Origin of the sequence: Bradyrhizobium sediminis, from assembly GCF_018736105.1 — a bacterium.
Taxonomy (GTDB): Bacteria; Pseudomonadota; Alphaproteobacteria; order Rhizobiales; family Xanthobacteraceae; genus Bradyrhizobium.
Genome location: NZ_CP076135.1, coordinates 899,607 through 955,736, shown reverse-complemented (window position 1 = coordinate 955,736; position 56,130 = coordinate 899,607). Strand labels below are relative to the sequence as shown.

Annotated in this window: 55 protein-coding genes and 1 tRNA gene (1 of these 56 cut by a window edge); 23 read left to right on the top strand and 33 right to left on the bottom strand. The window is 64.6% G+C overall.

All coding sequences use genetic code 11. The features are described from left to right. The first annotated feature begins 68 nt into the window (after positions 1-68). Positions 69-962, top strand: coding sequence for an NAD(P)-dependent oxidoreductase (locus tag KMZ68_RS04615; RefSeq protein WP_215614703.1), 894 nt, complete (start codon positions 69-71; stop codon positions 960-962). A 19-nt stretch (positions 963-981) separates the two neighbouring features. On the opposite strand, the gene lysA is transcribed toward KMZ68_RS04615, so the two are convergent. The 3 genes from lysA to argH all read right to left on the bottom strand — a co-directional run bounded on the left by lysA (position 982) and on the right by argH (position 4,012). Beyond that, positions 982-2,247 (bottom strand): diaminopimelate decarboxylase, encoded by a 1,266-nt coding sequence (lysA, locus tag KMZ68_RS04610; protein WP_215614702.1) that lies wholly within the window; start codon positions 2,245-2,247, stop codon positions 982-984. An 11-nt stretch (positions 2,248-2,258) separates the two neighbouring features. Then, positions 2,259-2,522 carry an LPS translocon maturation chaperone LptM gene (gene lptM, locus KMZ68_RS04605; protein WP_249779521.1) on the bottom strand — a complete coding sequence of 88 codons (264 nt, stop codon included), beginning with the start codon at positions 2,520-2,522 and terminating at the stop codon, positions 2,259-2,261. 86 nt (positions 2,523-2,608) lie between these two features. Continuing rightward, positions 2,609-4,012: an argininosuccinate lyase gene (gene argH, locus KMZ68_RS04600; RefSeq protein ID WP_215614701.1), complete on the bottom strand. Its 1,404-nt coding sequence runs from the start codon at positions 4,010-4,012 to the stop codon at positions 2,609-2,611. 108 nt (positions 4,013-4,120) lie between these two features. Between argH and tlpA the strand changes: the two genes are divergently transcribed. Next, a complete protein-coding gene (tlpA, locus tag KMZ68_RS04595) occupies positions 4,121-4,807 on the top strand; it encodes a thiol:disulfide interchange protein TlpA (RefSeq protein WP_215614700.1) in 687 nt (228 codons plus the stop codon). Positions 4,808-4,879: 72 nt separating this feature from the next. Here the strand turns inward: tlpA and KMZ68_RS04590 are convergent, their stop codons facing one another. The 7 genes from KMZ68_RS04590 to KMZ68_RS04560 form a co-directional block, all read right to left on the bottom strand. Continuing rightward, the gene (locus tag KMZ68_RS04590; RefSeq protein WP_215614699.1) at positions 4,880-5,068 is read right to left on the bottom strand and encodes a hypothetical protein; all 189 of its coding nucleotides are present in this window, start codon (positions 5,066-5,068) and stop codon (positions 4,880-4,882) included. An 81-nt stretch (positions 5,069-5,149) separates the two neighbouring features. Further along, positions 5,150-5,584 (bottom strand): hypothetical protein, encoded by a 435-nt coding sequence (locus tag KMZ68_RS04585; RefSeq protein WP_215614698.1) that lies wholly within the window; start codon positions 5,582-5,584, stop codon positions 5,150-5,152. 113 nt (positions 5,585-5,697) lie between these two features. Further along, positions 5,698-6,579 (bottom strand): 3-hydroxybutyryl-CoA dehydrogenase, encoded by an 882-nt coding sequence (locus tag KMZ68_RS04580; protein ID WP_215614697.1) that lies wholly within the window; start codon positions 6,577-6,579, stop codon positions 5,698-5,700. Between the two features lie 100 nt (positions 6,580-6,679). After that, positions 6,680-7,624, bottom strand: coding sequence for an electron transfer flavoprotein subunit alpha/FixB family protein (locus KMZ68_RS04575; RefSeq protein WP_215604937.1), 945 nt, complete (start codon positions 7,622-7,624; stop codon positions 6,680-6,682). Then, positions 7,624-8,373: an electron transfer flavoprotein subunit beta/FixA family protein gene (locus KMZ68_RS04570; RefSeq protein WP_215614696.1), complete on the bottom strand. Its 750-nt coding sequence runs from the start codon at positions 8,371-8,373 to the stop codon at positions 7,624-7,626. The genes KMZ68_RS04575 and KMZ68_RS04570 overlap by 1 nt, the downstream gene beginning before the upstream one ends. A gap of 115 nt (positions 8,374-8,488) precedes the next feature. After that, the gene (locus KMZ68_RS04565; protein ID WP_215614695.1) at positions 8,489-9,061 is read right to left on the bottom strand and encodes a cob(I)yrinic acid a,c-diamide adenosyltransferase; all 573 of its coding nucleotides are present in this window, start codon (positions 9,059-9,061) and stop codon (positions 8,489-8,491) included. Positions 9,062-9,074: 13 nt separating this feature from the next. Next, positions 9,075-9,269: a twin transmembrane helix small protein gene (locus tag KMZ68_RS04560; protein WP_215614694.1), complete on the bottom strand. Its 195-nt coding sequence runs from the start codon at positions 9,267-9,269 to the stop codon at positions 9,075-9,077. A 179-nt stretch (positions 9,270-9,448) separates the two neighbouring features. On the opposite strand from KMZ68_RS04560, the gene KMZ68_RS04555 reads away from it, so the two are divergent. After that, positions 9,449-10,309, top strand: coding sequence for a YihY/virulence factor BrkB family protein (locus KMZ68_RS04555; protein WP_371741461.1), 861 nt, complete (start codon positions 9,449-9,451; stop codon positions 10,307-10,309). Here KMZ68_RS04555 and KMZ68_RS04550 read toward each other — a convergent pair. Together KMZ68_RS04550 and gluQRS are read right to left on the bottom strand one after the other, a co-directional pair. Then, on the bottom strand, positions 10,236-11,489 hold the full coding sequence (locus tag KMZ68_RS04550) for an ATP-binding protein (protein WP_215614692.1): 1,254 nt from the start codon (positions 11,487-11,489) through the stop codon (positions 10,236-10,238). The genes KMZ68_RS04555 and KMZ68_RS04550 overlap by 74 nt on opposite strands. Before the next feature lie 78 nt (positions 11,490-11,567). Continuing rightward, entirely contained in the window at positions 11,568-12,437 is an 870-nt protein-coding gene (gene gluQRS / locus KMZ68_RS04545) for a tRNA glutamyl-Q(34) synthetase GluQRS (RefSeq protein ID WP_215614691.1), read from the bottom strand. A 74-nt stretch (positions 12,438-12,511) separates the two neighbouring features. Here gluQRS and KMZ68_RS04540 point away from each other — a divergent pair, with 74 nt between their 5' ends. Next, complete coding sequence (locus tag KMZ68_RS04540) at positions 12,512-13,159, top strand: DNA-3-methyladenine glycosylase family protein (protein WP_215614690.1); 648 nt, start codon at positions 12,512-12,514, stop codon at positions 13,157-13,159. Between the two features lie 116 nt (positions 13,160-13,275). Here the strand turns inward: KMZ68_RS04540 and KMZ68_RS04535 are convergent, their stop codons facing one another. After that, a complete protein-coding gene (locus tag KMZ68_RS04535; RefSeq protein ID WP_215614689.1) occupies positions 13,276-14,163 on the bottom strand; it encodes a LysR family transcriptional regulator in 888 nt (295 codons plus the stop codon). A 227-nt stretch (positions 14,164-14,390) separates the two neighbouring features. Here KMZ68_RS04535 and KMZ68_RS04530 point away from each other — a divergent pair, with 227 nt between their 5' ends. From KMZ68_RS04530 to KMZ68_RS04480, 11 genes are all read left to right on the top strand, one after another. Then, on the top strand, positions 14,391-15,365 hold the full coding sequence (locus KMZ68_RS04530; RefSeq protein ID WP_215614688.1) for an NAD(P)H-dependent flavin oxidoreductase: 975 nt from the start codon (positions 14,391-14,393) through the stop codon (positions 15,363-15,365). 48 nt (positions 15,366-15,413) lie between these two features. After that, positions 15,414-16,619, top strand: coding sequence for an ABC transporter substrate-binding protein (locus tag KMZ68_RS04525; protein WP_215614687.1), 1,206 nt, complete (start codon positions 15,414-15,416; stop codon positions 16,617-16,619). A gap of 18 nt (positions 16,620-16,637) precedes the next feature. Further along, the gene (locus KMZ68_RS04520) at positions 16,638-18,164 is read left to right on the top strand and encodes an acyl-CoA synthetase (RefSeq protein WP_215614686.1); all 1,527 of its coding nucleotides are present in this window, start codon (positions 16,638-16,640) and stop codon (positions 18,162-18,164) included. Positions 18,165-18,270: 106 nt separating this feature from the next. Continuing rightward, positions 18,271-19,362, top strand: coding sequence for a DUF2855 family protein (locus tag KMZ68_RS04515; protein WP_215614685.1), 1,092 nt, complete (start codon positions 18,271-18,273; stop codon positions 19,360-19,362). A 95-nt stretch (positions 19,363-19,457) separates the two neighbouring features. After that, the gene (locus tag KMZ68_RS04510) at positions 19,458-21,254 is read left to right on the top strand and encodes a flavin-containing monooxygenase (protein WP_215614684.1); all 1,797 of its coding nucleotides are present in this window, start codon (positions 19,458-19,460) and stop codon (positions 21,252-21,254) included. A 46-nt stretch (positions 21,255-21,300) separates the two neighbouring features. Next, positions 21,301-22,272: a peptidyl-alpha-hydroxyglycine alpha-amidating lyase family protein gene (locus KMZ68_RS04505; RefSeq protein ID WP_215614683.1), complete on the top strand. Its 972-nt coding sequence runs from the start codon at positions 21,301-21,303 to the stop codon at positions 22,270-22,272. Between the two features lie 260 nt (positions 22,273-22,532). After that, the gene (locus KMZ68_RS04500; RefSeq protein ID WP_215604922.1) at positions 22,533-23,090 is read left to right on the top strand and encodes an HNH endonuclease; all 558 of its coding nucleotides are present in this window, start codon (positions 22,533-22,535) and stop codon (positions 23,088-23,090) included. 161 nt (positions 23,091-23,251) lie between these two features. Next, a complete protein-coding gene (locus KMZ68_RS04495) occupies positions 23,252-24,805 on the top strand; it encodes an AMP-binding protein (protein WP_215614682.1) in 1,554 nt (517 codons plus the stop codon). Between the two features lie 230 nt (positions 24,806-25,035). Beyond that, positions 25,036-26,007 (top strand): S1C family serine protease, encoded by a 972-nt coding sequence (locus tag KMZ68_RS04490; protein ID WP_215614681.1) that lies wholly within the window; start codon positions 25,036-25,038, stop codon positions 26,005-26,007. Positions 26,008-26,081: 74 nt separating this feature from the next. Next, positions 26,082-27,155, top strand: coding sequence for a phospholipase (locus tag KMZ68_RS04485; protein WP_215614680.1), 1,074 nt, complete (start codon positions 26,082-26,084; stop codon positions 27,153-27,155). A 107-nt stretch (positions 27,156-27,262) separates the two neighbouring features. Next, positions 27,263-27,469 (top strand): hypothetical protein, encoded by a 207-nt coding sequence (locus tag KMZ68_RS04480; RefSeq protein ID WP_215614679.1) that lies wholly within the window; start codon positions 27,263-27,265, stop codon positions 27,467-27,469. A 76-nt stretch (positions 27,470-27,545) separates the two neighbouring features. Here the strand turns inward: KMZ68_RS04480 and KMZ68_RS04475 are convergent, their stop codons facing one another. The 3 genes from KMZ68_RS04475 to KMZ68_RS04465 form a co-directional block, all read right to left on the bottom strand. Further along, positions 27,546-28,226: a DsbA family protein gene (locus KMZ68_RS04475; protein ID WP_215614678.1), complete on the bottom strand. Its 681-nt coding sequence runs from the start codon at positions 28,224-28,226 to the stop codon at positions 27,546-27,548. A 35-nt stretch (positions 28,227-28,261) separates the two neighbouring features. Next, positions 28,262-29,041, bottom strand: a complete 780-nt coding sequence (locus KMZ68_RS04470; protein ID WP_215604916.1) for a sulfite exporter TauE/SafE family protein — start codon at positions 29,039-29,041, stop codon at positions 28,262-28,264. A gap of 123 nt (positions 29,042-29,164) precedes the next feature. Then, positions 29,165-29,650 carry a hypothetical protein gene (locus tag KMZ68_RS04465; RefSeq protein WP_215614677.1) on the bottom strand — a complete coding sequence of 162 codons (486 nt, stop codon included), beginning with the start codon at positions 29,648-29,650 and terminating at the stop codon, positions 29,165-29,167. 213 nt (positions 29,651-29,863) lie between these two features. Here KMZ68_RS04465 and KMZ68_RS04460 point away from each other — a divergent pair, with 213 nt between their 5' ends. Beyond that, positions 29,864-30,949 carry an AbrB family transcriptional regulator gene (locus tag KMZ68_RS04460; protein WP_371741411.1) on the top strand — a complete coding sequence of 362 codons (1,086 nt, stop codon included), beginning with the start codon at positions 29,864-29,866 and terminating at the stop codon, positions 30,947-30,949. A 90-nt stretch (positions 30,950-31,039) separates the two neighbouring features. On the opposite strand, the gene KMZ68_RS04455 is transcribed toward KMZ68_RS04460, so the two are convergent. Further along, positions 31,040-31,540 (bottom strand): disulfide bond formation protein B, encoded by a 501-nt coding sequence (locus KMZ68_RS04455; protein WP_215616190.1) that lies wholly within the window; start codon positions 31,538-31,540, stop codon positions 31,040-31,042. 258 nt (positions 31,541-31,798) lie between these two features. On the opposite strand from KMZ68_RS04455, the gene KMZ68_RS04450 reads away from it, so the two are divergent. Next, a tRNA-Leu gene (locus KMZ68_RS04450) sits at positions 31,799-31,883 on the top strand. Between the two features lie 111 nt (positions 31,884-31,994). On the opposite strand, the gene KMZ68_RS04445 is transcribed toward KMZ68_RS04450, so the two are convergent. The 4 genes from KMZ68_RS04445 to KMZ68_RS04430 all read right to left on the bottom strand — a co-directional run bounded on the left by KMZ68_RS04445 (position 31,995) and on the right by KMZ68_RS04430 (position 38,682). Then, the gene (locus KMZ68_RS04445; protein ID WP_215614676.1) at positions 31,995-34,088 is read right to left on the bottom strand and encodes a tetratricopeptide repeat protein; all 2,094 of its coding nucleotides are present in this window, start codon (positions 34,086-34,088) and stop codon (positions 31,995-31,997) included. 134 nt (positions 34,089-34,222) lie between these two features. Beyond that, positions 34,223-35,215 carry a cysteine synthase A gene (cysK, locus tag KMZ68_RS04440; RefSeq protein ID WP_215604881.1) on the bottom strand — a complete coding sequence of 331 codons (993 nt, stop codon included), beginning with the start codon at positions 35,213-35,215 and terminating at the stop codon, positions 34,223-34,225. A gap of 14 nt (positions 35,216-35,229) precedes the next feature. Further along, on the bottom strand, positions 35,230-36,117 hold the full coding sequence (locus KMZ68_RS04435) for a class I SAM-dependent methyltransferase (RefSeq protein WP_215614675.1): 888 nt from the start codon (positions 36,115-36,117) through the stop codon (positions 35,230-35,232). A gap of 606 nt (positions 36,118-36,723) precedes the next feature. Continuing rightward, positions 36,724-38,682 carry a C40 family peptidase gene (locus KMZ68_RS04430; RefSeq protein ID WP_215614674.1) on the bottom strand — a complete coding sequence of 653 codons (1,959 nt, stop codon included), beginning with the start codon at positions 38,680-38,682 and terminating at the stop codon, positions 36,724-36,726. A 671-nt stretch (positions 38,683-39,353) separates the two neighbouring features. Between KMZ68_RS04430 and KMZ68_RS04425 the strand changes: the two genes are divergently transcribed. Further along, a complete protein-coding gene (locus KMZ68_RS04425) occupies positions 39,354-42,014 on the top strand; it encodes a DUF2235 domain-containing protein (RefSeq protein ID WP_249779520.1) in 2,661 nt (886 codons plus the stop codon). Positions 42,015-42,105: 91 nt separating this feature from the next. Here KMZ68_RS04425 and KMZ68_RS04420 read toward each other — a convergent pair whose 3' ends face one another. Further along, positions 42,106-42,327, bottom strand: a complete 222-nt coding sequence (locus KMZ68_RS04420; RefSeq protein WP_215614672.1) for a hypothetical protein — start codon at positions 42,325-42,327, stop codon at positions 42,106-42,108. A 113-nt stretch (positions 42,328-42,440) separates the two neighbouring features. On the opposite strand from KMZ68_RS04420, the gene KMZ68_RS04415 reads away from it, so the two are divergent. Both KMZ68_RS04415 and KMZ68_RS04410 read left to right on the top strand, forming a co-directional pair. Beyond that, a complete protein-coding gene (locus KMZ68_RS04415) occupies positions 42,441-42,731 on the top strand; it encodes a hypothetical protein (RefSeq protein ID WP_215614671.1) in 291 nt (96 codons plus the stop codon). Continuing rightward, positions 42,728-43,279, top strand: coding sequence for a DUF4760 domain-containing protein (locus tag KMZ68_RS04410; RefSeq protein WP_215614670.1), 552 nt, complete (start codon positions 42,728-42,730; stop codon positions 43,277-43,279). Before KMZ68_RS04415 ends, KMZ68_RS04410 begins: the two co-directional genes overlap by 4 nt. Before the next feature lie 180 nt (positions 43,280-43,459). Here KMZ68_RS04410 and KMZ68_RS04405 read toward each other — a convergent pair whose 3' ends face one another. The 3 genes from KMZ68_RS04405 to ilvD all read right to left on the bottom strand — a co-directional run bounded on the left by KMZ68_RS04405 (position 43,460) and on the right by ilvD (position 46,463). Next, on the bottom strand, positions 43,460-44,107 hold the full coding sequence (locus tag KMZ68_RS04405; RefSeq protein WP_215614669.1) for a hypothetical protein: 648 nt from the start codon (positions 44,105-44,107) through the stop codon (positions 43,460-43,462). A 125-nt stretch (positions 44,108-44,232) separates the two neighbouring features. Continuing rightward, positions 44,233-44,481: a hypothetical protein gene (locus KMZ68_RS04400; RefSeq protein WP_215614668.1), complete on the bottom strand. Its 249-nt coding sequence runs from the start codon at positions 44,479-44,481 to the stop codon at positions 44,233-44,235. A gap of 140 nt (positions 44,482-44,621) precedes the next feature. Beyond that, positions 44,622-46,463, bottom strand: coding sequence for a dihydroxy-acid dehydratase (gene ilvD, locus KMZ68_RS04395; RefSeq protein ID WP_215614667.1), 1,842 nt, complete (start codon positions 46,461-46,463; stop codon positions 44,622-44,624). 341 nt (positions 46,464-46,804) lie between these two features. Here ilvD and KMZ68_RS04390 point away from each other — a divergent pair, with 341 nt between their 5' ends. After that, positions 46,805-47,719, top strand: a complete 915-nt coding sequence (locus KMZ68_RS04390; protein WP_215614666.1) for a diguanylate cyclase — start codon at positions 46,805-46,807, stop codon at positions 47,717-47,719. 65 nt (positions 47,720-47,784) lie between these two features. On the opposite strand, the gene KMZ68_RS04385 is transcribed toward KMZ68_RS04390, so the two are convergent. The 4 genes from KMZ68_RS04385 to minC form a co-directional block, all read right to left on the bottom strand. Further along, complete coding sequence (locus KMZ68_RS04385; RefSeq protein ID WP_215614665.1) at positions 47,785-48,558, bottom strand: thioesterase family protein; 774 nt, start codon at positions 48,556-48,558, stop codon at positions 47,785-47,787. Positions 48,559-48,697: 139 nt separating this feature from the next. Then, positions 48,698-48,973, bottom strand: a complete 276-nt coding sequence (minE, locus tag KMZ68_RS04380) for a cell division topological specificity factor MinE (RefSeq protein WP_215616189.1) — start codon at positions 48,971-48,973, stop codon at positions 48,698-48,700. Continuing rightward, entirely contained in the window at positions 48,973-49,788 is an 816-nt protein-coding gene (gene minD, locus KMZ68_RS04375) for a septum site-determining protein MinD (RefSeq protein WP_215614664.1), read from the bottom strand. Before minD ends, minE begins: the two co-directional genes overlap by 1 nt. A gap of 19 nt (positions 49,789-49,807) precedes the next feature. Then, positions 49,808-50,500: a septum site-determining protein MinC gene (gene minC, locus KMZ68_RS04370; protein WP_215614663.1), complete on the bottom strand. Its 693-nt coding sequence runs from the start codon at positions 50,498-50,500 to the stop codon at positions 49,808-49,810. A 700-nt stretch (positions 50,501-51,200) separates the two neighbouring features. Here minC and KMZ68_RS04365 point away from each other — a divergent pair. Continuing rightward, a complete protein-coding gene (locus KMZ68_RS04365) occupies positions 51,201-51,776 on the top strand; it encodes a hypothetical protein (RefSeq protein ID WP_215614662.1) in 576 nt (191 codons plus the stop codon). A gap of 91 nt (positions 51,777-51,867) precedes the next feature. Continuing rightward, the gene (locus KMZ68_RS04360; protein WP_249779519.1) at positions 51,868-53,391 is read left to right on the top strand and encodes an ABC transporter substrate-binding protein; all 1,524 of its coding nucleotides are present in this window, start codon (positions 51,868-51,870) and stop codon (positions 53,389-53,391) included. Between the two features lie 61 nt (positions 53,392-53,452). Here the strand turns inward: KMZ68_RS04360 and KMZ68_RS04355 are convergent, their stop codons facing one another. The 4 genes from KMZ68_RS04355 to hisE form a co-directional block, all read right to left on the bottom strand. Further along, entirely contained in the window at positions 53,453-54,421 is a 969-nt protein-coding gene (locus KMZ68_RS04355) for an NAD(P)H-dependent flavin oxidoreductase (protein ID WP_215614661.1), read from the bottom strand. Between the two features lie 108 nt (positions 54,422-54,529). Beyond that, entirely contained in the window at positions 54,530-55,147 is a 618-nt protein-coding gene (locus KMZ68_RS04350) for a hypothetical protein (protein WP_215614660.1), read from the bottom strand. Positions 55,148-55,200: 53 nt separating this feature from the next. Further along, entirely contained in the window at positions 55,201-55,800 is a 600-nt protein-coding gene (locus tag KMZ68_RS04345) for a YqaA family protein (RefSeq protein WP_215614659.1), read from the bottom strand. 45 nt (positions 55,801-55,845) lie between these two features. Continuing rightward, positions 55,846-56,130: the 3' portion of a phosphoribosyl-ATP diphosphatase gene (hisE, locus tag KMZ68_RS04340; RefSeq protein WP_215614658.1), read on the bottom strand. 129 nt of this gene lie beyond the right edge of the window; the window shows 285 of its 414 coding nt (coding positions 130-414); the start codon falls outside the window, past its right edge; the stop codon is at positions 55,846-55,848.

Below are 56,130 nucleotides of genomic sequence, written 5' to 3'. Positions count from 1 at the left end.
TTCGAGACGGCCGCGATGCGGCCTCCTCAGGATGAGGACCGCTTCCAGACATTCAGGAACAAACCATCATGGACATCGGATTCATCGGCTTGGGCAAGATGGGCTTTCCCATGGCGCGCCGCCTGGTCGAGGCGGGGCATGCGCTCGTCGTATTCGACCAGCGCAAGGAGGCCGTCGACAAACTGGTGGCGCTCGGCGCCAAGGCCGCCGCATCGCCGAAAGAGGTCGCCGACCGCACCGAGACCGTGCTGGCGAGCCTGCCGTCGCTGCAGGCCTCGCTCGAGGTCGCGACCGGCACCGGCGGCGTGATCGAAGGCAACAAGGTCAGGCGCTTCGTCGATCTCTCCACCGTCGGATCGCACATGGCGGTGCGAATTCACGACCTCCTGGCGAAACGCAACATCGTGCAGCTCGACAGTCCCGTGAGCGGCGGCGTCGGCGGCGCCGAAAAGGGTACGCTGGCGGTGATGGTGTCGGGGCCGAAAGCGGATTTCGAGCTGGCCAGGCCCGCGCTCGATGTCATCGGCAAGGTGTTCTTCATCGGCGAGAAACCCGGCTCGGCGCAGACCATGAAGCTGGCCAACAATCTGTTGTCGGCGACCGCCGTGGTCGCGACCTCGGAGGCCGTGGTGATGGGCGTCAAATCGGGACTCGATCCCAGCGTGATGATCGACGTGATCAATGCCGGATCTGGGCTCAACACCGCGAGCCGCGACAAGTTTCCGCGCTCGATCCTGCCGCGCACCTTCGATTTCGGTTTTGCCACCGGCCTGATGGTCAAGGACGTGCGGCTCTGCCTCGAGGAAATGAAGGCGCTGGGGCTGTCGATGGAGGTCGCCGAAGCGGTCGGCCGGCTCTGGGAAGTGGTGATGCGCGACATGGGCCCGGAATCCGACTTCACCTCGGCGATCAAGCCGATCGAGCAGGCGGCGGGCGTCGTGGTGGGGAAAGCCAAGACCTAACTCTGTCGTGCCCCGCCAATCACAGCCAGGGCGCGGGCTTGTCCATCGCGATCAGGGCGTCGACGTCGATGCGGGGCCGCACGACAGCGTATTGGTCGTCCTTGACCAGCACTTCCGGCACCAGCGGCCGGGTGTTGTAGAAGCCGGACTGCACCGCGCCGTAGGCCCCGGCGGTCATGATCGCCACGAGATCGCCGGGCTTCGGCTCGGCGAGCTTGCGGTCGAGCGCGAGATAGTCGCCGGTTTCGCAGACCGGCCCGACCACGTCGGCCGTGATCGTGCGCGCATCCTTGCCGGCCTCGCGGACCGGCAGGATGTCGTGGTGCGCTTCATACAGGGTGGGGCGGATCAGGTCGTTCATCGCCGCATCGATGACGACGAAGTTCTTGGCATCGCCATGCTTCACATGGATCACGCGCGCGACCAGGATGCCGGCATTGCCGACGATCATCCGGCCGGGCTCGAACATCAGCGTGCAGCCGAGATTGTGCGTCACCCGCTTGACCATCGCGGCATAGGCCGATGGCAGCGGCGGCGCTTCGCGGTCCATGTGATAGGGAATGCCGAGCCCGCCGCCGAAATCGATATGCGAGATCCTGTGGCCGTCGGCGCGCAATGTCGTGACGAAGTCCGACAGGATGCGGAACGCGGTTTCCATCCGGCTGAGATCGGTGATCTGGCTGCCGATATGCATGTCGATGCCGGTCACCTCGATCCCCGGCAGCTTCGCGGCGCGGGCATAGACGGCACGGGCCCGCGCGATCGGAACGCCGAACTTGTTCTCGGACTTGCCGGTGGCGATCTTGGCGTGGGTGCCGGCATCGACGTCCGGATTGACCCGCACCGAGATCCGCGCGGTCTTTCCCGTCTCGACGGCGAGCCGCGACAGCAATTCGAGTTCGGGCTCGGATTCGACGTTGATGCAGAGGATGTCCGCAGCCAGCGCCGCGCGCAGCTCGGATTCGGTCTTGCCGACGCCCGAGAACAGGATCTTGTGCGGCGGAATGCCGGCGGCCAGCGCCCGCTTCAACTCGCCGCCGGAAACCACGTCGGCGCCGGCGCCGAGTTTCGCCAGCGTGCGCAGCACCGACTGGTTGGAGTTCGCCTTCATGGCGTAACACACCAGCGTCTTCTCGCCGGCGAAGGCCTCGCTGAACACCCGGTAATGGCGCTCCAGCGTCGCGGTCGAATAGCAATAGAACGGCGTGCCGACCGCCTCCGCCAGCTCGATGAGATTGACCGCCTCGGCGTGCAGCACGCCGTTGCGGTAGTCGAAGTGATTCATGGCTGGTGTTCTCAGTCGAGAAGCGGATCGAGAACGAAGGCTTTCTTGCGGCCTTTCGGCGCGGTGGGCGGCGCATCGGTCCCGTAGGCCGGATTGAAGACGCTCGGCCGCGCCGCCTGCTCGGCTTCGGTATCGGCCTGCGCTGCCGCGGCCTGCGGCGCGTTCGGCGGCAGATCGAGCCCGCCCTTGCGTCCGCAGCCCCCGAGCGCGAGCACGGCCGCGCTCAGAACGATGACGGTCCATCCCTGGTATGTCGGGCGGTGGTTACGATTCACGACGAGATCCCCAATGCGGGCGGCACCATACAAAGATTGCCCGGTTCTGGCGAGACCCGGACAACCATGAAATTGCAGTGAAATTGTTATGCCGAGCCCAACTTTCGCTCTTTTTCCAGCCGCTTCAGCCACGCCTTGGCCTGCGCCTGCACGTTCTTCGGGGCGGTTCCGCCGTAGCTGGTCCGGCTCTTCACCGACGATTCCACCGAGAGCACAGCCATCGCCTCGGCGGTAATCCTCGGTTCGATCGCCTGCATGTCCTTCAGGGCCAGTTCGTGCAGCGCCACGCCGGCTTTCGAGGCCCTGGCGACGATGCGTCCGGTGACGTGATGGGCGTCGCGGAACGGCATTTTCAGCGTCCGCACCAGCCAGTCGGCGAGATCGGTGGCGGTGGCGTAGCCTTCGCCCGCGGCCAGCTTCATCCGCGCCTCGTCCGGCACGATGTCCATGACCATGCCGGTCATCGCCCGGACCGCCAGCGACAGCGCGCCGAACGCCTCCATCGCGCCCTGCTTGTCCTCCTGCATGTCCTTTTGATAGGCGAGCGGCAGGCCCTTCATCACGATCAGAAGCGCGGTGAGCGCGCCGATCACCCGGCCGGTCTTGGCGCGCACCAGCTCGGCGGCGTCCGGGTTGCGCTTCTGCGGCATGATCGAGGAGCCGGTGGTGAACTTGTCGCTTAGCCGCACCAGGCCGACCAGCGGCGAGGTCCAGATCACGATTTCCTCGGCGAAACGCGACAGATGCACCGCGGCGATCGCCGCCGCCGACAGGGTTTCGAGCACGAAGTCGCGGTCCGACACCGCGTCGAGCGAATTGGCCATCGGCCGGTCGAAGCCGAGCGCCTTCGCGGTCGCGGCGCGGTCGATCGGAAACGAGGTGCCGGCGAGCGCGGCGGCGCCGAGCGGCGATTCATTGAGGCGCTTGCGCGCATCGGCGAAGCGGCCGCGGTCGCGCGCCGCCATCTCGACATAGGCCAGGAGATGATGGCCGAACGTGACGGGCTGCGCGGTCTGCAGATGCGTGAAGCCCGGCATGACCGTGCCGGCATGTTCCAGCGCCCGCTCCACCAGCGCGCGCTGGAAGCCGGCCAGCGCCGCATCGGTCTCGTCGATGGTGTCGCGGACATAGAGCCGGAAATCGGTCGCCACCTGGTCGTTGCGCGAACGCGCGGTATGCAGCCGTCCGGCGGCAGGCCCGATCAGCTCGCTCAGCCGGCTCTCGACATTCATGTGAATGTCCTCGAGCGCGCGCTTGAAGCTGAACGAGCCCTTGCCGATCTCTGACAAAATCGTGTCTAGACCGCCTGCGATATTTTTCGCATCGTTTTTGGTGATAATGCCCTGCGCGGCCAGCATCGCGGCGTGGGCCTTGGACGCGGCGATGTCCTGGGCATACATGTGGCGATCGACGTCGATGGAGACGTTGATTTCCTCCATGATCGCATCGGGCCCCTCGCCGAACCGGCCGCCCCACATCTTGTTGCTCATGACTTCTTGCTCATAACTTGCCATTCATCGCCACGTCCCGCGAACGGAACGCCGCAGCCGGCGCAACCGGCCGCGATCCAGGCTCTGCATAGCCGTATCTGATACAGGATGACAAACGATATGCCCGAACTGCCCTCGCCTCCCCGGGCCGCCACGCGCCGGATTCCGCTCGCGATCGGGGCAGTGCTGATCGCGACGGCGATCGGATTGGCCGTCGTTTACGGCCTCGGCGGGCTGAACCGGCCGAGCGGCGATGCCGCCTGCCGCCCGGCGGTCGAGCTGGCGCGCAAGCTGGCACCGCTGGCGCATGGCGAGGTCGCCGCCCTGACCATGGCAACAGCCCCGTTGCGGCTGCCGGACCTCGCCTTCGAGGATGCCGCGGGCAAGCCGCGAAAGCTGTCGGACTGGCGCGGCAAGACCGTGCTCCTCAACCTCTGGGCCACCTGGTGCGTGCCGTGCCGCAAGGAGATGCCCGCGCTGGACGAATTGCAGGGCAAGCTCGGGGATAAGGATTTCGAGGTGGTGGCGGTCAATATCGACACCCGTGACCCCGAGAAGCCGAAGGCGTTCCTGAAAGAGGCCAATCTGACCCGGATCGGCTATTTCGCCGACCAGAAAGCCAAGGTTTTCCAGGATCTTAAGTCCGTAGGCCGGGCGCTCGGGATGCCGACGACGGTGCTGGTGGACGCGCAGGGCTGCGAAATCGGCACGATTGCCGGGCCCGCCGAATGGGCGAGCGAGGACGCGATCAAGCTGATCAAGGCGGCGGTGAAGCCGGCAGCGGCGGGTTCTTAGTTTTCCGCATGATCTTGATCGGAAAACCGGTACCCACTTTGCGCTAACGCGGCCCTGCGGGTCCGGATCGTGCTAGGCGAGCTTGTCGAGGGCGCCGCCGACGCCGGGGCCGAGATTGGCCTGGGAGGGCTGGCCGAGCAGGGTCGCAACCGCGAATTTCTCCGCGTCGGCATTGTTCTTGATGATGGAGGCGGCGATCTGCCCCTGAACGTTGCCGGCCTGCATGGCGAGCAGGCTCGAAACCATGGCCATCATTTCCATACGCGGTACTCCCGGTCTTGCGGGGCAAGATAGTCGGGGAAGGGTTAACGAATGCTGGAGATGGCGGGGAGGTGGACCGCCTCAAGACCAGATGTTCCAAACGGCGACCTTAGCGTCCGTCAACCGGTCGCGTTCATCAAACCGCAGATCTACGATCCAGCGAGTTGAGCCTCCCGAGGCGGCAGGGGCCAACAACTGACAATCAACTGGCGCATCCGAAACAGTCGGCGGTCTGGTGCACTCAAAACCTTCCCTCTGCAGGGTCGGGAGAGCAGTATTCAGCTCTGTCCCGATTGGGAAACGCTCTAGCAATACGCTACGCGCTGAGTGGGAATCGTTTGTCCAAATGCGGTCATGAACGCTGTTCATGGAATTCAGAATTGGCCGCGCACGATAAAAGCTCACAGTTTCGGCTTGGCGCAGAATCCCGGACAGAAAAAGCGAGACGACGGGGATGATCACCACGGCAAGCAATGCCAGCAATGCCCACACAGCATATTTGACGGATCGCCTCATGAACGGCCCTCGACCTTGCGGACCATTCTACCAACTCAAAGCTTCTGGCGTCCTGGTCACCAGTACATACGCTTAACAGCGGGATACGAAAAACCCAGAAAGACAGGCCAAAATCACCGCGTCGGGACCGGCTTTTCGCCGCGATAGTCGTAGAAGCCGCGCTGGGTCTTGCGGCCGAGCCAGCCGGCCTCGACGTATTTCACCAGCAGCGGGCACGGCCGGTACTTGGAATCCGCCAGCCCCTCATGCAGCACCTGCATGATCGACAGGCAGGTATCCAGCCCGATGAAGTCGGCCAGCTCCAGCGGGCCCATCGGGTGGTGCGCGCCGAGCTTCATGGCGGCGTCGATGGCTTCGACGTTACCGACGCCTTCATAGAGCGTGTAGATCGCCTCGTTGATCATCGGCAGCAGGATGCGGTTGACGATGAAGGCCGGAAAATCCTCCGACACCGCGATCTGCTTGCCGAGCCGGGTGACGAATTCCTTGGCGGCGTCGAAGGTGGCGTCATCGGTGGCGATGCCGCGGATCAGCTCGACCAGTTCCATCAGCGGCACCGGATTCATGAAGTGAATACCGATGAAGCGCTCGGGCCGGTCGGTGGATGCTGCCAGCCGGGTGATCGAGATCGACGAGGTGTTGGAGGCGACGATGGCGTCCGGCTTCAGCACCGCGCAGAGATCGTGAAAAATCTTGCGCTTGACCTCTTCCTTCTCGACCGCGCTCTCGATCACCAGATCGCAATCGGCGAGCCCGTCCATGGTTTCGGTGAAAACGATCCGCTCTAGCGCCTGCTTGCGGGCGTCCTCGGTGATGATCTTCTTGGCGACCTGGCGCGACAGATTGCCGTTGATGGTCGCCATCGCGGATTTCAGGCGATCCTCCGAGATGTCATTGAGCACGACCTTGAGCCCGGCCAGCGCCGCCACATGCGCGATGCCGTTGCCCATCTGGCCCGAGCCGATCACGCCGATCTTGTTGATCATCACCGACATTTTGTCATCTCACCGGGGGAGACGCGGCTCGCGCGTCCGCCCACTTTTGCATAAACACCGGCCGGAGTCCGATCCATCCGGCCGGTTATTGGAATCGTCGTTACTTTCCGAGCTTGCCGAGCGCCTCGGTCAGCTCCGGAACCGCCTGATACAGGTCCGCGACCAGACCGTAATCGGCGACCTGGAAGATCGGCGCATCCTCATCCTTGTTGATCGCGACGATCACCTTGGAATCCTTCATGCCGGCGAGATGCTGAATCGCGCCGGAGATGCCGATCGCGACATATAGTTCCGGCGCTACCACCTTGCCGGTCTGGCCGACCTGCCAGTCGTTCGGCGCATAGCCGGCATCGACCGCGGCGCGCGAGGCGCCGACGCCGGCGCCGAGCTTGTCGGCGAGCGGCTCGATATATTTGGCGAAATTCTCGCGGCTCTGCATGGCGCGACCGCCGGAGACGATGATCCTCGCCGAGGTCAGTTCCGGACGGTCGCTCTTGGCGACCTCCTCGCCGACGAAGCTGGAGAGGCCGGGATCGGCCGCCGCGGCAGCATTCTCGACGCTGGCGCTGCCGCCGTCGCCGGCCGCGGCGAAGGTGGAGGTCCGCACCGTGATGACCTTTTTGGCGTCCTTCGACTTCACGGTCTGGATCGCGTTGCCGGCATAGATCGGCCGCTCGAAGGTATCGGGCGAAACCACCTTGATGATTTCCGACACCTGCATCACGTCGAGCAGGGCTGCGACGCGCGGCATCACGTTCTTGAAGCGCGAGGTCGCGGGCGCGACGAAGGCGTCATAGGAAGGCGCCAGCGCCACGATCAGCGCGGCCAGCGGTTCGGCGAGGTCATGGGCATAGGCGGCGTTGTCCGCCAGCAGCACCTTCTTGACACCGGCGAGCTTGGCCGCGGCGTCGGCTGCGGCCTTGGCGTTTTCGCCGGCGACCAGCACATGCACGTCGGCGCCGAGCGCGGCGGCCGCGGTCAGCGCCTTGTTGGTGGAGTCCTTGATCGACGCATTGTCGTGTTCGGCAATCAACAGCGTAGTCATCAGAGAACCCCGGCTTCCGTCTTGAGCTTCGATACCAGTTCGGCGACGTCCTTGACCTTGACGCCTCCCTTGCGGCCCGGCGGCTCCGAGGTCTTGAGCACCTCGAGACGCGGCGTCAGGTCGACGCCGTAATCGGCGGCGCCCTTGTCCGCGATCGGCTTCTTCTTGGCCTTCATGATATTGGGCAGGCTGGCGTAACGCGGCTCGTTCAGCCGCAGATCGGTCGTCACGATCGCCGGTCCCTTCAGTTTCACGGTCTGCAGACCGCCGTCGACTTCGCGCGTCACCTTGAAATCGGAACCATCGACTTCGAGCTTGGAGGCAAAGGTCGCCTGCGACCATCCGAGCAGGGCGGCCAGCATCTGGCCGGTCTGGTTGGAGTCGTCGTCGATCGCCTGCTTGCCGAGAATGACGAGGCCGGGCTTTTCTTCATCGACCACGGCCTTGAGGATCTTCGCCACCGCCAGCGGTTCGACATTGCCCTCCGCCTTGACCAGGATGCCGCGGTCGGCGCCCATGGCCAGACCGGTACGGATGGTTTCCGACGCCTGCGCCGGGCCGATCGACACCACCACGACCTCGGTGGCCTTGCCGGCCTCTTTCAGGCGCAGGGCCTCCTCGACGGCGATTTCGTCGAACGGATTCATCGACATCTTGACGTTGGACAGTTCGACGCCGGATCCGTCGCTCTTGACGCGAACCTTGACGTTGTAATCGACCACCCGCTTTACCGGTACCAGAACCTTCATCGACCCTCTTTCGCTTGTATTTTGGGGTATGGATCAGCTTGGGCGCGGAACCTAATGGTCCCGCTATCGGCGGTCAACGCGCGAAAGCCAAAAATCGGCCCCGGACATGGCTGCTTTAGCGGTTCTGACCAGGGACCCACAACACGTCCCCGGCGCCGTTATCATTGACGGAACGGCTGGCGACGAACAGGAAATCCGACAGCCGGTTGATATACTGGATCGCGGCGTCGCTGACCGGCTCGTCGGGCTGGGCCGCGAGTTCCACCATGACGCGTTCCGCTCTGCGGCATATGGTGCGCGCCAGGTGCAGATGCGCCGCCGCCGGAGTGCCTCCGGGCAGCACGAATGAGGTCAGCGGCGCCAGCCGCGCGTTCAGCATGTCGATGTCGCGTTCGAGGCGCTCGACCTGGCTCCCCAGCACCCGCAGGCGCTCGGCCTTGCCCTCGCGCTGGGGCACCGCGAGATCGGCGCCGAGATCGAACAGATCGTTCTGGATCAGGCCGAGCATCGCATCGAGTTCGCGCGCCTCCTTGAGATACAGCCGCACGATGCCGATGGCGGCGTTGGTCTCGTCGACGGTTCCATAGGCGCCGATACGCAGGTCGTATTTCGGGCGCCGTTCGCCGCTGCCGAGCGCCGTGGTGCCGTCGTCGCCGGTCCGGGTGTAGATACGATTGAGGACGACCATGGTTATGTCTCCTTCAGCGGCCCATCGCCCAGACCGCGAACATGGTGATGACGATCGCGACGAATTGCAGCAATACCCGCCATCGCATCAGGTTCTGCGACCGGTTCGGCGATCCGCCCCGCACCATGTTGAGGAGGCCTAGCAGCAGCACCAGCGCAACGGCGGCGACCGCGATGGGAAGAAGAATCGTGCTCAGGAATGATGCCATCGGCGCTACATATCACCGCGCCGGGCGGTCCGCCACGCATAAGACCGGGCCCTGCCCCGGCGTAACGATCTGGCTTTTTGTCCAATAATATCAGAAGCTAGTGAGGTCGCCGGTTGAACGCGTCGCCCGCTCCAGCAAGGTGAAATGTGAGGCATCTTCGCTACGTCTACCTGGTCGTCATGGATGCGTTCTACACGTTTCTCGCCGATGACGGCTGGGCGATCGCGAGCCATATCGCGCTGTCGGCGCTGATGGCGCTGTTTCCGTTCCTGATCGTGCTGACGTCGCTGGCCGGTTTTTTCGGCTCCAAGGAACTCGCCGACCAGGCGGTGAGTCTGTTGCTGCAGGTCTGGCCCAAGCAGGTCGCGGATTCGCTGTCCGGCGAGATCCACGACGTACTGACGACCACCCGCGGCGACGCGCTGACCATCGGCCTCGTGCTCGCGGTGTATTTTGCGTCGAACGGCGTCGAGAGCCTGCGCGTCGGACTGAACCGCGCCTATTCGGTGATCGAGCCGCGGAGCTGGTACTGGCTGCGGCTGGAATCGATCGGCTATACCCTGATCGCGGCCTTCACGGCGCTGGCGCTGGCCTTCCTGATCGTGCTCGGTCCGCTGATGCTGGAGGCGGCGCGGCGCCATATTCCGCTGATCGTCGAGACCAACGAACATTTCCTCAACGTCACGCGCTACACCATCACGGTGCTGGCGCTGGTGATCGCCCTGTTCATCCTGCACGCCTGGCTTCCGGCCGGCCGCCGCGGTTTCCTGCAGATCCTGCCCGGCATCATCTTCACCTTCGCGGCATCGCTGGTGTCGGGCATCGTGTTCGGACAGTATCTCGCGCGCTTCGCCAACAACTACGTCACGATGTATGCGGGGCTGGCGTCGGTCGTCATCGCGCTGGTGTTCCTGTATTTCATCGCCGCGATCTTCGTGTATGGCGGCGAGTTGAACGCGGCGATCATCAAGTCGCGGCTGCCGCACGGCGTGTCGCTTCAAGCAGCGCAGTCGCTAGAGCCCTTGGACTCACAGGCTTGACCAGGAAGGCGTCGGCGCCGGCCGCGCGCGACGCCGCCTCGTCGTCGGCGCGGCCCGACACCCCGATGATGGCAATGCGGCCGAACGGCGCGCCGAGCCTGCGGATTCGCCTGATCGCCTCGATGCCGTTGATGCCCGGCAGCACCATGTCCATCAGCACCGCGTCGAAATCGCCTTGCGCGATCCGCTCGGCGGCGAGCTCGCCGCGGCCGATGAATTCCGCCTGATGGCCGAGTTCGGTGAGGATCGCATTGAGCACGACGCGGCCGAACGGGTTGTCCTCGACGCTGAGAACGCGCAGGCCCCGCGCCTGATCCGGCGACGCACCGGCATCCGCGCCTGAACCGGCCGGTTGCGGCGCCTTGGCGCGGGCCAGGGTCACCGTCAGCGTGAAGGTGGCCCCTCCGCCCGGCCGCTGCGCCACGAGGATGTCGCCGCCCATCGCCCGCGCCAGCGCCTTCACCGATGAAAGTCCAAGCCCGGCGCCGCCGAAGCGCGAGGCGATGCTGACATTGGCCTGCGAGAACGGGCGGAACAGGCGTTTGATTTCACTGAGTGTGAGACCGATGCCGCTGTCGGAAATCGAAAAGGCGACGCTGACCTTGCCCTTCGGACCCGATATCGGATTGACCGCGAGCGCGACGCCGCCCGCCTCCGTGAACTTCACCGCATTGTCGATCAGGTTTTCCAGGGCCGCGCGCAGCCGGACCGGATCGCCGACCACGAAGGCCGGAAGCTTTTCGGAAATCTCGACCTCGGACTGCAAGCCCTTCGCCGTCGCCCGGCCGGCCAGCGAATCCCCGACGCTGCGGGCGAGCGTACGCAGATCGAAGAAGTCCTGCCGCGGGCCGAGGCCGGGGCCGCGACTCCTCGCGGCGTCGACGAACAGCGTCGCGAGACTGGCGAGATGCTCGGCGCCTGCCTTGATGGTGTCGACCCAGCGCCGCTCGCGCTCGCCGAGGTCGGAGGTTGCCAGCAGATCGCTGATGGCGAGAATTCCGGTGAGCGGCGTGCGGACCTCGTGCGCGAACGCTGCGAGCGCCGCCTCGACCATGCTGGGCGCGGCAGTCGTGACGGCACGCTTGCGCGCCTTGCCGGCGGCAACCCTTGCAACACGTTTTTTCGGCGTCCGCTTCTTCGGCGTCCGCGCTGGGCGCTGTGAGCGCGACTTCAACGCCATGATTCCCCCGAGCCAGGCCGGTCCCACCATGCCATGGCGGGCGGCGAAGAGTCACGCCGCAGGGGCTTTCAGGGCAAATTAAGGCAGGCCGACCAGACGACGAATGTCGGCGGGCGTCGCACCGCCGGCCCGGAGTTCGCGAATACCGGTGGCCGCGGTCGACTTCGACAGCTTGCGTCCCTCGCCATCGAGGATCAGGCGATGATGCCGATAGGTGGGTTGCGGCAGACCGAGCAGATGCTGCAGCAGCCGGTGCACGCTGGTCGACCAGAACAGGTCCGCACCGCGCACCACTTCCGCGACTCCCTGCAGGGCGTCGTCGATCACCACCGAGAGGTGATAGCTGGTCGGCGTTTCCTTGCGCGCCAGGATGACGTCGCCCCACGCTTCGGGCCGGGCGGCCACGGCGCCGGTTTCGCCATCGGGGCCTTCGCCCCGTTCAAGCCAGCTCAGACCGGAGGCGCGCCCGCACGCCGCCGCCATGTCGAGCCGCAGCGCATAGGGGGTATCCGCTTCCAGCAGTCGCCTGCGCTGATCCGGCGACAGCGATTTCGCCGCACCGGGATAGAGCGGCGCGCCGTCGGGATCGCGCGGCCAGGGCGCGTCGGCCTCGCGCTGCGCCACCAGCCTTGCGATCTCGGCACGGCTTTCGAAAGCCGGATAGACCAGCCCCTCTGCCGACAGTTTCTCCAGCGCAGCGCGATAATCCGCAAGGTGCTCCGACTGCCGCCGCACCGGCGTTTCCCAGGTAATGCCGAGCCAGCCGAGGTCCTGGTAGATCGCAGCCTCGAATTCCGGCCTGCAGCGGGTCGCATCGATATCCTCGATGCGCAGCAGGAACCGGCCGCCGCTCTGTCGCGCCAGGTCGAAATTCAGCATCGCCGAAAAGGCGTGGCCGAGATGAAGGTGACCATTGGGGCTTGGCGCGAATCGGAAAACGGGTGGCATTATTGATTCATATCTCCGTCATGGCCGGGCTGTCCCGGCCATGACGCGGTAAGACGCGGTAAAGAGACTCCGCCATGCTCATCCATCTCGAGACCCAGGCCGACCTCGAAGACGCCGTCCATGTGCTGGTGAAGCAGGACCCGCGGCTGAAACCGGTATTCGAGGTCGCCGGAATGCCGGCGCTGCGGCGGCGCGAGCCCGGCTTTGCCGGTCTTGCGCACATCGTCTGCGGCCAGCAGGTGTCGACCGCCAGCGCCGCGGCGATCTGGGGGCGCGTCAGCGCCGCGTTCGACCCGTTTCATCATGACGCGTTGCGCAAGGCGCGCGCCGACCGGCTCGGGCGGCTCGGGCTGTCGGCGGCCAAGATCAAGACCCTGAAGAATCTGGCCCGCGAGATCGCGGCCGAGCGGCTCAATCTCGACGTGCTGGCGAACGAGGACGCCGACGCCGCGCACAATACGCTGACCGCGCTGCACGGCATCGGCCCATGGACCGCCGACGTCTATCTCTTGTTCTGCCTCGGCCATGGCGACGCCTGGCCGGCCGGCGATCTCGCCGTGCAGGAAGCCGTCAAGATCGGCCTCGGTCTGAAGACGCGTCCGACCGCCAAACAGATGGCGCCGCTGGCAGAGCCGTGGCGGCCGCTGCGGGGTGCGGCGGCACATCTGTGGTGGAGCTATTACCGGGTGCTCAAGAAGCGCGAGGGCGTGATCGCGGGCTAGATGCATGGCCTGGACAAAAAAAAGCGAAAACAACCCCATGCAAAGTAAGTGGACCTCGAATCGCGGCGCTCGTGCTGCGCTGCGTCCGGGGCGCCAGTGCCCGCGCCCCTACCCCTTCAACCGCGCAGCCGGACCCGATCCTCGCGCGCGCAGGCGGTGACAAAACCGATCACGGCGCGGACCGCGGGCAGTTCGACGAGGTCCGGATGCGCCAGCAGCCAGAGATCCGACACGCTGGCGAGTTTCTGCGGCGCGACCCGGACCAGATCGGGATAGGCCTCGGCGACCAGGCAGGACAGCGCCGATATCCCGAGCCCGGCCCGCGCCGCCGCGAGCATGTCGCCCTGCGACGAGCAGCGCATCACGACGGTGCCCTGCCGCGTGATCAGGTCGCTCCAGCGCGCCAGATGCGCATTCGACTCGCGGTCGGCAAAGCCGATCACGCTGTGGCCCCTCCATTCGTCGCGCCGCTCCGGCAGCGGCCGCCGCGCCGCGTAGTCGCGCGAGGCATAGAACCCGGTGCCGAGGCGGCCGACCTTGCGGCCGATCAGATTCTCCTCGCCGCTGTCGACCGGACGCAAGACGACGTCGGCCTCGCGGCGGCGGACGCTGGCCGGAAACGGATGGGTGATGATCTCGAGCTGCAGATGGTCATGCTCGCGCAGAAACGCTCCCATCCGCGGCATCAGCCAATGCGCCGCCAGCGTCGCGCCGATCGACAGCTTGACCACGCCGCGGGCATGCCGCCCGGTCGCCGACACCGCGGCTTCGGCGCGCAGTGCCGCGGCCGCCATCGCCTCGACATGCTCGCGGAACTTGCGTCCCTGCGCCGTCAGCGAAAGGCCTTCATTGGAGCGCGCGAACAGCCGCGTGCCGAGTTGCTCCTCCAGCACGGCGATGTTGCGGCCCACCGTCGGATGGCTGGAGCGCAGCTGGCGCGCCGCCGCCGCGAAGCTGTGGGTCTCGGCGACAGCGACGAAGGTCCTGCAAAGGTCCCAGTCCATCGGCGTCCTCGCCTCCCGCGTCCTTGCTGTTCATTCCTGGCAGCTTGTCCGTTCAATATTGAACAGCCTCCGGGCACCCGTCCAGCCCTATAATGCGCGGCATCGGGCCGGCGCCCTGCGGCGCAGACCGCTTCGCCGGCCGGCGCTTGCAAACAACAAACCGACGCGTTCCGGCCCCGGGCCGGCCCGCCGGCTCGCCGGCCTCGCGTCTCGAAGGGATGGATGAAATGCCGCTACCTGCTTCGCTCGTCGATACGCTCGAACTGCCCGTGGTGGGCTCGCCGCTGTTCATCGTGTCCGGCCCCGAGCTCGTCATCGCCCAATGCAAGGCCGGCGTGGTCGGCTCGTTCCCGGCGCTCAACGCGCGTCCCGTCGAGAAGCTCGGCGAGTGGCTGACCCGCATCGAGAACGAGCTCGGCGAATACAAGGCGCTGCATCCGGAGAAAAAGGTCGCGCCCTACGCGGTCAACCAGATCTGCCACGCCTCCAACGACCGGCTGATGAAAGACATGGAGACCTGTGTCAAACACAAGGTCCCGATCATCATCACCTCGCTGCGCCCGCCGCTGGAGATCGTCGAGGCCGCGCATTCCTATGGCGGCGTCGTGTTCCATGACGTCATCAACGTGAAGCATGCCTGCAAGGCCGCCGAACAGGGCGTCGACGGCCTCATTCTGGTTTGCGCCGGCGCCGGCGGACATGCCGGCACGCTATCGCCGTTCGCGCTGCTGCGCGAGGTGAAGCAATGGTTCAAGGGCACCATCCTGTTGTCGGGCGCGATCTCCGACGGCTGGAGCATCGCTTCCGCGCTCGCGCTCGGCGCCGACCTCGCCTATATGGGCACGCGCTTCATCGCCACCCAGGAGGCGAATGCCGATCCGGCCTACAAGGCGGCGCTGACGGAATACGCCGCGCACGATATCGTCTATTCGAACCTGTTCACCGGCGTGCACGGCAACTATCTGGGGCCGTCGATCGTGGCCGCGGGTCTCGATCCCGATAATTTGCCGGTCGCCGACAAGACGAAAATGAATTTCGGCTCCGGCGGCAATACCAAGGCCAAGGCCTGGCGCGACATCTGGGGCTCGGGCCAGGGCATCGGCCAGATCGCCGACGCGCCGCCGGTCGCCGAACTGGTGGATCGCCTGAAAGCCGAGTTCGGACAAGCCAGCGTCGATTTTCTCAAGCGGGCGCGCGCCTGAGCGCGATCCGGTTTCGAAAAGAATAAATCAAACAGAGGGAGTGGGACGATGAGACTGTCGGGACCTGCATTGGCTATCGCGTTCGGCTTGAGCGGTATCATCCTGGGCGGCATCGTAACGGCTGCCGCCGACGATGGCGCGAAAGGCGAGATCCGCATCGGCCAGACCCTGCCCTACAGCGGCCCGGCATCCGGGTTCGGCATCATCGGGCGGGCGCAGGAGGCCTTCTTCGAGAAGGTCAACGCCGAAGGCGGCATCAACGGCCGCAAGGTGAAATTCATCAGCCTCGACGATGCCTACTCGCCTCCGAAGACGGTCGAGCAGACCCGCAAGCTGGTGGAACAGGACGAAGTGGTGATGATGTTCGGTTCGCTCGGAACCGCCACCAACAATGCCGTGCATCGCTACCTCAACAGCAAGAAAGTGCCGCAGCTGTTCGTGCTGAGCGGCGCGACCAAATGGGCCGACCCGAAGAATTTTCCATGGACCATGCCGGGGATGGCGGCCTACGAATCCGAAGGCGTCGTCTACGCCAAGTACATCCTGCAAGCCAAGCCGGACGCCAAAATCGCGATCCTGTCGCAGAATGACGATTTCGGCCGCGACTATGTCGCCGGTTTCAAGCGCGGGCTGGGAGCCAAGGCCGCGACCATGATCGTCTCGGAAGCGACCTATGAGACCAGCGCGCCGACCATCAGCTCGCAGCTCGCGACGCTGAAGGCTTCCGGCGCCAACGTGATGTTCGGCGTGGTGCTCGGCAAATTCACCTCGCAGATGATCAAGGGCGCGGCCGAACTCAACTGGAAACCCGATCTGTTTTTCGTGCCGACCTCGGCGTCATCGATCTCGTTCCTGGCGCCGGCCGGACTGGAAAACGCCGTCGGCCTGATCTCGTCGAGCAACCAGAAGGACACGCTCGACGCTCAATGGGCCGGCGACGCCGGGGTGAAGGAATATTTTGCCTTCATGAAGCAATATATGCCCAATGCTGACCTGAACAATTCGAACTACGCCGCCGGCTATCACTATGCCAGCCTGCTGATGAACGTGCTGAAGGCGTGCAAGGACGACTTCAGCCGCGAGAACATCCTGAAACAGGCGACCTCGCTTCACGGGCTTTCGCTGCCGATATTGCTGCCGGGAATAACGGTGTCGACCGGGCCCGACGACTATCTGCCGTTCCAGCAGTTGCGGCTGCGGCGCTTCAACGGCAAGAGCTGGGTCGGCTTCGGCGATATTCTGGACGACCGGTGAGCCGCCGGGAAAACACAGATGATCATCAGCGGCGACCGCAGCATCGGCTATCCCGAGATTCACGCCCGCATCGCCAGGGCTGCAACCGGCTTGCGGACGCTCGGCCTGCGCGACGGCGCGCCGGTCGGCATGATGCTGCGCAACGATTTCGCGTTCTTCGAGGTCGCCGGAGCTGCGGCGGCGCTCGGCAGCCCGGTGGTGCCGATCAACTGGCATCTGAAGGCCGAAGAGGTCGGCTACATCCTGGCCGACAGCGGCGCCGACATCCTGGTCTGCCACGCCGACCTGCTGCCGCAGATCCGCGACGGCCTGCCCGATCAGCTGCGGCTGCTGGTGGTGGCAACCCCGCCTGAAATCGCCGCGGCGTTCAATGTCGCGCCGGCGCTGACCAAAGTCCCCGACGGCATGACGGATTGGGACAGCTGGCGCGACCGCCACGCGCCGTCGCTAGCGCCGCCGATCGGCGCCTCGCCGATGTTCTATACCTCCGGCACCACGGGCCAGCCCAAGGGCGTGCGCCGCAAGCCGATGCGGCCCGAACAGCTCGCGGCATCGGCGCGGGTCGGCGCCATCGCCTATGGCATCAAGCCAAACGACGATCAGGTCATCCTGATGAACGGCCCGATGTACCATTCGGCGCCGAACTCCTACGGCATGCTGGCGTTCCGCAACGGCTGCCAGATCGTGCTCGAGCCGCGCTTCGATCCCGAGGACATGCTGCAGCTGATCGCGCGCCACGGCGTCACCCACATGCATATGGTGCCGACCATGTTCGTGCGGCTGTTGCGGCTGCCGGAGGAAGTGAAGAGCCGTTACGACCTGTCGTCGCTGCGCTTCATCGTCCATGGCGCCGCGCCCTGCCCGCCGCAGGTCAAGCGCGCGATGATCGACTGGTGGGGACCGGTGGTGCACGAATATTTCGGTTCGACCGAAACCGGGATTCCGGTGTGGCACTCGGCCGAGGAGGCGCTCCGAAAGCCCGGCACCGTCGGCCGCGCGATCGAGGGCGGCATTGTCAGGACCTTCCGCGCCGACGGCCAACCCTGCGCCGTCAACGAGCCCGGCGAAATCTTCATGCGGCAGACCGCGACTTCGGATTTCGATTATCACGGCAAGGCCGAGGCGCGCGCCGAGGCCGGGCGCGACGGCCTGGTCAGCGTCGGCGACGTCGGCTACCTCGACGAGGACGGCTATCTGTTCCTGTGCGACCGCAAGCGCGACATGGTGATCTCGGGCGGCGTCAACATCTATCCGGCCGAAATCGAAAACGCGCTGATCGGCATGACCGGCGTGCGCGACTGCGCGGTGTTCGGCGTGCCCGACGACGAATTCGGCGAGCGGCTGTTCGCCTGCATCGAAAAGGAACCGGGCGCGGCGCTGTCGTCGGCTGCGGTACAGCAGTTCCTGCGCGGACATCTCGCCAACTTCAAGGTGCCGAAGGACGTCCAGTTCCTCGACGCGCTGCCGCGCGAGGCCAGCGGCAAGATCTTCAAACGCAAGCTTCGCGATCTCCACAAGGACGGCAGCCTCCGCGCCGCCACGTGATCGCGGCTGCGAAAAACCTAACGCCGTTTTAAACAAGATAGCTGTTGCAAAACCGTCATCGGCGAAGGCAATGATCGCCGGCAGGAACAATGCCGGGATCAAAGCCATGAAATCCACCGACTTCATCGTCGCGCGCAATGATCTGCAGCAGTGCAAGTTCATCGAGACGCAGCTGCCTGATGCTGCGGCGCTGCCCGACGACGCGCTGCTGGTCAAGGTCGAGCGCTTCGCCTTCACCGCCAACAACATCACCTACGCCGTTCTCGGCGAGCAGCTGAAATACTGGCAGCTGTTTCCGGCGCCGGAGAATTTCGGCAACGTCCCGGTGTGGGGATTCGGCGAGGTGATCGGCTCGCGCAATCCGGGCATCGCAATCGGAGAACGGCTGTTCGGCTATTTCCCGATGGCGTCGCATCTGGTGATCGAGGCCGCCGACGTCAGCAAGCGCGGCCTGCGCGATGCCGCCGCGCATCGGCAAGGGGTGGCGCCGGTCTACAACGCCTATGCCCGCGTCAGCGGCGACCCCGCCTTCGCCGGGCGGCAGGGCGACTATCAGGCGCTGCTGCGGCCGCTGTTCATGCTGTCGTTCCTGGTCGACGACTATCTCGCGGAGAACGATTTGTTCGGCGCACGCAGCGTGCTGCTCTCCAGCGCCTCCAGCAAGACCGCGTTTGGCCTCGCGCACCTGCTGCACACGCTGCGCAAGCCGGTCCGGGTGATCGGCCTGACCTCGGCAGGAAACACCGCCTTCGTCGAAAAGCTCGGCTGCTACGACGAGGTCGTAACCTACGACCGCGTGACCTCGCTGCCGGCGGATTCGCCGGTCGCCTATGTGGACATGGCGGGCAACGGCGCGTTGCGCGAGACGCTGCACCGGCATTTCGGCGACCGGATGAAATATTCCGGCCGCATCGGCCTCACCCATCACGACGCTTCCGGCGTCGAAGGCAATCTGCCCGGCGCCAAGCCGAGCTGGTTCTTCGCGCCCGACCAGATCCGCAAGCGCGCCAAGGAATGGGGCCCCGGCGGCGTCGACGTCAGGTTCGGCGCGGCATGGTCGGGCTTTGCCCCGAAGCTGGACCAGTGGCTCACCGTGACCGAAGGCCGCGGGCCTGACGCCGTGAGCCAGGTCTATCTCGATACCCTGAACGGCCGCGTTCCGCCGGATCAGGGCCACATCCTGTCGCTGGCGGAATAGCCGGCATCCGATCGCGCCCTTTCTGCGCCATCCCGGACGGTATAGGCTTCTCCGCAGGGAAACGCCGCGCAGACGGCTGGCGAAGAGAAACGCGCATGCTGGACAAGACATCGGACCTTTCGATCGCTGCCGAAAACTGGCTGGCGCAGTTTGAATCCGCGCTTGGCGCGCCCGGCGGCGGCGAGCTGAAATCCCTGTTCGTTCCCGACAGCTTTTGGCGCGACGCGCTGGCGCTGAGCTGGACGCTGCAGACGATCAACGGCCGCGACGCCATCCTGCAAGGGCTGCGAGCCCTTGCGCCCGGTGCGGCGCTCGTGAACCTTGCCATCGATCCCGCCCGGGCCGCGCCGCGCAAGGTGATGCGCGCGGGCACCGACTGCATCGAAGCCATCTTCAGATTCGAGACCGCTACCGGCCGCGGCAGCGGGATGCTCCGGCTGGTCCCGGATGCCTCCGACGGCAACCGGCTGAAGGCCTGGACGCTGCTGACCGCGCTCGAGGAACTGAAGGGCTTCGAAGAACAGCTCGGCGTATCGCGGCCCCGCGGCCAGGCCTATTCGCGGGATTTTCGCGGCCCCAACTGGCTCGATTTGCGCAAGGCCGCGGCCGAATATGCCGATCGCGATCCTGTGGTGCTGGTGGTCGGCGGCGGACAAGCCGGCCTTGCGATCGCCGCCCGTCTCAAGCAGTTGAACGTCGACACCCTGATCGTCGACCGGGGGCTGCGGATCGGCGACAACTGGCGCCGTCGCTACCACGCGCTGACGCTGCACAATCAGGTGCACGTCAATCACCTGCCCTATATGCCGTTTCCGCCGAACTGGCCGACCTATATCCCGAAGGACAAGCTCGCCAACTGGCTCGAGGCCTACGCCGAAGCCATGGAACTGAACTTCTGGACCGGCACCGAATTCGAGGGCGGCAGTTACGACGAAAATGAACAGCGCTGGACCGTGGCGTTGCGCCGCGCCGACGGCAGCAAGCGCACGATGCATCCGCAGCATGTGGTGCTGGCCACCGGCGTCAGCGGCATTCCGAGCCTGCCCGATATTCCGACCCTGAAAAACTTTGCCGGCACCGTGATCCATTCCAGCCAGTACACCGACGGCGAGGAATGGAAGGGCAGGAAGGCGATCGTCGTCGGCACCGGCAACAGCGGCCACGACATCGCGCAGGATCTGCATTCGAGCGGCGCCGACGTCACGCTGGTGCAGCGCAGCTCGACCCTGGTCACCAATATCGAACCGTCGGCGCAACTGGCCTACGCGACCTATAGCGAGGGAACGACTGAGGACAACGACCTGATCGCGACGTCGATGCCGCTGACGCTGGCGAAACGAACGCACGTCATGCTGACCAAACAGTCGAAAGAACTCGATCAGGAACTGCTCGACGGCCTGACGCGCGTCGGGTTCAAGCTCGATTACGGCGACGGCGGTACCGGCTGGCAGTTCAAATATCTCACCCGCGGCGGCGGCTATTATTTCAACGTCGGCTGCTCCGATCTCGTCGCCGGCGGCAAGGTCGGACTGCGACAGTTTGCGGATATCGAATCCTTTGTCGCCGAGGGCGCGCGGATGAAGAACGGCGAGACGCTTGCCGCCGACCTGATCGTGCTGGCGACCGGCTACCGGCCGCAGGAGCATCTGGTGCGCAAACTGTTCGGCGACGCGGTCGTCGGCCGCATCGGCCCGATCTGGGGATTCGGCGAAGGCCAGGAATTGCGCAACATGTACACGCGCACCGCGCAGCCGGGCCTCTGGTTCATCGCCGGCAGCCTGGCGCAGTGCCGGATCAACTCGAAATTCCTGGCGCTGCAGATCAAGGCCATCGAGGAAGGCCTGCTGCCGCGGGTGGCGCCAACAGCAGAGCCCGAAGCGGCGGTGGCGTGAATTCATCCTCCGTCATGACGGCATCCAGAACTCTGGGGGAACACACATGCCGACCATTCTCGGCTCGGGCGAGCATCGCTACCGCGTGGTGGAGAACTGGGCGAAGCTGCCTGCGGGGTGGAGCCTGACCGACGTCGCTTCGGTCGCGGTCGACAGCAAGGACCGCATCTACGTCTTCAACCGCGGCGCCCATCCGATGGTGGTGCTCGACCGCGAAGGCAATTTCATCAGGAGCTGGGGCGAAGGCCTGTTCAACCGCGCGCACGGCCTGCACATCGACACTGATGACAATCTCTATTGCACCGATGACGGCGACCACACCGTGCGCAAGTGCTCCACCGACGGCAAGGTGCTGCTGACCATCGGCATTCCCCACAAGCCGGCGCCGTTCATGAGCGGCGAACCGTTCCACCGCTGCACCCACACCGCGCTGTCGCCGAAGGGCGAGATCTACGTGTCGGACGGTTACGGCAATGCCTGCGTCCACAAGTTCACGCCGGACGGCAGGCTGCTGAAGACCTGGGGCGAGCCCGGCACCGATCCCGGCCAGTTCAACATCGTTCACAACATCGTCACCGACGCCGACGGCTTCGTCTATGTCGCCGACCGCGAGAACCACCGCGTCCAGGTGTTCGACGGCAACGGCAGATACGAGACGCAGTGGAACAACCTGCACCGCCCTTGCGCGCTGTGCGCTTGCGGCGGCGGCAAGCAGCCCAATTTCATCATCGGCGAACTCGGCCCCGGCATGGCGGTCAACCGCAAGGTGCCCAATCTCGGCCCCCGCCTCGCCATCGTCGACTCCAAAGGCAAACGCATCGCGCGGCTCGGCGGCGAGCACGGCCCCGGCGTCGAGACCGGCAAATTCCTCGCCCCGCACGGCATCGCGCTGGATTCCAAAGGCGACATCTATGTCGGCGAGGTCGGCGTCACCGACTGGAAGACCAGCTTTCCGGATACGCCGATGCCGCCGGAAGTCGGCGTGACGCGCTGCCTGCAGAAGCTGGAAAAGATCTAGCGCATTATTCCGCCATCGCGGGGGAGCCCGCGCGGCCGACGACGACGGGCTGGCCGAGAATCGGTCGCATCTGGCGACGCCAATGGCGACCGCAGCCTGCCCGTGCGGCCTTCCCGCAGTTTCTGACGCGTCCGGATGCCACCGCCAGCGGGTTCCCCCCGCTGGATAAGGCCCGCAACGCTCTTCACAATCCCGTCACGCTGCCTGTAGTATGTCAACGCATGCTGCTTCGCAGCTAATATGGGGGTCAGGAGCGTTTCTTGAACGCACATGTCTCACAAGGCGGTTGGCCGGTACTGGTGCTGAACGCGGACTTCCGCCCGCTCAGTTATTACCCGTTGTCGCTCTGGTCGTGGCAGGACGCGATCAAGGCGGTGTTCCTCGACCGCGTCAATATTGTCGAGCACTACGACCGCGCGGTGCGCAGCCCCTCCTTCGAGATCCAGCTGCCGAGCGTGGTGTCGCTGAAATCCTTCGTCAAGCCGACCACCCACCCCGCCTTCACCCGGTTCAACGTCTTCCTGCGCGACCGCTTCGTCTGCCAGTATTGCGCGGCGCCGGAGGATCTCACCTTCGATCACATCATCCCGCGCTCCAAGGGCGGCCAGACCACCTGGGAAAACGTGGTCGCCGCCTGCTCGCCCTGCAATCTGCGCAAGGGCAACCTGACGCCGCAGCAGGCGCGGATGTTTCCGAGACAGGCGCCGTTCGCGCCGACGGTGCATCAGCTGCACCGCAACGGCCGGCTGTTCCCGCCGAACTATCTGCACGACAGCTGGCTGGACTATTTATATTGGGACACCGAGCTCGATCCGTAATTTCCAGGCGGCGTTGCTCGCGCCGGCGCCCGTATGGACGCCGCGGTTTTCTTCAGTCACAACATCCTTCGTTGCTGAACGGAGCGTGGCCGGGTACGGCCCGCGCCCTCGTTCGCTGCAAATAAACGGCATCGACAAAAGCCGGATAACGGAGGACCAATATGCTGATTCCCATCGCCGACGTGCCGCGCTGGTATGCCGAACGCAAGCCGAAGGACACGGTCGCGATCAGCCATGGCAAGGACGCGCTGACCTGGGAGCAGCTCGAACGCGGCGCCAACGCCCGCGCCCGCGCCTTTGCCGCCAAGGGCGTCAAGGCCGGCGATTTCGTCGCCATCGGGCTGCCCAACGGTAATGCCTTCTTCGAGACCAGTTTTGCGGTGTGGAAGTGCGGCGCGACGCCGACGTCGCTGTCGTGGCGGCTGCCGCGCGGCGAGGCCGCTGCGGTGCTGGAGATACTCCAGCCTTCGCTGGTGGTCGGCGGCGAGGCCAACTGGAATGCGCCCAATCGCCTGCCCGCCGAGTTTGTGCCGGAAGGATTTTCGGACGAACCGATGGCAAGCCCGGTGGCGCGTTACTGGAAGGCGATGACCTCTGGCGGCTCGACCGGACGACCGAAAGTGATCCTGGACCATCAGCCGGCGGTGATCGACACCGCAGTGGATCAGCGGCTCGGCATCGCCCGCGGCGTATCGTTGCTCAATCCCGGGCCGCTCTATCACAACGCCCCGTTCATCCTGTCGCATACGGCACTGTTCGCGGGCGGACGGCTGACCGGGATGGTGAAATTCGACGCCGAAGAAACCTTGCGCCTGATCGAAAACAACCGCGTGCAGTGGGTCAACTTCGTGCCGACCATGATGCATCGCATCTGGGCGCTGCCGGAGGAGGTCCGCAACCGCTATGACCTCTCCAGCCTCAATGTCGTGTTTCACATGGCGGCGCCGATGCCACCCTGGCTGAAGGAAAAATGGATCGAGTGGCTGGGTCCTGAAAAGATCTTCGAACTCTACGGGGGCACCGAAGCGCAAGGCGCCTGCGTCATCACCGGCGTCGAATGGCTCGCGCACAGGGGCTCGGTCGGCAAGATTCTTGAAGGCTCCAGCCTGCGTATCATCGGCGAGGACGGCAACGATGTCGCGCCGGGCAAGACCGGTGAAATCTATTTCCTCCCCAACGACGGCCCCGGCAGCACCTATCACTATCTCGGCGCCGAGCCGAAGCGCCGCTCCGACGGCTGGGAATCGCTCGGCGACATCGGCCGGCTCGATGCCGAGGGCTACCTCTATCTCGGCGACCGGCTCGCCGACATGATCCTGCGCGGCGGCGCCAATATCTATCCGGCCGAAGTCGAGGCCGCGGTGACGGCGCATCCCGACGTGCGCTCCTGCGTCGTGGTCGGCCTGCCCGATCCCGAACTCGGACAACGGATTCACGCCATCCTCGAACTGACCGAGGCTGCCGACGCCACGGCCGTCGTCGGCGGCATGGCGGGTTTCCTGGCCGACCGGCTCAGCCGCTACAAGCATCCGGAAAGTTTTGAAATCGTCGGCGTCGGCCCGCGCGACGATTCAGGCAAGGTCCGCCGCACCATGTTGCGCGACGAGCGCGCTGCATGGCTGAAAGAGGGCCGCGCATTCCGGATTCTGCCGCCGCGCGAACAGACCAGGGAGGCCCGGGTGCGCATGACTAGCTCGATTCTACCTGGCGATTGACCGGCGACGGCCATGCACAGCAAGGCAAACCCGCAGAACTTCAGTGCCGCGACCGCCATGTGACCCGTTTCCAGCGCGTGTTCCGGTTCCGGGACATCGCGATCGAGAAGCCGGCTCCCGTTCGCAGCCGGTATTCAGTCCCGTCACGACACTTTCATGACGGCCGTTTGCGACATAGATTGTCACTGGTTTCGCGCCCTCGCGCCCGTCCGGTTGGCCAGGAGATCTCCATGCCCTCATTGACAGAATGGAAAGTGCCGCCCGCGAACCAGCCCCGCCCCGGCGACTACGGCTTCGATCTCGACCGCGCGCTTTCGGCAGTGGTCGGCCTGCATTCGATCATCCCGGCCGACGCCTTCAGCGCGGACACGCTGGGCACCGAGCGCGCCGGCAACGGCGTCCTGATCGACGACGGACTGGTGCTGACCATCGGCTATCTGATCACCGAGGCAGAAACCGTCTGGCTGCATCTCGGCGACGGCCGCGTGATGGAAGGCCACGCGCTCGGCTTCGATTCCGAGACCGGCTTCGGCCTGGTCCAGGCGCTCGGCCACATCGATCTCGATCCGCTGCCGCTCGGTTCTTCCAGCGCCGCCGAGGTCGGCGACCGCGTCGTGGTCGGCGGCGCCGGCGGACGCACGCGGTCGGTCGCCAGCCATATCGTCGCCAAGCAGGAGTTCGCCGGTTACTGGGAATATCTGCTGGACGAGGCGATCTTCACCTATCCCGCCCATCCGAACTGGGGCGGCACCGGACTGATCTCGACGCACGGCGAGTTGATCGGCATCGGTTCGCTGCAGCTCGAGCGCGAGCGCGACGGCAGGGCCGAGCATGTCAACATGATCGTGCCGATCGATCTGCTCAAGCCGGTGCTCGACGACATCCGGAAATTCGGCCGCGTCAACCGGCCGGCGCGGCCATGGCTCGGCATGTACACCACCGAAATCGACAACAGGGTCGTGGTCGTCGGCATCGCCGGCAAGGGGCCGGCGGGGCGCGCCGAACTCAAGGCCGGCGACGTCATCCTGGCCGTGAAGGGCGAGAAGATTTCCAGCCAGACCGGATTCTATCGAAAGCTCTGGTCGCTCGGATCCGCCGGCGTCGACGTGCCGCTGACCGTCTATCATGAAGGCGTCACCTTCGACGTGGTGCTGACCTCGACCGATCGCGCGAAGCTCTTGAAGGCGCCGCGATTGCATTAGGGCCGATCGGCGGGACCGGAATCCGCTTGGCGCCGACACGCGCTCCGAAATCGACGGGAAATGGGGAACGCGCGATGAGCGAGGCGGTGGTGGACGACATCGTAGCCGTGCTGCCGCCATTGCTGCAATCGCTGGAAGCGCTCGCCTTCATCGCACGCCACCTGAACCCGCCGGATTTCGATCGGGTCATGGAAGCCGCTGGCTCCCCGGATCAGGCGCTGCGGGCGGAGCGTCCGCGGCTGGCGGAGTGGCCGGAGGAATTTTCGGGAATACGGACCTCGCTCGAAACGGCGAGCGACGCAGCGCTGGCGGCGTTCACGGGATTGCGCGAGGTCCAGAACGGCAATGGCGATCTGATCGCGGTGTTTCGCGCGCTGCGCCATGCCCCGCGCGCGCAGGAGGCGCTATACCCGCTGGCCGCCAAACTGCCGCCGGTCTCCAGCTTCTTTCTCGATCCGGCCTTGCGCGAGGACGCCGGCCTGCTGGCGCGGCTCGCCGGGCCGGCCAACGAGGATACCGGCATCCAGCACGATCACAACGAACCCGGCAGCCGCGGCGGCTTCTCGCTCTATGTGCCGGAATACTACACGCCCGACCGCGCCTGGCCGCTGGTGATGGCGCTGCATGGCGGCAGCGGCAACGGGCGCGGTTTCCTGTGGAGCTGGCTGCGCGATGCGCGCAGCCATGGCGCCATCGTGATCGCGCCCACCGCGACCGGCAGCACCTGGTCGCTGATGGGAGAGGACACCGACAGCGCGAACCTCGTCCGCATTCTCGATACGGTGCGCGGACGGTGGAACATCGATCCCGATCGCATGCTGCTGACCGGCATGAGCGACGGCGGCACGTTCTGCTACGTCAGCGGACTGGAGCGTGCTTCTCCCTTCACCCACCTCGCCCCGGTCTCCGCCACCTTCCATCCGCTGATGGCTGAAATGGCCGACGCGGAGCGGTTGCGCGGCCTGCCGGTCTTTCTCGTGCATGGCCGGCTCGACTGGATGTTCCCGGTGCAGGTGGCGCGGCAGACGCGCCAGCTGTTATCCGCAGCCGGCGCCGACGTGACCTATCGCGAGCTCGACGATCTCAGCCACACCTATCCGCGCGAGATCAACGCGGAAATCCTGAACTGGCTGCGCGGCGGGCGGTGAGCGGCTGTCTACCTCAACTACTCTGTGATCAGGTCACGCGAGGAATCGTGCTCGCCAGGGAACCTTTCCACCCCGACTGCGTTGTCAGCCGTCATCGGAGGTTTGCCATGCGCGTTTTCTTGGGAATGATTTTGGGAGCGCTGCTGCTGGTCGGCGGCGTCTACGTCTACGATTCGCAATCGACCTCGACGGTCGCTAACGGCCAGGCGGCTTCGGCCAATCGCACCATCGTGAACTGGGACGTCGCGGCGAGCGAATGGAATCTGCTGAAGCGGCGCGCACACGACGACTGGATCAAGCTGTCGTCGAAATAGTCGTCGTCCTGAGATATCTCCGCGAAGCCGGGCGCCCTCGTCCTCGACGGGGGCGCCTTTTTGAATCGTTGCGACGTTACTTCTTCTTCGCCGCCTTGCGCGCATCGGCGATGGCCTGATCGAACTGCGCCATGGTCAGGACGCCCGGCACACGGAATTTGCCGATGATGAAGGCCGGCGTGCCCTTGAAGCCGAACGCCTCCGCCTGTTCGCCATTGCGGGCGATGATCGCGTCGATCGCCTTGGCATTGGCGGCGAGGTCGCGGTCGAGGCGGTCGAGGTCGATGCCTGCCCCTGCGAGCAGTTCGCGAATTCGCGGCGCGGTCAGTTTCGAGGAGACGCCGATCAGCGCTTCATGCGCCTGAATGAATTTGCCCTGGTACTTGCTGGCCAGCGCCATCCGCGAGGCGAGCACCGAGACCTCGCCGAGGATCGGCCAGTCCTTGAATACCAGGCGGACCTTGCCGTCGTCCTGCACCACCTGCCGCAGCTCCGGCGCGATCTTGCGGCAATAGGGGCAGTTGAAATCGAAATATTCGACGATCGTGATGTCGCCATCGGGATTGCCGGCGACCGGAATATCGGGATCGCGCAGCACCAGCGCTTCGGTCAGCACCTTTTCGCCGTCGTTCTGGGCGGCCGCCGAGCCCGGCGCGATGTCCAGGCCGAGCAGAAGCGCGCCCGCCCCGAGCGCGCCGAGCGTTTGGCGCCGGGTAAGCGGCCGAAACAACCGGTCCGGCTCGATCGATTTTGTCATTGTGGTCTCCGGCCGGCGCCCGGCATCTTCTGCGCTCAGGAAAAATACGTGCTGCGCGCCAACATATAGAGCGCCACTGCAATAATGACAGCGGCAAACACCAGATTAAGTGCGCCGCGCCGCGCTGCCAGCAGCTGCGCCAAACGGGTTCCGATCAATCCGCCGGCGATGCCGCCGGCGATGAACAGCCCGGCGAGCCCCCACGAGATCAATCCGGACCAGGCGTAGCTGGCCGCCGTGGTCAGGCCGAACGCGGTCACGGCGACCAGCGACGAGGAGATCGCGTTCATGATCGGCATGCCCGTCGCCAGCATCAGCGCCGGCACGATCAGGAACCCGCCGCCGATGCCGAAGAAGCCGGACAGCGTCCCGGTCGCCAGACCGAGGCCGACAATGGCCGGCGTGTTGGTCCAGCTCATCTGCACGCCGGGCAGGCCGACCCGCGCCCGCGTCTTCAGCATCAACGCGGCGATCACCAGCATCAACAGCGCGAACAGCGCCAGCAGCTTCTGGCCGTCCATCATCTTGCCGAGGATCGAGCCGGCGAGCGCGCCGACGATCCCCGCCGCCGCAAAGGTCAGCGCGCACGGCCACAGGACGGTGCCGCCGCGCGCATGGTTCGACAGATTGACCGCGGCATTGGCGGCCACCGCGATGGCGCTGGTGCCGATCGCCACATGGGGATTGGGCACGCCGACCACATAGACCATTAGCGGCACCGCGAGGATCGATCCGCCGCCGCCGACCAGTCCGAGCGAAAATCCGACCAGCGCTCCCGACGCCAGCCCCAGCACGCCCTGCATCGCCGAGATCATTACGCTCGCAACCTCGCTCGCACGGCGTGATTCCTGGAAGAAATTTCTCCAAACTCCTACGCTGGCAGCATGGAAACTGCAACGCGGCCGGTTGAACCGGCCGCGCTGCCGGGCAAAAGGCGCCTACGCCGAGCCCTTCAGCTTCTTGGTGCACTCGCTGTAATAGCCGCCGCCCTTCTGGATCCATTTCAGGCCGCCATTGGCGTTGGCGGCCTTGTTGGCGTTGTACTGGTCGACGCAGGTGTGCATCCGCGCCTTGCCGGCGGTTTCCTTGGCATATTTCGGATCGACGGCGGATGGGAACACCGCGGGGCCGGCCGGCGCCGCCGGCGTTGCGGCAGCCGCGGCGTCCTTCTTCGGCTTGGCGGCCGCCTCCTTCGGCGCGGCGGGCGCAGCGGATGCGGCGGCCGGCGCGGCGGTGGCGTCCGCACCGCACTGCGCCTTGCGGAAGTCGTTCCACTTCTGGCCGTCGAGCGTGCCGGCGGTCTTGGCGGCCTGGTACTTCGCGCTGCATTCCTGCGCGGTCAGGGCTTGCGCCGACGAAGTCGCCGCGAACGCCGTCAACGCCGTTACCGCAACGGCCGAGAATAATTTGACTTGAAAGCTCATTCTTGTCTCCCTGGGCATGGCAATCCTTGAGGTCCCCATCCTAGCGCAACCGGGGCGTGCGGCAACGCGCGGGTTGACGGTTCGGTCAACATTTTGCGAGCAACGCGCGTGCAGAAAGTTTGCAGGGGTTGGCCGCGCCGGAGGAAGGAAAGCGCATTGCTGCAGTCGCATGAGCGCATTTGTCCCCGCCGCGCGGATTTGCCATAAGGCGACGTGAGCCTGATCCCCGCATCGATGGCGGCTGCGTTTCCCAGCCGCGCCAGAATCCTCAACGTGCTCGAGACGCTCGCGATCGGCGCCGCCGGCGGCGCGCTGTTTCTTTTCCTCAACCTGCCGGGCGGACTGATCTCCGGCGCGATGATCGCGGCGGGTATCGCCGCGATCGCGGGCCGGCCGCTCGCCATGCCGCCGATCCTGACCCAGACGGTGCTGCTGCTGCTCGGGATCACGCTCGGCTCGCTGGTGTCGCAGCAGATGCTGCACAACATGGGCACCTATCCGCTGACCATCGCGCTGCTGGCGCTGGCGACGTTCTGCGCGACCTTCGGCTCCAGCCTCTATCTGCAGCGCGTGCACGGCTGGGACCGCACCTCGGCGCTGCTGGCCGGCAGCCCCGGCGCGCTGTCGCAGATCACCATGCTCGCGGTCGAGAAGGGCGCCGACGTGCCGGCGATCGCCGTGGTGCAGACCATGCGCGTGATCATCCTCACTGCCGCACTTCCCCTGCTGCTGGCGGTGATGGGGGTCGCCTCCTCCGCGCCGCCGGCTGCGGCGGGCGCGATCGCCTCCCCGCTCGAACTGGCCGGGCTGATCGCGGCCTCGGTCGCGGTGGCGCTGCTGCTGCGGCTGTTGAAATTTCCGGCGAGCTGGATGTTCGGCGCGATGATCGGCTCCAGCGTGCTGCATGGCAGCGGCATCATCGAAGGCGGCCTGCCGCCGTGGATGCGCAACGTGGCGCTGGTCGGGATCGGCGCGGTGATCGGCACCCGCTTTGCGCGGATGAAGACCAGGACCCTGCTCAGCCATGTCCATGCGGCGCTGGGATCGTTCACTATCGCCATCGTCATCTCGGCCGTCTTCGTCGCGGTGATCGCGCTGACCACCAATGTGCGGGTGGCCGACATCATCGTGGCGTTCGCGCCGGGCGCGATGGACGCCATGCTGGCGCTGGCGCTGACCCTGCACATCGACCCGATCTTCGTCGGCGCACACCATCTGTCGCGCTTCGTGTTCGTCTCGATCACCACGCCGGGCATCGTCCATCTGTTTGGCCGGCCGCAGGAAGACGTCGACGATTAGTGTGTGCAGAACGTGGGGTGGGCAAAGGCGCGCTTGCGCCGTGCCCACCATTTCTCGGCAAACCAAGGTGGTGGGCACGCGGAGCCGACGTCAGCGGCGCTGCAGCCGGACAATTCCCCAGCCTGCGATCGCGGCCATCAAGAGCGAGATCAGCACGTTGTAGCCGGCCAGCGACAGGCCGAGAAAGCGCCACTGCACCTCGTCGCAGCGGACCACCTTCACGGTGTCGAGCCGCTCCAGCAGGCTGCCGGCGCTGCCGAGATTGACCACCGGCCCCGAGCACTCGGTCGGCCCCTGCCAGAATTGCCATTCGACGCCGGCGTGATAGGCGCCGAGCCAGGCATTGCCGAGCGCGGCAGTCAAGAGAATGGCGAGCCCGGCCAGCAGCAGCGCGCGCGGCGCATCCTTCATGGCGGCGAGCGCCACCAGCATGCCGAGCGGAAACGCCAGATAATAGGCGTAGCGCTGCTCGAGGCAGAGCGGACAGGGACGGATATCCAGCACCAGCTCGAAGAACCACGCCCCCGCCAGCGTCGCCGCGGCAATGACGGCAATCGCCAGCGCCGCCGTAAACGCGGGGTGGGCTTGCATGGGCACATGCGACTGGCTTGCGGTGGCGTTCAGCGTCACGATCGTCTCCTGTCCACCGCGTCGTATCCTGCAGCCACGGCGCTGTCGAGGCGAGCCACGATCACACTGGAGTGTCTTTGGGCGGCTGGGGGCCTTTGGCGCCGTTTCGGGTAACGAGGGATTGGAAGCAGCTTCCAAACCCGCGGGTTGACCCGCCCTCACCGGCCGCTATATTCCGCCCGCTTCACGACCCCGGCCCTTCGGCCGGCGTCGCGAAATGCCCCTGTGGCGGAATTGGTAGACGCGCTCGACTCAAAATCGAGTTCCGCAAGGAGTGCTGGTTCGATTCCGGCCAGGGGCACCATAGGATTTTATTCCTTACACATTTTTAGCTAGATGCTCTCTGAAAACCTAGAGCGTGATACGGCCGGGAACACGGCGGCGCCCGCGATCGGGTGCAGAAAACGTCGACGTGTCACGACAGGCCCGCCCTTCTGAGGCCGTCCACATAGGCCTCGATCTGCTCCGAACGCTTGAGGTAGAATAGGTGTTCTCGGGCGAATGCGAGTGAGAATTCCGGCTTGATCCTCATGAGATCGGCCACTGCAATCCGCGCTTGGTCTTCATCGCCGAGGTGGCCCAGGGCCGCCACAAGGTGTGCCCGGGCCCAGTATTGCGCATTCGGTATCTGGACCGATTTACGTGCCCAAGAAGCGGCTTCCGTGAACTCTCCGCGAAACAGATGGGCGAGCGAGCGATAAGAGTAGAACGCCCAGCGAAATGGATCGTGAGGGCTGAGCCTTATTGCAATCTCAAACTGCTCGATCGCCTCGTCAAGCCGCCCTTCGTAGGCGTAGGAATCCCCAAGTCCACAATATGTAACGGCCAAAGACGGATTGAGTTCCAGTGCGTGCTGAAGCGCGTCGATCGCCTGACCATACTCGCGCCGTGCCAAGTGAACGCGGCCCAAAGTAAAGAAACCGTTCGCATCCTGATCATCCAGCTCGATGGCCCGTTGCGCCGCATTCAAGGCATCGTCCATCCGCGCATCGTCCGGCGTGACGTCGAAATATACCATGCTGAGAACGATTGCGTAGGCCAGTCTCGAATGGGCGCCGCCATAACCAGGATCCAGCTCGATGGCCTTGCGAAGCAACTCCTGGCACTGCAGATTTCCCTCCCGCGTGAACTTGTAGAATTCCGCAATGCCAAGCTGATAAAAGTCCCATGCACCACGATTCTTGCGAGGCCGTCTCTCGGCCTTTTTCTGCTCGCTCAGACCCAGCTCTGCTTCGATGCGGCACGCTACAATCTCGGAAATCTCGTCCTGAAGCTCGAAAATGTCGACCATGTCGCGGTCAAATCTTTCCGACCAGACGCTCTGCTCCGTTTCGGCATCGACAACCTGGACGGTGATGCGGAACCGAGATCCGGCCTTGCGTATACTTCCCGTCACCAAATACGTAGCATTGAGTTTTTCACCGATGACCCGGATGCTGTCCTTCGATCCACGAAAAGCAAACGCTGGATTGCGAGCGATAACGGTCAACCACCGGTTCTTGGCCAGGGCCGTGGTTATGTCTTCGGTGATTCCATCGCCGAAGTAATCCTCGGAAGGGTCTTGGTTCAAGTTTGCGAATGGCAATACTGCAACCGATGGCTTGTGCGCCACCGGCGACATTTCACTCTCCACTCTCCCGTCGGCGCTTTCATCGACCGCATCAGAACCGACATTCTCAATCGCCGCGACAAACCGGAAACCACGACCATGAAGGGTCGCTATCGTGTGTTGCGAAACGCCATCGTCGCCGACAGCGCGGCGCGCCGCTTTGATCTGGCTACTGAGTGCCGAATCAGAAACGATCCTTTCGCCCCAGATTGCAGCGAAAATCTCTTCTCTTGTGACCGTTCGATTTGCGTTACGCGCGAGAAAGACGAGGAGGTCGAATACCTGGGGTTCAACCGCAATCCGTTCACCCGCTTCCCGAAGCTCGAAGTGGGCGGTGTCGAGTTCGAAGTTGCGGAAGCGAATCACATGCGCAGGGACGGCGTCCGCCCCAAAGTCGACGCGATATGCCTGGATAGGCCGGCTGATATTCTTCACCGTCTGCTCGCCAAGGGATATGAACCGCACCGGAACATTGGCACCGATATGGTCATGGACCTGCTTCGACAGCACGATGCCGCCCGGCTGTGAAATGCTTTCAAGACGGGACGCTACATTGACACCATCGCCGTAGATGTCGTCTCCCTCTACGATTACGTCACCGAGGTGAAGACCGATCCGAAATTGCAATCCATGCATCCCGTCCGCCATGCGGCGGCGTGACGCGAATTGCCGTTGGATCTCCACCGCACACTGAAGGGCCCCGACTACGCTCGGGAACTCGGCAAGCGCGCCGTCTCCCATCAGTTTGACCGTGCGCCCGGAGTGGCGGGCAATGGCAGGGTCGATGATGTTCGAGCGCGCATCCTTGAGGAGACCAAACGTACCCTGCTCGTCGATTTCCATTAGACGGCTGTAGCCGACAACATCCATCGCAATAATGGTCGTCAGTTTGCGTTCCATGGTTTCGCTCGCATCCCTAGCTACGCCGAACCTGCTTCCTCCGCCTCGATTACCGCTCTCCAACTAAGCTAGCTGGATTACTGCGCGACTGTGGTGCACCTGTGACCCTGTGACTGGCGGTCTTACTATCCAACTCAATCTTCAGCGTATCCATCGAACAAAGCGGTTGACAAGTATCGCTCGGCAAAGCTCGGCAGGAGGGTGACAACCGTGCGCCCCTTCATCTCGTCGCGTTTTGCGACGCGCATGGCGCAGGCTAGCGCGGCTCCTGATGATATGCCAGCAGGTATGCCCTCAAGCGCGGCCAGCCTGCGGGACGTTTGTATTGCTTCGTCGTTGCTCACGAGGAGAACTTCATCGATGAGGCTGATATCGAGAACGTCCGGCACGAACCCCGCTCCGATGCCCTGGATCAGGTGTGGCGAATGCGTTCCACCGGACAGCACCGGGCTATTTTCCGGTTCGACTGCGATGATGCGTATGCCGGGATTGCGAGCTTTCAGCACCTCTCCGACGCCCGTGAGCGTGCCGCCCGTGCCGACGCCAAGAACAATGGCATCGACGACGCCGTTAGTGTCGCGCCAAATCTCCTCGGCCGTGGTTCTGCGGTGTATCTCTGGATTCGCCGGATGACCGAACTGCCAGGGCATGACAGCTTTTTCGGTTGCGGCGATGATCTCCTTGGCCTTCTCGATGGCGCCGCCGATGCCCTTCTGACGGGGAGTGAGCACGAGTTCCGCGCCGAGGAATCGCATCAACTTGCGGCGCTCGATCGAGAAACTGTCAGGCATGGTCAGGATGCACCTGTAGCCCTTGGCGGCGCAGGCGAAAGCGAGCCCGATGCCCGTGTTACCCGACGTTGGCTCCACGATCACGCTTCCCGGGCCGATGGTACCGTCAGCTTCCATGGCCTCCAGCATCGATACGGCGATGCGGTCCTTGACGCTGGCGAGCGGATTGAAGAACTCGAGCTTGGCCAGCACTTCGGCCTGGCATCCTGCCTCCCGCGCGAGCCTCCCGATACGGACCATCGGGGTGTTGCCGATCGTTTCCAGAATGCTTCCGTAGACGCGGCCACGCCCAGGCTTGTCCAACACTACAGGTGGCAATATATGCTGCTCGATCATGAATGTCTCCCTTGCTATTGAGGATTGATTGCGCTGATGACCCAGGAGGAGCTGTCCATGACCACTCCGTCTGCAGCCGTTTTCTGACCGTTGATTGCCGCGGCCAGCGCGGACTCGATATCGGTCCGCTTTGATTCCGCCAGGGCGCCAGCTTCTCTGAAGACCTCGCCGGCTGGACCGATTGCCAACTGGAAGGCGATGGCGTCGTCGACATCCTTTCCAACCATGACGGGAGCATCGACCCTGCGGAATTCGATCCGATCATAGCCGGCGGAGGTCATCATCGCCCTGACCACCGCCTCGTTCGCCATCGAGAAGGGACCCGGACCACAGGTCAGGGCGTCTGTGCCTGGTGATGGCAGGTACCGAAGAACGACATCCTTTGCCATCGACAGCCAGGGATTGTCAGCCCGATCGCGCCAGACGATATGCACCATCCGTCCGCCCGGCCGCAGGGCTTTGCGCATATTGCGCATACCGGCAACCGGATTGGCGAAAAACATTGTGCCGAAGCGGGCGAAGACGAAATCGAATTGATTTGTCGGAAGTGCAGTTTCTGCGTCTGCCCTCACGAAACAAACATTGGTGAGGCCTCTGGTCCTGACTTCCGCCCGGGCGTGGTCCAGAAAGGCGTCACAGCAGTCCACCCCGACAACCCGGCCGCTCGGTCCCACCAGCTCGGCCAGCCGGATCGCGGTGTCGCCAAATCCGCAACCCACGTCCAGGACGTGGTCGCCCGGACGTACCGGTAGCGTGGGAAACACCGCCTCGCTGTGACGTGACAGACCCCCGACCAGTATGTGTTTGAATCGGATGAATTTCGACGCCAGGACCTCGTTCCAAAACCGAACGAATTGACTGTCTTCCGTCGTTGGCGTGATGTTCAGTGCTGTGTTGCTCATGGGCCCGTCTCTCTCGTACCTTGTCTCGAATTAAGAATGGCCAAAAGGTAGTCTGCCCGCGTCTTGTTTGCTTGGCGGCCGCCTGAGGGATGTCTGGCCTTTTCGTGAAGAACGGCCGGAGAATTCGCCTTGGCTCACCTAAGGGCCGGAGTCCCCGATCCAATTGCGCGAGCGCGAGACGTCAGGCGGCTTGCCAGACAATCTCCGCGGGAGTTTTTGCCAAACATTGGCCTTCAGTTCGGCCCGGAGAGCGACTTACTAATGTGGTATCGCCTTTCTCCGCCGACTACATCGCAGCATAGTCTTATACAGGCGGCGGCCGAGCGGAGAGCCTTACACACTCAATTACGATGCCCCATTCACGCTGCCCTTCTCACCACCCGACATAGCGCCACATTCTGCGACGCGACCAAACGTCGGGAGTGTGAGTATGTCTGTGAGTAGACCGGAATCGACCACCTCCGAAAAGCAGCAAGAATTGAGTGCTTTCTGGCTTATTTCGATTCCGGCCAGGGCACCAACCCAGAACGTCATTTCATTGGTGCGCAACTCGCTGGCGAGGAATGCCGCGACGCGGTCGCAGTGCCGGGGCTGGTCCCCGACAACTCAGTTCTTCTTCGCAAACGAGTTGAAGAGGCTGCCCAGCAGCTTGGATCCGATGCCACCCAGCGCGCCCCAGCCGCTGGTGGCGCCGATCACGCCGGTGATCAGCGGGATCAGCGTCGCAAGCGTTGAACCCGACGCCGGCGTTGCGGCTGCAGCCGCGCCCGCGGCCGCAGCCCCGCTCGAACCCAAAGCCCCCAGATTGAACGGCAAGTTGAGGAAGCCGAACGCCTGCAGCAGCGTGACAATGCCGAGCGCGCCGGCCGAGAGCTGCACGCTCGGCCGCGACAACGCCGGCACGTTCGCTTCCGCGGGCGCCTCCGGCTTCGGCTCGGTGCCCGGATACGGCTTGCCGGTCAGCTTCTGATACAGCAGCGGCATCAGCAGCGTGATGATGAGATCGGCCGGCGCCTGCGAAGCCGGAGATTGCGCCACGACCGGCGCCGGCACGGTGTTGACCGGCTGCGTGCCGAGCGGCGGCGTGACCAGCGGCTTGCCGGTCGCGAACACGGCCAGGAGTTGCGTGATATCGAGCTGCTTGCCGCTGAGCGCCGACTGCAGCAACAGCGGCAATAGCAGTTCGAGGCCTTGGCCCGGCTTGGCAGGATCGGCGGCCATCGGTTTCTCCTTGGATAGCAACATGAGGATGAGAGTGAGCAGCTGCTGTGTGTCGGGCGGAAGCGAACCAAGGATCTGGCCCTGGTCCGACACAACGGGGCCGACCGGCCCGGCGGCCCCGACGCCGAGCGACACGCCGAGCGCCGCCGCGGTCTCCGGCCCCACCGCGCCGTCGACCACCATGCCTTCGGCTTCCTGGAAGCGCAGCACCGCCGCCTGGGTGTTGAGCCCGAAGTCGCCGTCGATCAGGCCAGGGTCGAAGCCCTTCGCTGCCAGCGCCTCCTGGATCCGCGTCACGATAACCTTGTCCATGTTCGGCGCATCGACTTCGTAGATGACCGCAGGCGGATTGACCTTGATCGGCGACGACGCGCCATAGGCGATATCCGGGATCAGGATGCCGGTATGCCATCCGCGGCCATGCACGCTGTCGGCGACGACGCCGTAACGGCGCCCCTTTGCCTCGACGGTGCCTCCGTTGCCGTCGCAAACCGCGATGTGGCCCATCTTGCCCGGGCCTGGCGGATAGCGAAGGACGATGCCGCCGACGGTCGCCGCCGCCTCCTCCACCGAGACGCGCTTGCCGAGCCGCTCGAGGTCCGCCTTCCAGGCACCCGTATAGGCATCGGCCTTGGCCGGCGGCGCGGTGTCGTCAACGCATCCATAGAGTATGCCTGCCTCCTGAAAGACCAGCCAGGACACGAACTCGGCGCAGTCCCAGGGACCATGCCAATGCGGATCGTCCTTCGGCACCTGCGTGTTGATGTATGGCTCGCCGATGTGCATGCGCGCGCGCTGCAGCAAACCGGCGCCCGACGGGGCGCCACCGGCGGGCGGGTGGACGACGAGTTGAACGGGCAGGCTGCTCAGATAGGCATCGGCACTGCCCGCCTTGTACATCTTGTGCGCCTGGCGCCATTCCTCCTCTGTCAGGTTGTTGCCCTTGCCGGATTCGCGGCCGGCAATGGCCTTCAACAGCGCGATGGCCGGCACCGACTCGTCGACCATCTCCCTGGTCAGCACGGCGTTCGGGTCGTAGCCGGGCACGCCGAAACCATGCGCCCCGGTCCATTTCGTTCCGGCCTCGCCGATCCGCATGCCTACATAGCTGCGCGACAGCAGATCGAAGTTCGAAGCGGCGCCGTTCACCGGCGAGGGAAAGCGCGCAATCTTGTGGCCGCCGCCGATGATGCCATAGCCGGTCTGGCCGAACCGCGCCGCGCGCGCGCTCGGATATTGGGCGCCGGGATTGAAGTAGCGAAACGACGCGACCTCGGTGCCGCCAACGTCATCACGGTTTTCCGCCGTGGAGGGATCCGTGGACCTTCCGATCTGACCTGCCATTGCTCGCTCCCCTGCCCCTTCGCCTGTGCGTCTTGTCCGTTTCGCCGACCGCCGCGGCTTCGTCCCTTGCTTGCCGCTCATTCGCGGTCGGGTTTGTCCGACGGCGGGTGGCCGTCGCTGGATGAAAGTCGTTGCGACATTGAAAGTTGTTGAGACATTAAAAGTCGTCGACACATGCCACTGCCGCCCGGCCAGGCGGCCGCAGCCGGCGGGCACGGGTCGCCGGCCGTTCCGCCGCCTTGTGTCTTGCGAAGGCGCGAAAAGAAATGAACTTCAAATGGCATCGGGGCGCGGCGAACCGCGCGAATTGCAGATCCAACGCAATACATGACTATCAACAATCAAAAGATGCGATGACAAGAATACACTCGCTCTGCTGAAATGCAACAACAAGTAGAGTAGGTCGTAATCCCTCGGCTGAACCCGACCGCCCTGGCTTGCGCACGATATGAAACGTGGCAGGCGCTGGCCGACGACGTCGCGAACGTCGCGCGTGCCTTGCGCGGCGCGCCGCTCCGCTTGCTACCTAAGCGGGTTTATGCACAGACTGCACCCAATCGGGCTCGTCGCCAACCGTCCGAAATGTCGCACGACGAGCAACGCGGAAGGATAATGCCGCCGCAGACTCGGCGTCCGGCACCGCCTGAAGATCAGTTGGGGGACCGATGGCAATGACCAACAAGGAAGCGGCTGCCGCCCGGGGCGACCAAACGCGCGATGCAAGCAACGGCGGATCATCCCGGCCGCCGCGAAAATACGTGCTGTTCGCGGACGGCACGGGCAACGCCTTCACCACCCAGGAATCCAACGTGTGGCGGCTCTACGAGGCGCTCGACCGCACCAAACCCGATCAGGTCGCCTACTACATCAAAGGCGTCGGCACCGCGGGCTGGCGGCCGTTCGCCGCGCTCGACGGCGCCACCGGAATCGGCGTGCCGTCCAACGTCCGCAAGCTCTATCGATTCCTGTGCTGGAACTGGCAGCCGGGCGACGAGATCTACATTTTTGGTTTCAGCCGCGGTTCCTTCACCGCGCGCACCCTGGTGGGGCTGATTGCGTCGCAAGGGCTTGTGCCGGCCGTGATCGAAGGCAGCCCGGTCTCGCACGGGGAGATGCAGCGCAACGCCATGGCAGCCTGGCGCGCCTATCGCCGGAAAACCGTGCCGACGAAAAAAAGCCTGCCGACGATCTGGATCTCGCGCTTGATCCGCGACACCGCCCTCGCCTTGTATCACGCCGTCCTGCGGCACCGCTCCTACAACAAGGTGCGCGCCGCAATGAATGACGAAGAGAGCAGGGACAAGGACAGGGGACGCAAAGTCGTCCCCATCAAATTCCTCGGCCTGTTCGACACGGTGGAAGCATTCGGCGTTCCCATTGAAGAGCTTCGCACCGCGATCGATTGGGCCATCTGGCCGATCTCGTTTCGCAATCGCAGGCTTTCAGACCGGGTCGTGCGCGCGCGGCATGCCCTGTCGCTCGACGACGAGCGCACCACCTTTCACCCGATCAGGTTCGAGCATCCGGAGCAAACCGATGAGAAGGATGCGCGGATCAAGGAAGTCTGGTTCGCCGGCGTCCACTCCGACGTCGGCGGCGGCTATCCTGACGGCGCGCTCTCCTATGTGCCCCTGGTGTGGATGGCCGAGCAGGTCGAGCACGAGCTTCGGTTTCAGCCGGGCCGGATCAATCACTTCAGGGTCTATCAATCGGCGATCGGCCCGATCCACGACTCGCGCAGCGGCGCGGCAGTCATGTACCGATACGGCCCGCGTCCGATCGGGGTAGACAAGGAGACAGACGGCGGCCCGCCGGTGGTGCACCCCGCCGTGGTCGAGCGCATGCTGCATGGCTGCGACAATTATGCCCCCATCATGCTTCCGGCCAGCGCGAAGGTGTTGAGGCCGGACGGAAAAGTCGTGGCGATGGAGGACAAGGCGGCACGTGAGGCGGTGAAATCGGAGCACGCGGCCTCGGGAGCCGGGGACGCACGCGCCACCGCCGGCATCGATGCGGTCGCCGCCATGCCTTCCCCCGACAGCAACATGGCCGAGCTGGCGCGCGACACCGTGTGGTGGCGGCGGTTCGCGTATTTTTCACTGCTGGGGACGATCGCGTTGCTGGCGGTGTGGCCCTGGGTGTCCAGGAAGGTCGTCGAGATCCTGTCGGGGCCGACGGAAATGGTAAGCGTCGGCCACTCCAACGCGTTGGCAATCATTCGCTGGCTGGACTACTGCGTCGGCGCCGTCGTCGGACCGATCGCCGATCTCCTTCTCGGTTTCCTGCCGTCCTACGCCGCACCCTGGTTGAAGATTGCCGTTTTCTATCCCTTTGCGACGATGATCGTCGTCGCCCTCGCCGTCATCGCCTGGCGCAGGAATGGCTATCTCCGCGACCGCATCCAGGAACGTGCGCGGCTCGCCTGGAACCGGCCCGACCGCATGGTGGCGGACAGCCACACGGCAGGCTGGCTGCTGCCGGTCGGCCGTTTCATGCGGCTCCACGGAGGGCCGGTGAGCTTCGCTTTCACGAAAGTCGCGCTTCCGGCGATTTTCCTGACCGTCATTTTCGGCGCGGCCCTGCTTGCCGCCGGACGCAGCTATTACAACTGGCGCGCCGGCACCGGAGACCTCTGCACGAGCGCCGGCTCGGTCACGGCGGTGGGCGATCGGCAGGTCCCGGCGCAGACCCGGTTCGACACCAGGAAGCTGTGCTGGGCGAGCGGGCTTTGGGTCGAGAAGGGCCGCAAGTACCGTATCTGGATCGATGCGAAGGATGATCCATGGTTCGACCGGACGATCATGTCCGGCGTCAACGGTTTCAGGTTGTACGACGACTTTGCGCATGTCGCGGGACTGCTGTTCCGACGCTGGTACACGGCAGCCTGGTTCCAGCCGGTGCTCCGTATCGGCGCAGAAGGGGATGCCGAATTGCCGCTCGAACAGATCAATGTGATGCCGGCCGACGATCTTCCGCGCCCACTCAACCCGACCGATCGCCTCGACAAAAAGAAGAAGAAGCCGGTTCGCGTTGACGACGAAGAGCTCCTCAACGCGAACAGCGAGCTTCGCAGCACATGGAGCAACTTCGGGAAGCTGGAGCCGATCCCGGATGCCGCACTCCCCGCCGCGCGCAAGGTCTGGCACACGCAGGGACTGGCCGACCGGATGGTCGCGGACTTCGTCGCCGCGGAGTCCGGCGAGGTGTTCCTCTACGTCAACGACGCGGTCCTGCCGTTCCTGCCCCCGTTCACGCTGTTCTACAGCAACAACAGCGGCACCGCGGCGGTGACCCTCCAGCGCATGCCGCTGCCGGAGCCGCCGGGCAAATGAACCAGGTTGAGGCGTCGAGCGGCCTCGGAGGCAGAACCGGACCTGCCCCGACTTGAGCCCAGGAAATCTGGAACCGGGAAACCTGGGACGCTCACAGCACGCGTAACCGCGAGAGCTGACCGGCTGCGGAAGAGCGCTTCCCGGCGGCGGGACGGCCGTCACCGGGACCAGCCTCACCAGATATATCGGCTGCGAGGCTGCCGGCATCCGTTTCCGCCAGCTCGGTGCGGTTGCGGCCGAGATGCTTGGCGTTGTAGAGCGCCTTGTCCGCGGGGGCGACGAGATCGCGATGTCTTGCCTCCGCGTCGGGCACCAAAGACGCCACGCCGATAGTGATGCGGCGCAGCGTGATGGAAATTCTCCTTGCACACGCGCCCAGGTTGCGAAAGACTTGGAGGCGCGTGAGCAGGAGGAGGGGGCTCCATGATGTCTCTGCGAAGCCTGATTTTTTACTGCACGATAGCGGCCGGCGTTTCGCATTGCCCGGAGCCAGCGGCCGCCGGAGGGCTGATCGGCGATTTCGTGTCGAAGCTTGCTCCCAAGTTCAATGCAAGCAAATCGATCGACGACGCGCATCGACAGATTTCAGACGGAGTGCCGGGCATCGTTCCCGGCGGGCCCGAAGTGGCGCAATCGCCGACCAACCTCTGCAGGATCAATCCAAGCTTGCCCCAATGCGAAGGCAGCACTCGCGACAGCAGCGCCGTCGTCAAATGATTGCGGCGACCTACAAGAGGTTACTTCAAATTGGCAAGGTGAGCGGGGCAATCTCGTTCCTGCTGGCCGCCCCCTATGCCCTCGTTCAATATTGGCAGGCGCGCGACGCGGCACGCGTGGAACAGACATTGAACTTCTACAAGCTTTATAACGCCAAGCCATTTACCGATTACCGGGAGAAAATAACGAAGGCGCTGGTCAAATATAAGGGCAAGCTCAATGATGCGGCAGTCAATGAAGCATCTCTCCTTCAGGTTCAGTCGGATCTGATAAAGAACGAAGAAGTGGAGATGGAGCTCTTGCTGCTGTTCGATTTTTTTGACGGAGTTACTGTCTGTGTGACCTCGCAGGTGTGCGACAACGACACGGCTGTGCAGCTCTTCAAGCCCCGCGCATTGGATATCTACCTTAACTTCTACCAATACATGATGTCGCAGCGTGCCAACGGTGCGACGCAGGATTTCGGGAAAGGCCTGCAGGCGATTGCAAAATCTGGAGTGCCTGTGGCCGTTCCGGTGGCAATGCCGCCAGCAAGTTCGGTGAATTGACCTGACGTGATCAGCATCAGCCGCAATCCGCATGCGACGCCGGCCACGAAGGGCGCGCACGCGTTGGCGCTGCGACGACCGTCGCAAACTCTTTCAGCGATGGATTTCCCGTGATTTGGACTTGCGCAGCCGTTTCAGGCGCGTCTGCGGAACGATGCCTTGCGGGTACTGCTGCCCGCCTCAGATCATCGAGGCGACTTTTTCCAGCCCGATGATGCGGGCGAGCGAGCGCACTTCGCGCTTCTGATCCTCGCGCAACTGGAACAGCAGCGGCATCGCCGCCGACTTCAGCTGCTGGACTTCTTCGGCGTCGGGATCGATCGGCGTGCCGGTCGCGTGCGGATCCGTCTTGCGGGTGGCGTGGATCTTTCGGGCGATGGCGCGCAGCGCGTTTTCCACCCCCGGCCAGTAGGATTCCTGGTCGGGAGAAAGCTTGAGGCGCTCCTTGATCCCGGCGATCTGCACGTCGCTGAGCAGCGCGTAGGATTTCTGCGGCTGCGGCTTGGCGGCTGCCTTCGGCTTCGGCGCCTGCGGGGCCGCGATCTGCGGCGGAACGATATCGGCGGGACCGGCGGCAGCGTAAGCCTGGCGCAGCGGCTCGCTCAGGGTCGCGGTTTGCTGCGGCTCGTACGAGGCCAGCGCCACGGGAGCGGCAACCGCCAACTTATCCTTCTTGCCTGCCTTGTTGGAGACCGGGTTCTGGATGACGGAAGCGGCGGCCATTTCCAGCCGGGCGCCCGGCATGCTGTCGCGGCCGAGTATGCTGGTGGCGGCGGCGCCGACGACGAGAAAGCAGGTCATCGCAATGATCGTGATGGCTCGCGTCAAGCAGCTCTCCGTTTCCTCAAGCGACATGATCACTTTCCCGATAACTGGGCATTAATTATGGCGTAACCACGCCGGCGTGGCGGCGGTCGCCAATTCGGGCGGATTCGCCGCCAAAATGGTTAATTTCAGGCCGCAACGGCCAGATCGTAGGCGTCCTGGATGTCGGCGACGATGTCGGAGGCCTCCCAGAGCGCGTCCGGCGCGACCGAGCGCAGGCTGATGGTCCAGTTGCCGCCCCTGGAGGTGCGGGGCGTCGAGACGATGTCGAACTGCACGCTGCGGCACAGCGGATGCCGCTCGAGCGCATAGGCGACCCGGGCCCTGATCTCATCGATGGTGGCCGGGGTTTTGGCGAACAGCGTCTCGAAATCCATCCTGCATCCCCTTGAACGGTCGTGCGGCCCGGTCCGCCGCGATAAGCGAAGGCCGGTCCTGGACCTGATTCTTGGAGCGAGATGGTTAATGACGCCTTAAGCGACGCCGCAGAACCACGGTGCGCGGCGCCGCCGTTTGATCAGTCCGGAACGATCCGCACCGCGCCGCGCGCGGCGCTGGTGGTCAGCGCGGCATAGGCCTTGAGCGCCATCGACACCTTGCGGGTTCGCTTGGCCGGTTTCCACGCTTCGGCCTTGCGGTTCAGCATGGCCTGCCGGCGCTGCGCCAGGACCGTGTCGTCGACCAGCAGGCTGATCGAGCGGGCGGGAATGTCGATGCTGATGCGGTCGCCCTCCTCGACCAGTCCGATCATGCCGCCTTCCGCCGCTTCCGGCGAAATATGTCCGATCGACAGACCGGAGGTCCCGCCGGAGAAGCGGCCGTCGGTGATCAGGGCGCAGGTCTTTCCGAGCCCCTTCGATTTGATGTAGCTGGTCGGGTACAGCATCTCCTGCATGCCCGGCCCGCCGCGCGGCCCCTCGTAGCGGATCACGACGACGTCGCCGGCCTTGATCTTGCCGCCGAGGATGCCTTCGACTGCGGCGTCCTGGCTTTCGAAGATCCGCGCCGGCCCCTCGAATTTCAGGATGCTCTCGTCGACGCCGGCGGTCTTCACGATGCAACCGTCCAGCGCCAGATTTCCGGAGAGCACGGCGAGGCCGCCGTCCTTGGAAAAAGCATGCCCGGCGTCGCGGATGCAGCCCTTGGCGCGGTCGGTATCGACTTCCTCGAAGCGGCGATCCTGACTGAACGCCACCTGCGTCGGCACGTTGCCGGGCGCCGCCTTGAAGAAGGTGCGCACGCTTTCGCTCTTGGTGCGCCTGATATCCCACCGGTTCAGCGCGTCCTCCAGCGACCTCGAGTGCACCATCGGCAGCTCGCGATGGATCAGGCTGGCGCGGTCGAGTTCGCCGAGAATGGCCATCACGCCACCGGCGCGGTGGACGTCTTCCAGATGCACGTCGGGCACCGAGGGCGCCACCTTGCACAGCACCGGCACCCGGCGCGACAGCCGGTCGATATCCTGCATCGTGAAGGGGATGCCGCCTTCATAGGCGGCGGCCAACAGGTGCAGCACCGTGTTGGTCGATCCGCCCATCGCGATATCGAGCGTCATGGCGTTTTCGAACGCTTTGAAGCTGGCGATGTTGCGCGGCAGAACCGTCTCGTCGTCCTGCTCGTAATAGCGGCGCGCCAGATCGACGATCAGGTGGCCCGATTCGACGAACAGCCCCTTGCGATCGGCATGGGTCGCCAGCACCGAGCCGTTGCCGGGCAGCGCCAGGCCCAGCGCCTCGGTCAGGCAGTTCATCGAGTTGGCGGTGAACATGCCCGAGCACGATCCGCAGGTCGGACAGGCCGATCGCTCGATGGTCTCGACATCGGCGTCGCTGACGGTGTCGTCGGCGGCCGCGACCATGGCGTCGACCAGATCGAGCGCGCGAATCTTGCCCTTGAGGCTGACCTTGCCGGATTCCATCGGGCCGCCCGAGACGAACACGGTCGGAATGTTGATCCGCAGCGCCGCCATCAGCATGCCCGGCGTGATCTTGTCGCAATTGGAGATGCACACCATGGCGTCGGCGCAATGCGCGTTGACCATGTACTCGGTGCTGTCGGCGATGATCTCGCGCGACGGCAGGCTGTAGAGCATGCCGTCGTGGCCCATCGCGATGCCGTCATCGACCGCGATGGTGTTGAACTCCTTGGCGACGCCGCCGGCCTTCTCGATCTCGCGCGCCACCAGCTGGCCGAGGTCCTTGAGATGGACGTGACCCGGCACGAACTGGGTGAACGAATTGACCACGGCGATGATCGGCTTGCCGAAATCCTCGTTCTTCATGCCGGTGGCCCGCCACAGGCCGCGGGCGCCCGCCATGTTGCGGCCGTGGGTGGTGGTCCTGGAGCGGTAGGCGGGCATGGGCTGTCCTTTTGAGGGTCGGGAATTCGACGCGGCGACCGTCTTCTAGACGGCGAACCCCGCCGGTTGAACGTGGCTTGGTGCAGGGGCGCTATGCGGTCGCCCTTTGGCACGGTCCAGGAAAGTTGGCAATCATTTCGGCTTCGATCGGGCCGCCAGGTCCCCATTGGATCGGCGGTGAGCCCGACAGCCGCGCAGGTGCTGCAGCGCAGCGAAACGCAGGGTGGACCAACGGCGGAAACCGGCGCTTCCGGTCTGTGGCTCGGATCGGAAATGTCAACGCAGGTATGCGATCTGTTCCATTTGCTAGTTGGTTTGCAGTCCGGGATTGGAGGACAGCAATGGCCATTCCCAACATGCCCGACGAGCAGATGCGCCTGGCGCTGAAGGAGCTCGAGCAGGCCACCTACAATCACGATCAATGGGCCGAAGCCATATTCAGCGCATTGATATGCCGCCTGGCGCCGGACGAACGGGATACCCGGGGCGATGCTCATCACCTGTGCCGGTTCGGCCAATGGTTCTACAAAGTGGGGATCGTTGCGCTGAAGGACCACCCCGGCTTTGCCGAGATCAGTCACGAGCATGAACGCATGCACCAATGTGCGGCTGGTCTTCTGCGGTCGTCCGCCGACGGCGTGCCGATTTCGATCAAGGACTTCGATCGATTCATCAACGCACGGAAACGCCTGCAATTGGTGATCGCGACCGTCCGCCGCGAACTGGAAGTGGCGCTCTTCAATCTCGACCCTTTGACGGGAACGCCGAGCCGCATCGGGATGCTGAGCATGCTCCGCGAACAACAGGAATTCGTCAGACGCGAGCATGCCTGCACCGTGGCGATGATGGACCTCGATCACTTCAAGTCCATCAATGACAATTATGGCCATGCGGTCGGGGACCGGGTCCTGATCGGCTTTGCGCGTTACGTCATGGCGCATCTGCGTCCCTACGATAAATTTTTTCGATACGGCGGGGAGGAGTTCCTGATTTGCCTGCCGGATACCGACCTGCAGACAGCCGGCGACGTCATCGATCGATTGCGCGAGGAACTGGCGTCGTTGTCATTCGAGGATTCGGGCAAGGGGCGTTTTCAGGTTACCGTCTCCTTCGGGCTGGCCCTTTTGGACCCGGATATGCCGGTGGAGAAATCCATGGATCGCGCCGACAGGGCTCTCTACATGGCCAAGGAGACCGGAAGAAACCGCGTCGTCAAATGGGACGCGTCAATGAATGGGTTGCCGGGCAGGCCCTAGCAATCGAGGGCCTGCCGCGCCCTGGATGCAGCTGTCACGCACGCGCGCCCGGAAGGACGGGTAGCCTACCGCTTCTCGATCACGAGGCTCTGCACCACGCGGCCGAAATAGCCTTGTGTGTCGGCGAGCCGCGCCATGGCGAGGCCGGCGCCGTCCGGGCCGATCCAGGATTCCGCATCGAGCAGGATCCACTCGCCGACCGGCTGCCGCGCCATGCTGACGGTGAGGTCGGCATTGATGAAGGTCCATTCGCGGAAATCCAGCGCCGCCGAGGTGCCGTTGCAGAAATCGGACGCCACCACCGCCCGCATCGCCTGCGACACCGGCGCGCCCTCGACCAAGGCGCGATCGGCGCGATACCAGATCGCGCCGGGACCCGGCGCGCCGAAGCGGCCGCGGGCCGCCCGCAGCGACATGCCCTTTACAAAGGGGCTCGAGGTGAAGTCCGCCGGCTCCGGGCGCGACTGATCCGGCCCCGGAAGCTCGACCGGCAAATCCGCGACATCGGGCGGCAAGCTCAAGGCCTGCGCCTTGATCTTCAGCACGGTGGCGCCGACCACGACGACGCCGTCGGCGAGCAGCCTGACCGCGCAGAGCTGGATCTTGCGGCCCGCGCGCAGGATTTCGGTCTCGATCGTCAGCGGCGCCACCGGCACCGGGCGCATCAGATCGATGGTGACGCGCGCAACCCGCATCGGCACCGGCGCCGGGATGGCTTCGGCCGCCCACACCACCAGCGATGACGGCGCCGAGCCGTGCTGCATGCCCGGGTCCCAAGGGCCGGCGGCATCGGGGCTCGTCAGCACGCGATTGCCGTCGACGCGATAGATGGCGTCCATCAGATCAATTCCGTTTCAGCTGGGTTCGGGCTGCGGCGCGGCGCACAACTGGCCGGCCGGCAAAGGCCATACCCGATGCGCCCCGCGCAACCCCGGTTCGACGAACCGCGCCGAAGGGTGTCGAACTGGCGGCCGGAGGTCAACCTGCGGCGGCGAGCGATCTTTCGAAGCCGTTTGGCACCTCGATATCGACTTCGAGCGTCGATACGTGTTTGCCCCGTTCCATCCTGACGATGACCTTTTCCGGATCGAGCACGACATGCCGCGAAACGACCGCGAGGATCTCCGCCCGCAGCAGGCCCAGCAGTTCCGGCTGGCCGCGCATGCCGCGTTCATGCGCGAGCAGAATCTGCAGCCGTTCCCGCGCCACAGGCGCGGAAGCATTACGGCCGCCGAAAAGCCGCAGCAGATTCATCATGCCGCCCTCCGTCCCAGCAGCCGGTTCATCAGGCCCTTGCGCTCGGTCGGCACCACCATGGTGACGTCCTCTCCCATCAGGCGCCGAGCTGCATCGACATAGGCGCGGGCCGGCGCGCTGGCGGCGTTGTTCAGCGTCACCGGCGATCCGACGTTCGAGGCCCGCAGCACGTCCTGGCTTTCCGGAATGATCCCGAGCAGCGGCGTTGCCAGGATTTCGAGAATGTCGTCGATGCTGAGCATTTCGCCGCGGGCGGCGCGCCCCGAATCGTAGCGGGTGATCAGCACGTGCTTTTCCACCCGCTCGCCCCTCTCCGCCCTCACGGTCTTCGAATCGAGCATGCCGATGATCCGGTCGGAATCGCGCACCGACGAGACTTCGGGATTGGTGACGATGACGGCCTCGTCGGCGTAGCGCATCGCCAGCGTCGCACCTCGTTCGATGCCCGCCGGGCTGTCGCAGAGGATCCAGTCGAACCTGGTGCGCAGGTCCGCAATGATGCTGCCGACGCCCTCTTCGGTCAGCGCATCCTTGTCCCTGGTCTGGGAGGCGGGAAGCAGCCACAAATTCTCCAGACGCTTGTCGCGGATCAGCGCCTGCGAGAGCTTGGCGACGCCCTGCACCACATTGATGAGGTCGAACACCACCCGCCGCTCCGCGCCCAGCACGAGGTCGAGGTTGCGCAGGCCGACGTCGAAGTCGACCACCACCACTTTTTCGCCGATTTGCGCGAGCGCCGCGCCGAGCGCGGCCGTCGATGTCGTTTTTCCGACGCCGCCTTTACCCGACGTCACGACCAGGACTTTGGCCATTCTTTGCTCCCTTAACCGGTTAATTCAGCGCTGTGATCTTCATGATGTCGCCTTCCAGCCACGCCTGGGCCGGCCGATTGCGCAGTGAGGGGTCGATTTCTTCGGCAGTCTGGTAGTAGCCGTCGATGGCCAGAAGCTCGGCCTCGATCTTCTGGCAAAAAATCCGCGCGGCGGAGTTGCCGTTCACGCCCGCCATCGCCCGGCCGCGAAGCGCCCCATAAATATGGATCGAACCGCCGGCCACGATTTCCGCGCCGGAGCCGACCGAACCGAGCACGGTGACGTCGCCATCGGTAAAAACCACCGACTGACCGGAACGCACCGGGCTTTCGAGCAGCAGAGACGTCGACTTCGCCTTGGCTTCGGGCTTTGCGGGTTCGTTGGGCTTGACCGCGCAGTGGCGTCCGCCCGTGAGCAAGGGCGGCAGGCTCCTGGTCAGATGACCCTGGTCGACGCCTTCGATTCCGAGCACGCGGATATTCCGCTGCTCGAGGCTCGTGACAAGATGTGCGATGGCGGATTGACTGAGATCCAGCGCCGAGAGGTCGAGAACGACCGGCTTGCCGACAAAGAAGCCGGGCGATCGCGCGAGCGTGGCGTCCAGTTCTTCAAGCCAGCCCACGATCGGCACCACCGGACAAAAAACAAACGCCACATAGGAGCGTCCGCGCAGGCGCACCAATTGTCGCGTTGGCTCCACGATTGCGTCCATGGGGGATCGACTCGCCTTTCCTTATCGAATGGTTAAGAATCGGCGGTCTTGGTTAACGGTTCGTTAATGGCGCCGGTTATTCGGCGACCTGGTGTCAGGTCGCGTCGCGCCGAGGAAGATCCTGTCCTGCTCATGTACGGACATCGCCACGCGGCATCCGAAAAACCGTGGACTAATTTTGTCGAGTTTGTGGCCGTCCGCACTTTCGATAGTGGCGGTTAATGCCAGCCAGCAATGATTCGCTCGCGATTTCGCCCCTGCGCCAAAGCTGTTGACCGGCAAAAACTGACCTCAATTCAGTCGAGGTTCCGACCTAATAATGTCTCGCCCCAGCTCCATCACATCTCAGTGACTTTGCCGGCACGATTGCCGGCGGGTCATTTCCACCGTCGTTCGCGACGGACACTTGCCGGGGGACAAAGGCAATGGAAGGGGTGGAAACGGCGTTGTCGCGCGATTTCGATCGCCGGCTGACGCACGAAGCGCATGATGCAAAGTCTGCATCCGGATCTTTGACTCGGATGCCACGACCGAACTCGTCATCTCGTTCGGCGCGATCGCGCGTTGTTCCGGGCGCCCCCTCGCCCGCCGGCTGGAACCTTTGTCCAATCGTTCCGGAGAAAAATCCGGAGTTCAGTTCCCGCGGCGCCATGGCGCCCGCGGTGCCATTCCCAAGCGTAGCCGTAGTGAGGAGTAGCGTATGAGTAGCTTGAGTGACCACGACCGTCTTAGTCCCGACAATCCCGAGTACTATGCCCCGCGCGGGCTGCGCGAAAGATTGGGGACACGATCACCGCTTTCGGACGAAGCAAGATCCGAACCCGCAAGGGCTCCGATCTCCCCGCCGGTCTCTCTCGATATCCAGCTCGAGAACGCGGTTTCCAGCGCCTTGTGGCACCCGCTGGCCCCCGAGATCATCCACGAGCCGCCGGGGCTGGCCCGCGAACTGGATCGGCGAAAGGCACTCGTCAGTGTCGTCGGCCGCTTCACGGCCGCCGTCGGCATTTCGGCCGTCGTGGCGCTGTTCTTCGTCATCATGATTCCCGCGTCCCGGCAACCCGACGCGGGTGCTCTCGCCGGCATGGTCCAGTCGGTAAAGGCGATGCTGATCCAGCCCGACGCCAGCAACGACGGGCCGAAACCCGCAACGGCCGAGTTTCAGACCATTCTGGCGTCCCCCCGGAATTCTCCGACCGTGACGCGCGAGCAGTCCGAACGACTGCTTCAACAGTTCGTTCAGTGGCGCCAGAAGCCGGCACCAAGCCAAGCGCCCTGAGCAACAACTCAAACAGGAAAGAGTGACGATGCTGCCTGATGATCGGTCCAACACGACCACGGTCCCGCGGAGCGCGCGATGCGCTCCCTGGATGCTGCTCCTCATAGGCACCTTGCTGGCAGGCGCCGCGAACGCGGCGCCCGGCAACGCGGAAATAGTGCGCGACCTTGCGAGCCGCGTCGGGCCGATCGTCGGTTCGGCGTTGGCCTGCCCGGACATCGCGCGGTCCCGGATCCAGACGATCTCCGACAAATTCGCGGCGGTGATAAGGGAGGGCTCATCCAACGAGGCCGAGCGATCGAACCTTACGCAACTGTTCGACCGCAGCGTCGCTGACGGCCGTAGCGCCGTGTCGTCGGGAAGGACCGACTGCAAATCGGCGGACCGCCAGCTGGCGGACCTCGAACGCTCGATCGCCGGGCCGAGCCTGGCGGCGGCCATTGGACCGCCGGCCGCGGTCGCAGCCCCTTCGACGGCGCCGATCGTCACCGCGCCTCCTCAGCGCGGCATCACCGACCGGGAAATCCGGTTCGGGATCGCGGCGCCGTTTTCTGGCGCCGCGAAGGAGCTCGGACGCCAGATGAAGCTCGGCATCGACACCGCGTTCAACCGGATCAATGATGCCGGCGGCATAGAGGGCCGGATGCTCCGGCTGATCGCGGCCGACGACGGCTATGAGCCGACGCGCACGACTGAGGCCATGAAGCAGCTCTACGAAAAGGATCAGGTATTCGGCATCATCGGAAATGTCGGAACGCCCACCGCCGTGGTCGCGGTGCCTTACGCGCTCGAGCGGCGGATGCTGTTCTTCGGCGCGTTCACCGGCGCCAACATCCTCCGCAGCGATCCGCCCGATCGCTACGTATTCAACTATCGGGCGAGCTATGCGGAAGAAACCGATGCCGTGGTCCGCTACCTCGTGAAAATGCGCAAGCTGCAACCCAGGCAGATCGCCGTTTTCGCCCAGCAGGACTCCTACGGCGACGCCGGATTCGCAGGCGTCGCCAAGGCATTTCGCGCGCTCGGCGCCAACGACGGCGCCATCGTTCGGCTCAACTACACGCGGAACACCGTCGATGTCGAGGATGCGGTCAATCAGCTGAAGGCGCAAAAGTCGATCAGGGCCGTGGTCATGGTGTCAACCTATCGGGCCGCCGCGAGGTTCATCGAGAAGACGCGCGATATCAATCCGCAGATGATCTACACCAACGTGTCGTTCGTCGGCAGCACCGCGCTTGCCGAGGAATTGAAGCTGCTGGGCGCGCGCTACGCGACCGGCGTCATCGTCACGCAGGTGGTGCCGGCGGTTTCCGGCTATTCATCGATCGTGCTCGAATACAAGAATGCCCTCGCCAAGTATTTCCCCGGCGAAGCGCCCGACTATGTCTCTCTGGAAGGCTTCGTCGCGGCGAACGTGCTGATTCAGGCCGTCAAGCGGGCCGGAACGCAATTCGATACCGAAAAACTGATCGACGTCCTCGAGAACACGCGCAATCTCGATCTGGGCCTTGGCACGTCGCTCAGCTTTGGCCGCGGCGAACACCAGGCCTCGCACAAGATCTGGGGAACCGCGCTCGACGAAACCGGAAAGTTCCAGCCGATCGAACTCGAATAGGGACCGATCGGCTGAAACGGCAGCGCCGTAGTGAGGACGCGTCTTCAGGTGAGGTTTGACCTCAAAGCGGCGGATCGACGGCTTCGTCGTATTCCTTCTTGAACCGCGCGATCAGTTCGGCGGCCGGCACGATCTTGCCGACGCTGCCGACGCCCTGGCCGCTGCCCCAGATGTCCTTCCAGGCCTTCGGCTTGGCGCGCTCGCCCGTGGCGTCGGTACCGAAATTCATTTTCGACGGATCGGACTCCGGCAGGTTGTCCGGGTCCATGCCGGCGGCGACGATCGATTTCTTCAGGTAATTGCCGTGCACGCCGGTGAACAGGTTGGAATAGACGATATCTTCGGCGGTCGAGGTGGTGACCATCTGCTTGTAGCCCTCCACCGCATTGGCTTCGGTGGTGGCGATGAAGGCGGAGCCGATATAGGCGAAGTCGGCGCCGAGCACCCGCGCCGCGCGGATCGCGCGGCCGTTGCCGATGGCGCCCGACAGCGCAACCGGCCCGTCGAACCATTGCCTGGTCTCGGCCACGAACGCGAACGGCGAGATCTCGCCGGCATGGCCGCCGGCGCCGGCGGCTACCAGGATCAGGCCGTCCGCGCCCTTCTCGATCGCCTTGTGGGCGAAGCGCTGGTTGATCACGTCATGAAACACGATGCCGCCCCAGCGATGCGCGGCCTGATTGAGTTCTTCGCGCGCGCCGAGCGAGGTGATGATCATCGGCACCTTGTGCTTTTCGCAAAGCGCCAGGTCGTGATCGAGCCGGTTGTTGGATTTATGCACGATCTGGTTGACCGCGAACGGCGCCGACGGCCGCTCGGGATGCGCCTTGTCGTATGCGGCCAATTCTTCCTTGATCCGCACCAGCCACTCGTCGAGCAAGGCCGGCGGACGCGCGTTCAGCGACGGAAACGAGCCGACGATACCAGCCTTGCACTGCGCGATCACGAGATCGGGCACTGAAATGATGAACAGCGGCGATCCGATCACGGGAATCGACAGACGGCCCTTGAACAAGGCAGGCATGGACATTCGAAAGATCCTCTTAGCTCATTCGGGGAAGGCGTGGTGCATTGGCCCGATAAATGCCAGACATCATACCAAGAAGGCAAATCCGCCTTTTTCGCTTGTGCCAAGGCGCTACTGGCATAGCGCGCGGGTCACGTAATTTTCGGTCCGGCAGTCGCCCGGCTCGCGTTTGTGGCCCGGCAGATACACCCTGGCCGAGCACTTTTCCGCAGCATCGGTATCGAGGCTCTTGCCTTCCTTGTAGCCCTTGCTCTGGCAGAGCTTGTCCGCGCCGGCCTTGCAGTCCGGCGCGCCGTTGGCCGACACCGGGCACCCCATGCGCCCGGTCACCATCAAGGAGGGCTTGGCCAGGCGCGACAGGCTTTCGCCGGCGTCCTTGGTGGCGTCCTTGGCACGGGCGTTGAGGTCCTCGATGGTCTCCTGTGGGCTCTTCAGCGGCGGCAGGATCGACTTGGATTTCTCCCACAATTTCCCGAGTTCGTTGATCAGGCCGGGATTTTCCTCCTGCGCCGGCGGCTGGGGCGGCGGCGCAGGCTCGCTCTGCCGGGGCGCGGGCCGGTCCGGCGCCGTTTGCTGGGCCGGCGACTGGACGCCGAGCGAGGATGGCGGCGGGGGTGCGGCCTGCGGCCAGCAGGCTTCCGTGGCCATGACTGAGATCGACAGCGCCGCGCAGGCGGTCGCGACATGCGTCCTGCACAGCGCCAGGATGTTGCCGGTGCGATCGAGCATGGCAGCGAGTCTAACCCGAACCCGCCGGCCGGCAAAGCGCTTCACGGCCGCGTTCAAATCAATCGAAATGCGACGTAGAATCCGAGCACCAGCACGGCGGCGCCCAGCGCCACCCACAACCCCAGATGCTTCTCGATCCTGGTCCGGATCCATTCGCCATAGCGGTTGAGCAGGATAGCCACCACGAAGAAGCGTCCGCCGCGCGCGATGATCGAGCACAGCACGAACAGCCAGACGTCGTAGCCGGCAAAGCCCGAGGTAATGGTCACGAGCTTGTAGGGGATCGGCGTCAGGCCCTTGCCGATGATGATCAGCGCGCCCCATTCGGCATAGGATGCCCGGAAGGCTTCGACCTTGCCGCTGAGACCATAGATCTGGATCAGCCATTGCCCGAGGGAATCGTACAGCAGCGCGCCGATGGCATAGCCGACGACGCCGCCCAGCACCGAGGTCACGGTGCAGACCATGGCGTAGAACCAGGCCCGCTCCGGCCGCGCCAGCGACATCGGGACCAACATCACATCCGGCGGTACCGGAAAGAACGAGCTTTCCGCGAACGACACCGCGCCCATGATCCAGGCCGAGTATGGCTTGTGGGCGGAGTCAATGCACCAATCGTAAATCCGTCTCAGCATGGCGCGATGAACCACCATGGAGCGGATTTGTCCATGCCGCGAAGTGCCCGAATTTGAGGAGGATTAGTGCCGCTTGCGCAGGCTGCGGCCTTCAAGCGCGACAATTCGTCGCCGGACGGCCGGGGAAGCGGCCGGAGCAGCAGCTGTCTTGCGCAGTTTGACGGATGATTTCGGCAGCTTCTCGGCGATGCCGAGCAGATGTTCGCGCCGCTCCATCTCGCGCCAGACGTCCTCGGGACGGACGCCGGCCGCCGCCCACAGCACGGTGAGATTGTAGAGAAGATCGGCGCTCTCGCGGACCACCGCATCGGAATTGCCATTGACGGCATCGATCACGACCTCGATGGC

Coding starts and splice junctions, on each gene's coding strand:
- KMZ68_RS04470 (WP_215604916.1), bottom strand. CDS start 29,041: ATGATCTCGGCGATGCAGGGCGTGCTGGGGCTGGCGTCGGGAGCGCTG.
- KMZ68_RS04515 (WP_215614685.1), top strand. CDS start 18,271: ATGAAATCCACCGACTTCATCGTCGCGCGCAATGATCTGCAGCAGTGC.
- KMZ68_RS04465 (WP_215614677.1), bottom strand. CDS start 29,650: ATGAGCTTTCAAGTCAAATTATTCTCGGCCGTTGCGGTAACGGCGTTG.
- KMZ68_RS04455 (WP_215616190.1), bottom strand. CDS start 31,540: ATGCAAGCCCACCCCGCGTTTACGGCGGCGCTGGCGATTGCCGTCATT.
- KMZ68_RS04520 (WP_215614686.1), top strand. CDS start 16,638: ATGATCATCAGCGGCGACCGCAGCATCGGCTATCCCGAGATTCACGCC.
- KMZ68_RS04430 (WP_215614674.1), bottom strand. CDS start 38,682: ATGGCAGGTCAGATCGGAAGGTCCACGGATCCCTCCACGGCGGAAAAC.
- KMZ68_RS04585 (WP_215614698.1), bottom strand. CDS start 5,584: ATGAGGCGATCCGTCAAATATGCTGTGTGGGCATTGCTGGCATTGCTT.
- KMZ68_RS04390 (WP_215614666.1), top strand. CDS start 46,805: ATGGCCATTCCCAACATGCCCGACGAGCAGATGCGCCTGGCGCTGAAG.
- KMZ68_RS04435 (WP_215614675.1), bottom strand. CDS start 36,117: ATGAGCAACACAGCACTGAACATCACGCCAACGACGGAAGACAGTCAA.
- KMZ68_RS04505 (WP_215614683.1), top strand. CDS start 21,301: ATGCCGACCATTCTCGGCTCGGGCGAGCATCGCTACCGCGTGGTGGAG.
- cysK (WP_215604881.1), bottom strand. CDS start 35,215: ATGATCGAGCAGCATATATTGCCACCTGTAGTGTTGGACAAGCCTGGG.
- KMZ68_RS04355 (WP_215614661.1), bottom strand. CDS start 54,421: ATGTCCATGCCTGCCTTGTTCAAGGGCCGTCTGTCGATTCCCGTGATC.
- KMZ68_RS04575 (WP_215604937.1), bottom strand. CDS start 7,624: ATGACTACGCTGTTGATTGCCGAACACGACAATGCGTCGATCAAGGAC.
- lysA (WP_215614702.1), bottom strand. CDS start 2,247: ATGAATCACTTCGACTACCGCAACGGCGTGCTGCACGCCGAGGCGGTC.
- KMZ68_RS04415 (WP_215614671.1), top strand. CDS start 42,441: ATGTCTCTGCGAAGCCTGATTTTTTACTGCACGATAGCGGCCGGCGTT.
- KMZ68_RS04615 (WP_215614703.1), top strand. CDS start 69: ATGGACATCGGATTCATCGGCTTGGGCAAGATGGGCTTTCCCATGGCG.
- KMZ68_RS04350 (WP_215614660.1), bottom strand. CDS start 55,147: ATGCTCGATCGCACCGGCAACATCCTGGCGCTGTGCAGGACGCATGTC.
- KMZ68_RS04490 (WP_215614681.1), top strand. CDS start 25,036: ATGCCCTCATTGACAGAATGGAAAGTGCCGCCCGCGAACCAGCCCCGC.
- KMZ68_RS04425 (WP_249779520.1), top strand. CDS start 39,354: ATGACCAACAAGGAAGCGGCTGCCGCCCGGGGCGACCAAACGCGCGAT.
- KMZ68_RS04590 (WP_215614699.1), bottom strand. CDS start 5,068: ATGGAAATGATGGCCATGGTTTCGAGCCTGCTCGCCATGCAGGCCGGC.
- KMZ68_RS04560 (WP_215614694.1), bottom strand. CDS start 9,269: ATGGCATCATTCCTGAGCACGATTCTTCTTCCCATCGCGGTCGCCGCC.
- KMZ68_RS04525 (WP_215614687.1), top strand. CDS start 15,414: ATGAGACTGTCGGGACCTGCATTGGCTATCGCGTTCGGCTTGAGCGGT.
- KMZ68_RS04530 (WP_215614688.1), top strand. CDS start 14,391: ATGCCGCTACCTGCTTCGCTCGTCGATACGCTCGAACTGCCCGTGGTG.
- KMZ68_RS04540 (WP_215614690.1), top strand. CDS start 12,512: ATGCTCATCCATCTCGAGACCCAGGCCGACCTCGAAGACGCCGTCCAT.
- KMZ68_RS04400 (WP_215614668.1), bottom strand. CDS start 44,481: ATGGATTTCGAGACGCTGTTCGCCAAAACCCCGGCCACCATCGATGAG.
- ilvD (WP_215614667.1), bottom strand. CDS start 46,463: ATGCCCGCCTACCGCTCCAGGACCACCACCCACGGCCGCAACATGGCG.
- KMZ68_RS04445 (WP_215614676.1), bottom strand. CDS start 34,088: ATGGAACGCAAACTGACGACCATTATTGCGATGGATGTTGTCGGCTAC.
- KMZ68_RS04510 (WP_215614684.1), top strand. CDS start 19,458: ATGCTGGACAAGACATCGGACCTTTCGATCGCTGCCGAAAACTGGCTG.
- argH (WP_215614701.1), bottom strand. CDS start 4,012: ATGAGCAACAAGATGTGGGGCGGCCGGTTCGGCGAGGGGCCCGATGCG.
- KMZ68_RS04495 (WP_215614682.1), top strand. CDS start 23,252: ATGCTGATTCCCATCGCCGACGTGCCGCGCTGGTATGCCGAACGCAAG.
- KMZ68_RS04550 (WP_215614692.1), bottom strand. CDS start 11,489: ATGGCGTTGAAGTCGCGCTCACAGCGCCCAGCGCGGACGCCGAAGAAG.
- KMZ68_RS04580 (WP_215614697.1), bottom strand. CDS start 6,579: ATGTCGGTGATGATCAACAAGATCGGCGTGATCGGCTCGGGCCAGATG.
- KMZ68_RS04570 (WP_215614696.1), bottom strand. CDS start 8,373: ATGAAGGTTCTGGTACCGGTAAAGCGGGTGGTCGATTACAACGTCAAG.
- KMZ68_RS04485 (WP_215614680.1), top strand. CDS start 26,082: ATGAGCGAGGCGGTGGTGGACGACATCGTAGCCGTGCTGCCGCCATTG.
- KMZ68_RS04555 (WP_371741461.1), top strand. CDS start 9,449: ATGGATGCGTTCTACACGTTTCTCGCCGATGACGGCTGGGCGATCGCG.
- KMZ68_RS04535 (WP_215614689.1), bottom strand. CDS start 14,163: ATGGACTGGGACCTTTGCAGGACCTTCGTCGCTGTCGCCGAGACCCAC.
- KMZ68_RS04345 (WP_215614659.1), bottom strand. CDS start 55,800: ATGGTGGTTCATCGCGCCATGCTGAGACGGATTTACGATTGGTGCATT.
- KMZ68_RS04480 (WP_215614679.1), top strand. CDS start 27,263: ATGCGCGTTTTCTTGGGAATGATTTTGGGAGCGCTGCTGCTGGTCGGC.
- KMZ68_RS04565 (WP_215614695.1), bottom strand. CDS start 9,061: ATGGTCGTCCTCAATCGTATCTACACCCGGACCGGCGACGACGGCACC.
- minE (WP_215616189.1), bottom strand. CDS start 48,973: ATGAATCTGCTGCGGCTTTTCGGCGGCCGTAATGCTTCCGCGCCTGTG.
- KMZ68_RS04385 (WP_215614665.1), bottom strand. CDS start 48,558: ATGGACGCCATCTATCGCGTCGACGGCAATCGCGTGCTGACGAGCCCC.
- tlpA (WP_215614700.1), top strand. CDS start 4,121: ATGACAAACGATATGCCCGAACTGCCCTCGCCTCCCCGGGCCGCCACG.
- KMZ68_RS04360 (WP_249779519.1), top strand. CDS start 51,868: ATGCTGCTCCTCATAGGCACCTTGCTGGCAGGCGCCGCGAACGCGGCG.
- KMZ68_RS04410 (WP_215614670.1), top strand. CDS start 42,728: ATGATTGCGGCGACCTACAAGAGGTTACTTCAAATTGGCAAGGTGAGC.
- KMZ68_RS04365 (WP_215614662.1), top strand. CDS start 51,201: ATGAGTAGCTTGAGTGACCACGACCGTCTTAGTCCCGACAATCCCGAG.
- KMZ68_RS04475 (WP_215614678.1), bottom strand. CDS start 28,226: ATGACAAAATCGATCGAGCCGGACCGGTTGTTTCGGCCGCTTACCCGG.
- gluQRS (WP_215614691.1), bottom strand. CDS start 12,437: ATGCCACCCGTTTTCCGATTCGCGCCAAGCCCCAATGGTCACCTTCAT.
- minC (WP_215614663.1), bottom strand. CDS start 50,500: ATGGACGCAATCGTGGAGCCAACGCGACAATTGGTGCGCCTGCGCGGA.
- minD (WP_215614664.1), bottom strand. CDS start 49,788: ATGGCCAAAGTCCTGGTCGTGACGTCGGGTAAAGGCGGCGTCGGAAAA.